Source organism: Burkholderia sp. BCC0097 (assembly GCF_902832985.1).
GTDB classification, from domain to species: Bacteria; Pseudomonadota; Gammaproteobacteria; order Burkholderiales; family Burkholderiaceae; genus Burkholderia; species Burkholderia orbicola.
On sequence record NZ_CADFDM010000014.1, the window covers coordinates 1 to 56,337 of the forward strand.

The 56,337-nt window shown below is 61.7% G+C and carries 58 protein-coding genes and 2 pseudogenes (1 of these 60 only partly in view); 4 read left to right on the plus strand and 56 right to left on the minus strand.

Going from position 1 to position 56,337, the window contains the following annotated elements:
* Window positions 1-96: 96 nt before the first annotated feature.
* The 17 genes and pseudogenes from HWX07_RS33605 to HWX07_RS33685 form a co-directional block, all read right to left on the minus strand.
* A pseudogene (locus HWX07_RS33605) lies at window positions 97-1,479 on the minus strand (error-prone DNA polymerase); the annotation flags it as partial.
* A gap of 1 nt (window position 1,480) precedes the next feature.
* A pseudogene (imuA, locus tag HWX07_RS33610) lies at window positions 1,481-2,104 on the minus strand (translesion DNA synthesis-associated protein ImuA); the annotation flags it as partial.
* A 72-nt stretch (window positions 2,105-2,176) separates the two neighbouring features.
* Window positions 2,177-3,088, minus strand: coding sequence for an SOS response-associated peptidase family protein (locus HWX07_RS33615; RefSeq protein ID WP_027811105.1), 912 nt, complete (start codon window positions 3,086-3,088; stop codon window positions 2,177-2,179).
* 672 nt (window positions 3,089-3,760) lie between these two features.
* On the minus strand, window positions 3,761-4,654 hold the full coding sequence (locus tag HWX07_RS33620) for a hypothetical protein (protein WP_027811104.1): 894 nt from the start codon (window positions 4,652-4,654) through the stop codon (window positions 3,761-3,763).
* 8 nt (window positions 4,655-4,662) lie between these two features.
* On the minus strand, window positions 4,663-4,800 hold the full coding sequence (locus tag HWX07_RS33625; RefSeq protein ID WP_153260042.1) for a hypothetical protein: 138 nt from the start codon (window positions 4,798-4,800) through the stop codon (window positions 4,663-4,665).
* Between the two features lie 262 nt (window positions 4,801-5,062).
* Window positions 5,063-6,505, minus strand: a complete 1,443-nt coding sequence (locus HWX07_RS33630; RefSeq protein WP_027811103.1) for a DUF1173 domain-containing protein — start codon at window positions 6,503-6,505, stop codon at window positions 5,063-5,065.
* A 15-nt stretch (window positions 6,506-6,520) separates the two neighbouring features.
* A complete protein-coding gene (locus HWX07_RS33635) occupies window positions 6,521-6,733 on the minus strand; it encodes a hypothetical protein (protein ID WP_034192229.1) in 213 nt (70 codons plus the stop codon).
* Window positions 6,734-6,762: 29 nt separating this feature from the next.
* Complete coding sequence (locus HWX07_RS33640) at window positions 6,763-7,431, minus strand: hypothetical protein (protein ID WP_027811101.1); 669 nt, start codon at window positions 7,429-7,431, stop codon at window positions 6,763-6,765.
* Window positions 7,432-7,445: 14 nt separating this feature from the next.
* Window positions 7,446-12,014, minus strand: coding sequence for a YadA-like family protein (locus tag HWX07_RS33645; RefSeq protein ID WP_027811100.1), 4,569 nt, complete (start codon window positions 12,012-12,014; stop codon window positions 7,446-7,448).
* Window positions 12,015-12,394: 380 nt separating this feature from the next.
* Window positions 12,395-12,877 carry a protein-disulfide reductase DsbD N-terminal domain-containing protein gene (locus HWX07_RS33650; RefSeq protein WP_034175799.1) on the minus strand — a complete coding sequence of 161 codons (483 nt, stop codon included), beginning with the start codon at window positions 12,875-12,877 and terminating at the stop codon, window positions 12,395-12,397.
* A complete protein-coding gene (locus tag HWX07_RS33655) occupies window positions 12,874-13,347 on the minus strand; it encodes a hypothetical protein (protein ID WP_125380539.1) in 474 nt (157 codons plus the stop codon). Before HWX07_RS33655 ends, HWX07_RS33650 begins: the two co-directional genes overlap by 4 nt.
* A gap of 50 nt (window positions 13,348-13,397) precedes the next feature.
* Entirely contained in the window at window positions 13,398-13,907 is a 510-nt protein-coding gene (locus HWX07_RS33660; protein WP_027811097.1) for a hypothetical protein, read from the minus strand.
* 126 nt (window positions 13,908-14,033) lie between these two features.
* Window positions 14,034-14,432, minus strand: coding sequence for an outer membrane protein assembly factor BamE (gene bamE, locus HWX07_RS33665; protein ID WP_027811096.1), 399 nt, complete (start codon window positions 14,430-14,432; stop codon window positions 14,034-14,036).
* Window positions 14,433-14,486: 54 nt separating this feature from the next.
* Entirely contained in the window at window positions 14,487-14,756 is a 270-nt protein-coding gene (locus tag HWX07_RS37075) for a hypothetical protein (RefSeq protein ID WP_224755996.1), read from the minus strand.
* 155 nt (window positions 14,757-14,911) lie between these two features.
* Window positions 14,912-16,891 carry a zeta toxin family protein gene (locus HWX07_RS33675; protein WP_027811094.1) on the minus strand — a complete coding sequence of 660 codons (1,980 nt, stop codon included), beginning with the start codon at window positions 16,889-16,891 and terminating at the stop codon, window positions 14,912-14,914.
* Window positions 16,892-16,905: 14 nt separating this feature from the next.
* Entirely contained in the window at window positions 16,906-17,166 is a 261-nt protein-coding gene (locus tag HWX07_RS33680; protein WP_027811093.1) for a hypothetical protein, read from the minus strand.
* A gap of 33 nt (window positions 17,167-17,199) precedes the next feature.
* Window positions 17,200-17,826 carry a phospholipase D family protein gene (locus tag HWX07_RS33685; RefSeq protein ID WP_027811092.1) on the minus strand — a complete coding sequence of 209 codons (627 nt, stop codon included), beginning with the start codon at window positions 17,824-17,826 and terminating at the stop codon, window positions 17,200-17,202.
* A gap of 263 nt (window positions 17,827-18,089) precedes the next feature.
* Between HWX07_RS33685 and HWX07_RS33690 the strand changes: the two genes are divergently transcribed.
* Window positions 18,090-18,482, plus strand: a complete 393-nt coding sequence (locus tag HWX07_RS33690) for a hypothetical protein (protein ID WP_027811091.1) — start codon at window positions 18,090-18,092, stop codon at window positions 18,480-18,482.
* 37 nt (window positions 18,483-18,519) lie between these two features.
* Here the strand turns inward: HWX07_RS33690 and HWX07_RS33695 are convergent, their stop codons facing one another.
* The 30 genes from HWX07_RS33695 to HWX07_RS33840 form a co-directional block, all read right to left on the minus strand.
* Window positions 18,520-22,455 (minus strand): conjugal transfer protein TraG N-terminal domain-containing protein, encoded by a 3,936-nt coding sequence (locus HWX07_RS33695; RefSeq protein WP_223274480.1) that lies wholly within the window; start codon window positions 22,453-22,455, stop codon window positions 18,520-18,522.
* A 2-nt stretch (window positions 22,456-22,457) separates the two neighbouring features.
* Window positions 22,458-23,903, minus strand: a complete 1,446-nt coding sequence (locus HWX07_RS33700; protein WP_027811089.1) for a conjugal transfer protein TraH — start codon at window positions 23,901-23,903, stop codon at window positions 22,458-22,460.
* Window positions 23,903-24,712, minus strand: a complete 810-nt coding sequence (locus HWX07_RS33705) for a conjugal transfer protein TraF (RefSeq protein WP_027811088.1) — start codon at window positions 24,710-24,712, stop codon at window positions 23,903-23,905. Before HWX07_RS33705 ends, HWX07_RS33700 begins: the two co-directional genes overlap by 1 nt.
* A complete protein-coding gene (locus tag HWX07_RS33710) occupies window positions 24,709-24,903 on the minus strand; it encodes a hypothetical protein (RefSeq protein WP_027811087.1) in 195 nt (64 codons plus the stop codon). Before HWX07_RS33710 ends, HWX07_RS33705 begins: the two co-directional genes overlap by 4 nt.
* Window positions 24,900-25,400, minus strand: coding sequence for a hypothetical protein (locus tag HWX07_RS33715; protein ID WP_027814060.1), 501 nt, complete (start codon window positions 25,398-25,400; stop codon window positions 24,900-24,902). Before HWX07_RS33715 ends, HWX07_RS33710 begins: the two co-directional genes overlap by 4 nt.
* A 58-nt stretch (window positions 25,401-25,458) precedes the next feature.
* Window positions 25,459-25,851 (minus strand): hypothetical protein, encoded by a 393-nt coding sequence (locus HWX07_RS33720; RefSeq protein ID WP_027811085.1) that lies wholly within the window; start codon window positions 25,849-25,851, stop codon window positions 25,459-25,461.
* Window positions 25,848-27,128, minus strand: coding sequence for a conjugal transfer protein TraN (gene traN / locus HWX07_RS33725; RefSeq protein WP_049030196.1), 1,281 nt, complete (start codon window positions 27,126-27,128; stop codon window positions 25,848-25,850). The genes HWX07_RS33720 and traN overlap by 4 nt, the downstream gene beginning before the upstream one ends.
* Window positions 27,125-28,405 carry a hypothetical protein gene (locus HWX07_RS33730; RefSeq protein WP_165581455.1) on the minus strand — a complete coding sequence of 427 codons (1,281 nt, stop codon included), beginning with the start codon at window positions 28,403-28,405 and terminating at the stop codon, window positions 27,125-27,127. Before HWX07_RS33730 ends, traN begins: the two co-directional genes overlap by 4 nt.
* A gap of 5 nt (window positions 28,406-28,410) precedes the next feature.
* Window positions 28,411-29,199, minus strand: coding sequence for a type-F conjugative transfer system pilin assembly protein TrbC (gene trbC, locus HWX07_RS33735; protein ID WP_027811082.1), 789 nt, complete (start codon window positions 29,197-29,199; stop codon window positions 28,411-28,413).
* Window positions 29,196-30,227: a conjugal transfer pilus assembly protein TraU gene (gene traU, locus HWX07_RS33740; RefSeq protein WP_027811081.1), complete on the minus strand. Its 1,032-nt coding sequence runs from the start codon at window positions 30,225-30,227 to the stop codon at window positions 29,196-29,198. Before traU ends, trbC begins: the two co-directional genes overlap by 4 nt.
* On the minus strand, window positions 30,224-30,916 hold the full coding sequence (locus tag HWX07_RS33745) for a hypothetical protein (protein ID WP_027811080.1): 693 nt from the start codon (window positions 30,914-30,916) through the stop codon (window positions 30,224-30,226). The genes traU and HWX07_RS33745 overlap by 4 nt, the downstream gene beginning before the upstream one ends.
* Window positions 30,917-30,962: 46 nt before the next feature.
* Window positions 30,963-31,664 (minus strand): type-F conjugative transfer system protein TraW, encoded by a 702-nt coding sequence (traW, locus tag HWX07_RS33750; RefSeq protein ID WP_223274481.1) that lies wholly within the window; start codon window positions 31,662-31,664, stop codon window positions 30,963-30,965.
* Between the two features lie 193 nt (window positions 31,665-31,857).
* Window positions 31,858-32,367 carry a S26 family signal peptidase gene (locus tag HWX07_RS33755; RefSeq protein WP_049030195.1) on the minus strand — a complete coding sequence of 170 codons (510 nt, stop codon included), beginning with the start codon at window positions 32,365-32,367 and terminating at the stop codon, window positions 31,858-31,860.
* 214 nt (window positions 32,368-32,581) lie between these two features.
* Window positions 32,582-32,950 carry a TrbI F-type domain-containing protein gene (locus HWX07_RS33760; RefSeq protein ID WP_205713840.1) on the minus strand — a complete coding sequence of 123 codons (369 nt, stop codon included), beginning with the start codon at window positions 32,948-32,950 and terminating at the stop codon, window positions 32,582-32,584.
* Window positions 32,951-32,952: 2 nt separating this feature from the next.
* Window positions 32,953-35,547: a type IV secretion system protein TraC gene (gene traC / locus HWX07_RS33765; protein WP_027811076.1), complete on the minus strand. Its 2,595-nt coding sequence runs from the start codon at window positions 35,545-35,547 to the stop codon at window positions 32,953-32,955.
* 14 nt (window positions 35,548-35,561) lie between these two features.
* Window positions 35,562-36,242 (minus strand): type IV conjugative transfer system lipoprotein TraV, encoded by a 681-nt coding sequence (traV, locus tag HWX07_RS33770; protein WP_027811075.1) that lies wholly within the window; start codon window positions 36,240-36,242, stop codon window positions 35,562-35,564.
* A 2-nt stretch (window positions 36,243-36,244) separates the two neighbouring features.
* Window positions 36,245-37,156 carry a DsbC family protein gene (locus HWX07_RS33775; protein ID WP_223274479.1) on the minus strand — a complete coding sequence of 304 codons (912 nt, stop codon included), beginning with the start codon at window positions 37,154-37,156 and terminating at the stop codon, window positions 36,245-36,247.
* On the minus strand, window positions 37,153-37,428 hold the full coding sequence (locus HWX07_RS33780; protein WP_027811073.1) for a hypothetical protein: 276 nt from the start codon (window positions 37,426-37,428) through the stop codon (window positions 37,153-37,155). The genes HWX07_RS33775 and HWX07_RS33780 overlap by 4 nt, the downstream gene beginning before the upstream one ends.
* Entirely contained in the window at window positions 37,425-37,778 is a 354-nt protein-coding gene (locus HWX07_RS33785; RefSeq protein ID WP_027811072.1) for a hypothetical protein, read from the minus strand. The genes HWX07_RS33780 and HWX07_RS33785 overlap by 4 nt, the downstream gene beginning before the upstream one ends.
* 2 nt (window positions 37,779-37,780) lie before the next feature.
* A complete protein-coding gene (locus tag HWX07_RS33790; RefSeq protein ID WP_027811071.1) occupies window positions 37,781-38,239 on the minus strand; it encodes a hypothetical protein in 459 nt (152 codons plus the stop codon).
* Complete coding sequence (locus HWX07_RS33795; RefSeq protein ID WP_027811070.1) at window positions 38,236-38,664, minus strand: HNH endonuclease signature motif containing protein; 429 nt, start codon at window positions 38,662-38,664, stop codon at window positions 38,236-38,238. Before HWX07_RS33795 ends, HWX07_RS33790 begins: the two co-directional genes overlap by 4 nt.
* Window positions 38,661-39,515 carry a hypothetical protein gene (locus tag HWX07_RS33800; protein ID WP_175048440.1) on the minus strand — a complete coding sequence of 285 codons (855 nt, stop codon included), beginning with the start codon at window positions 39,513-39,515 and terminating at the stop codon, window positions 38,661-38,663. Before HWX07_RS33800 ends, HWX07_RS33795 begins: the two co-directional genes overlap by 4 nt.
* Window positions 39,508-40,830: a TrbI/VirB10 family protein gene (locus HWX07_RS33805; RefSeq protein WP_027811069.1), complete on the minus strand. Its 1,323-nt coding sequence runs from the start codon at window positions 40,828-40,830 to the stop codon at window positions 39,508-39,510. The genes HWX07_RS33800 and HWX07_RS33805 overlap by 8 nt, the downstream gene beginning before the upstream one ends.
* Window positions 40,823-41,569 carry a type-F conjugative transfer system secretin TraK gene (locus HWX07_RS33810; RefSeq protein WP_027811068.1) on the minus strand — a complete coding sequence of 249 codons (747 nt, stop codon included), beginning with the start codon at window positions 41,567-41,569 and terminating at the stop codon, window positions 40,823-40,825. Before HWX07_RS33810 ends, HWX07_RS33805 begins: the two co-directional genes overlap by 8 nt.
* Complete coding sequence (locus tag HWX07_RS33815; RefSeq protein WP_027811067.1) at window positions 41,566-42,177, minus strand: type IV conjugative transfer system protein TraE; 612 nt, start codon at window positions 42,175-42,177, stop codon at window positions 41,566-41,568. The genes HWX07_RS33810 and HWX07_RS33815 overlap by 4 nt, the downstream gene beginning before the upstream one ends.
* A 4-nt stretch (window positions 42,178-42,181) precedes the next feature.
* Entirely contained in the window at window positions 42,182-42,469 is a 288-nt protein-coding gene (gene traL, locus HWX07_RS33820) for a type IV conjugative transfer system protein TraL (RefSeq protein WP_027811066.1), read from the minus strand.
* 12 nt (window positions 42,470-42,481) lie between these two features.
* Window positions 42,482-42,880, minus strand: a complete 399-nt coding sequence (locus HWX07_RS33825) for a hypothetical protein (protein WP_027811065.1) — start codon at window positions 42,878-42,880, stop codon at window positions 42,482-42,484.
* A 179-nt stretch (window positions 42,881-43,059) separates the two neighbouring features.
* Window positions 43,060-43,449 (minus strand): hypothetical protein, encoded by a 390-nt coding sequence (locus HWX07_RS33830; RefSeq protein ID WP_034192246.1) that lies wholly within the window; start codon window positions 43,447-43,449, stop codon window positions 43,060-43,062.
* Window positions 43,446-44,093 (minus strand): lytic transglycosylase domain-containing protein, encoded by a 648-nt coding sequence (locus tag HWX07_RS33835; protein ID WP_223274478.1) that lies wholly within the window; start codon window positions 44,091-44,093, stop codon window positions 43,446-43,448. The genes HWX07_RS33830 and HWX07_RS33835 overlap by 4 nt, the downstream gene beginning before the upstream one ends.
* A gap of 567 nt (window positions 44,094-44,660) precedes the next feature.
* Window positions 44,661-44,912, minus strand: a complete 252-nt coding sequence (locus tag HWX07_RS33840) for a hypothetical protein (protein ID WP_034192245.1) — start codon at window positions 44,910-44,912, stop codon at window positions 44,661-44,663.
* Between the two features lie 282 nt (window positions 44,913-45,194).
* On the opposite strand from HWX07_RS33840, the gene HWX07_RS33845 reads away from it, so the two are divergent.
* Window positions 45,195-45,812, plus strand: a complete 618-nt coding sequence (locus HWX07_RS33845) for a helix-turn-helix transcriptional regulator (protein WP_049120948.1) — start codon at window positions 45,195-45,197, stop codon at window positions 45,810-45,812.
* Here HWX07_RS33845 and HWX07_RS33850 read toward each other — a convergent pair.
* The 5 genes from HWX07_RS33850 to HWX07_RS33870 form a co-directional block, all read right to left on the minus strand.
* Window positions 45,799-46,590 carry a VUT family protein gene (locus HWX07_RS33850; RefSeq protein ID WP_034192243.1) on the minus strand — a complete coding sequence of 264 codons (792 nt, stop codon included), beginning with the start codon at window positions 46,588-46,590 and terminating at the stop codon, window positions 45,799-45,801. The two genes, HWX07_RS33845 and HWX07_RS33850, sit on opposite strands and share 14 nt — an antisense overlap.
* Before the next feature lie 188 nt (window positions 46,591-46,778).
* Window positions 46,779-47,255 (minus strand): cupin domain-containing protein, encoded by a 477-nt coding sequence (locus HWX07_RS33855; RefSeq protein WP_034192242.1) that lies wholly within the window; start codon window positions 47,253-47,255, stop codon window positions 46,779-46,781.
* 462 nt (window positions 47,256-47,717) lie between these two features.
* Window positions 47,718-50,612, minus strand: coding sequence for a MobF family relaxase (mobF, locus tag HWX07_RS33860; protein ID WP_027811060.1), 2,895 nt, complete (start codon window positions 50,610-50,612; stop codon window positions 47,718-47,720).
* Window positions 50,613-50,618: 6 nt separating this feature from the next.
* The gene (locus HWX07_RS33865) at window positions 50,619-52,685 is read right to left on the minus strand and encodes a type IV secretion system DNA-binding domain-containing protein (RefSeq protein ID WP_027811059.1); all 2,067 of its coding nucleotides are present in this window, start codon (window positions 52,683-52,685) and stop codon (window positions 50,619-50,621) included.
* Entirely contained in the window at window positions 52,678-53,079 is a 402-nt protein-coding gene (locus HWX07_RS33870; protein ID WP_027811058.1) for a hypothetical protein, read from the minus strand. Before HWX07_RS33870 ends, HWX07_RS33865 begins: the two co-directional genes overlap by 8 nt.
* A gap of 1,016 nt (window positions 53,080-54,095) precedes the next feature.
* Between HWX07_RS33870 and HWX07_RS33875 the strand changes: the two genes are divergently transcribed.
* Window positions 54,096-54,599: a hypothetical protein gene (locus tag HWX07_RS33875; protein ID WP_143277545.1), complete on the plus strand. Its 504-nt coding sequence runs from the start codon at window positions 54,096-54,098 to the stop codon at window positions 54,597-54,599.
* A 247-nt stretch (window positions 54,600-54,846) separates the two neighbouring features.
* Complete coding sequence (locus HWX07_RS33880; protein WP_027811057.1) at window positions 54,847-55,158, plus strand: hypothetical protein; 312 nt, start codon at window positions 54,847-54,849, stop codon at window positions 55,156-55,158.
* A 162-nt stretch (window positions 55,159-55,320) separates the two neighbouring features.
* Here HWX07_RS33880 and HWX07_RS33885 read toward each other — a convergent pair whose 3' ends face one another.
* From HWX07_RS33885 to HWX07_RS33900, 4 genes are all read right to left on the minus strand, one after another.
* Complete coding sequence (locus HWX07_RS33885; RefSeq protein ID WP_027811056.1) at window positions 55,321-55,620, minus strand: addiction module antidote protein; 300 nt, start codon at window positions 55,618-55,620, stop codon at window positions 55,321-55,323.
* Window position 55,621: 1 nt separating this feature from the next.
* Complete coding sequence (locus HWX07_RS33890) at window positions 55,622-55,915, minus strand: type II toxin-antitoxin system RelE/ParE family toxin (protein WP_027811055.1); 294 nt, start codon at window positions 55,913-55,915, stop codon at window positions 55,622-55,624.
* Between the two features lie 104 nt (window positions 55,916-56,019).
* Window positions 56,020-56,163, minus strand: coding sequence for a hypothetical protein (locus tag HWX07_RS33895; RefSeq protein ID WP_154233621.1), 144 nt, complete (start codon window positions 56,161-56,163; stop codon window positions 56,020-56,022).
* A 56-nt stretch (window positions 56,164-56,219) separates the two neighbouring features.
* Window positions 56,220-56,337: the 3' portion of a DUF3717 domain-containing protein gene (locus tag HWX07_RS33900; RefSeq protein WP_027811054.1), read on the minus strand. It continues 104 nt past the right edge of the window; 118 of the gene's 222 nt are visible here — the last part of the coding sequence; its start codon lies off the right edge, out of view; its stop codon occupies window positions 56,220-56,222.

A 56,337-nucleotide genomic window follows, 5' to 3' on the forward strand; every position in this document is an offset into this window, starting at 1 on the left:
GCTGCATTCGGCATAGCTGACCGTCTCCGTCAATCTAAACGCGACTATCATGCGCCAGCAAAATCAGCATCGGGAAACGGTCGGGCCGAGTCGCTTACGATCAAGCTGGGCGCGACGCGCCAGATCCGCGACGTCGGCAAATGGCCGCGCCGCGCGTGCGAGCTCGATCCGGCTCGCGACGTCCTCGCGCATGCCGCGCAGCAGCGAGAAGCCGAGGCGCACGGGCGCCGACGTTGTCGGCCCTTCGATCGCCGAATCCCATGTGCTGACGTTGACGTCGACGGGCAGCACTTCAACGCCGCGGCGCCGCGCGTCCTGCAGCAGCTGCGACGGCGTGTAAAAGCCCATCGGCTGGCTATTGAGCAGCGCAGCCAGGAACACGGCCGGTTCGTGTCGACGCAGCCATGCACTCGAGTAGACGAGCAGCGCGAAGCTGGCCGCGTGGCTTTCCGGGAAGCCGTATTCGCCAAAGCCTTTGATCTGGGCGAAGATCGACTCGGCGAACTCGCGATCGTAGCCGCGCTCGAGCATGCCGCTCACCAGACGCTCGTGGTACGGCTCCAGTCCACCCTTGCGCTTCCATGCCGCCATCGCGCGGCGCAGTTGGTCGGCCTCGCCGGCGGAGAAGCCGGCCGCGAGCATCGCGACCTGCATGACCTGCTCCTGGAAGATCGGCACGCCGAGTGTGCGCGCCAGTGCCTTCTCCATGCCTTCAGATGGAAACGTGACGGGCTCCAGCCCTTGGCGCCGGCGCAGAAACGGATGCACCATCCCGCCTTGCACGGGGCCCGGCCGTACGATCGCGACTTCGATCACCAGGTCGTAGAAACACTGCGGCCGCAGTCGCGGCAGCATCGACATCTGCGCGCGCGATTCGACCTGGAACACGCCCATGCTGTCGCCGTCGCACAGCATGTCGTAGGTCGCCTTGTCTTCGGCCGGAATGTCCTGCAACTCGAACGTCTCGCCGCGCTTCTCCGAGATCATGTCGAGCGCGCGGCGCACCATCGATAGCATGCCGAGCGCCAGGACGTCGATTTTGAGAATGCCGAGCGCCTCGATGTCGTCCTTGTCCCACTGGATGATCGAGCGATCCACCATCTTCGCGTTCTGGACTGGCACAAGGCGCGTGAGCTTGCCGCGGCTGATCACGAAGCCGCCCGAGTGCTGCGACAGGTGTCGTGGATAGCCGAGCAGCTGCGCGGCAAATGCGGCCCACTGCTGATTCAGCGGCGCGTCGGGGTCGAGGCCAGCCTCGGCAAACCGCTGCAGCAGATCCGCGCGCGAATCGAACCAGTGGTGCTGCTTCGCAACGCGTTCGACGATCGCCGGATCCACGCCGAGCGCCTTGCCGGCCTCCCGCAAAGCGCTGCGCGGCCGGTACGTCGTGACGGCGGCCGTCAGCGCTGCGCGATCGCGGCCGTACTTGCGGTAGATGTACTGCATGACCTCTTCGCGACGCTGATGTTCGAAATCGACGAATCGGCGAGGGGGACAAGGGAACGAACAGCGGCGTATCGCGTGCAGGCCCGCGGCGCTTCACGAACGTGACGTCGACGCCGTCGCGCTTGGGTGCCAGCGCGAGTCGCAATGGCGCCGGCGACGCGTCGCGCGCGGCGGCCGCCGGCCGGAAGAGGTAGAACAGCGCCTGGCCGCTCTGCGCGGCCAGATTGAGCCGCCGCAATGCGTCCGCGCGCACGTGCGACTGCCAGAGCAGCACGGCGGCGCACGTGCCAGCACGCAGCGCCTGTTCGGCGGCCCACAGCGCGTCGGCCGAGCGCGGTGCCGGCAGCATCACGAAGCCGGACGGATCGATACCCCAATACGCGAGCGCCAGCGGTTGCAGCGCATGCGGCGGCTGGATCAGCATGACCGGCTTGCCGGCCGCGCGCGCGAGCACCGGCGCCAGCAGCCGGAGTTCGCCGATTCCAGGCTGCGGCGCGAGCAGTTCGATCAGCGCGCCGGGCGGCCATCCGCCGCCGGGCAGTTCGGCCGTCAACTCCGGATGGCCCGTGTCGACGCCGCGCACGCTCGAGCGCGCCAGTTGGCTGGCTCGCCATAAACTCGGATGGATTGCTTCTGGATGGGCGAGAGCGGGGTGCATGGGGTCGGTTCGCAAAATACTGTATGTTTGTACAGTATATGACAGAGATAACCGTCCCTCCAACCCCCGGGTTTACGCAGCGAGCTGGTGCTCGTAGTACGGCCGCTCGCGGTCGGCGAGGATGTCGCGCAACTGCGCGCGCCGGCTTGGATCCGGTGCGAGCCAGGCGTCGACGTTCGAGGATTTCAGCGGAATCACACACCTGTCGTGCCCTGCGGCCGCGACTTCGGGCGGCGGATCGTCGGTGATCGCCGCAAACGACCAGAGGTCGTCGGCACCGGGAATCTCGGTGCACGTCCATAAGCACGCGAGCTGCATCTGCTGCGGTGGTGTCGGATCGAAACGCAGGATGACGTCCTTCCCGTCTCGGTCGACGTGCTCGAAGAACGTGTCGGCGAGCACGATACCGTGCGTGAAGCCAAACACCTTGCGCCAGGCGGTGCCGAGCGAGTCGAAACGCGCGTTGTAGCTTCCCTGCTTCTGTTTTTCTTCCGCCTCGGTCCAGCCCGGAATACGGCAGCGGTACCGCATCGGCACGATCAGGCGCTTGCCGTCGAGTTCGATCAGCACGGGCGCATACCAGCCGGGGAAGATCCGCGAATCACGCTCCTGCAGGTCCTGCCGGCGAAGATCGTCGAGCCCGCGCGTTGCCGCATCGATCTTGTTCGTGGCGATTCGGACGTCCTCGCTGGCCTTCTTCGTGATCTTCGCGGCGAGCTTTTTCTCGGCCGCGGCCAGCCGCGCGCGTTGCTCGAACAGAGCGGTCTCCAGCTCGCGTGTTCGCTGGTTTCGATACGCGGCGATCGCGGTAGTGATCTCATCATCGACACCTGCGAACGCGGCGTCGACAGCTTTCGGGATCTTGATGTCAGCCCCGGATGCGCGCGCGAAGAAGATGCGCCGGAACGTCTCGATGTCCATGTCGGCGCCGTAACGTCGAACGTACTCTCGATAGTTCGCCTGGATCTTGGCCGAGTAGCACATCGTCGCCTCCCATAACCATTGCTCTTCCGACAGAGTATCGCGCTCAGGCACGGGCTGAACAGAATTGTGAGGATTCCACTCGGGTTGGGGGCGGCCCCGTTCTTGTAGACATGGGGGTGTGGAGCGGCAGGGAAAATTTTGGTGGGGGCGATCCATTTGACCGTTAGTTGCGTATTAAGATACCCCCCCTCTCTGAAAGCTAAGCTGCCGAGGATAGTCGATGGTGCTTGCGGGCAGTCGGGCGCGCACGCGCGCGCGCTGATTTCGGGGTGCGGCTTTGACGCGCCCCGAAATCTTTTGTCGCGCCGTTAGCGGTGCGGCGGCCAGCGGCCGCCGTAGCGCTTACGGCCTGCCGGTGGAAAGCGCATGCAGCCCGTGGGGGTTTCCTGCCAAGCGGGCGAAGCCCGCGTGACACCGCGGCATTGCCGCGGGTCGATATGGGGTATAGGTAGAGATAGGTTCTGACTAAGCCCCGACACTTAACGGCGAGCCGTCCCGACAGTTAAATGCACTTATCCACAGTTGCGAACGGCTAGGCGGCGACACGGCGTCAGAATCCAGGCCGAAAACCAGCGAATGAGACACCAAATACCGGCAGAAGACGGCACGACGGCGGATCCGCGCAAGCGCCATCCTCGCGGTAGCGATAGATAGGAGGAAACCGTTTGTACGCTAGGCGGGTGGGGCGAGCTGGTTATGCGCGACCCGGAAACACCGGTCGCGGTCCCAGTCCGGGTAGATATCTTTGAGTTCGCCGGCGCGGATCATGATCGCGCGCTCGAGATCGGCACGACGATCGTCGTCGGAGCGCGTGCTCCGAGCGACGGCCTTGGCCTGAGCAGCGGCCAGTTTGTCGGTGAGCAGCGTGCGCAGCTGGCCGGCACTGGCATGGGCCTTCCGCTCGGACTTGCGCGCGGCATTACGCCGGCGCTGCGCACGTAGGTGGGCGCGAGTGCGCTCATGGCGCAGCCACTTGCCCAGGCCGAATTGTTCGAATAGTGCAGGCGTCACGTAGCGAATGGCGGCAAGCCCACGATAGCGCGGCCCTTCGTCGCCGACCGCCACCTCGCACTGCGGCCGGCTTTTCACCAGCCGTGCGGTGACCAGGTCGCGCAGCGCGCGCTCGGCACGGCGCACCGAGAGACCCGCCTGCTCGGCCAGGTAGGGCAGGGTGAAATCCACCCAGCCGCTCTGCGCCGGCACTGCAATACGCAACGTCGAGACATCACAAAATTTGACGAGCGCTCGCACCAGTTGCACGCACGCTATACGGCGCTCGCTGCGCTGCTGGCGGCGGCTTCCATTGGCAGCGTTCAGGGCCGGCAACCAGGCCTGCGGCGTTTCGAGATATCGGCCGAGGCGCAACTTCAACTCGCGCAGCAGCCGGGGGCTGTTCGCCGGCGCCGGACACGGAATATCCGCCGGCCAAACGCGCTCGGGCAGCGACGCGCGTCGACGGGGGGCGTGCGTAGGCGCGGCCATCCAGTCGTCGCTGGCGGCCGGACAGGTCGGATTCATCGGGGCGTGCGCCAGATTCGGCGACGTACCGGGAATCAGCCGAGTCATGAGCTGGTTCAGTCCGTACCCGATACCCTCGAATTTTGGATATCCGGATCGCCGCCAGCCGCTACCACGGGGCGGAGCGGCAGCGCCGTTGCATCTGTTTTCAATGCCTCACCGACAATACGGCCAATGTTGTTCTGGATCATCATCTGATGTGCTGATTCGTTAAGTTGCTGTCACATAGATGACGCTTGACAGGGCACGCTTCTGTTCTAGAATCCGAACTTTCTGGTTTGACGCCTGCGACGCCGAAGGTCCCTGTCGTACGTCATCTTGGTCGCGCCCCGAGTGCAATCGGGGCGTTTTTTTTGACTGGCCTATCCAGTCCTCCGTATTCGTTAGCGCTACACAACATTCCAAAAGAATCGCTTTCAGTCCAGCGGAACTAGGCGATTCCATGACCAGTTGCACTCACAACCAATTCGCCGGTCGATCCTCATCGGTATAGGGCGGTTGATCATCGAACCTCGGGGGCGGCTCATCGACGACCGGTGGTTCGGCGAACAGCGGAGTCGGATCCGGTTCCGTTTCGGGCGCCTTAACCACCGTGCGCGTTCTGTTTTCGAGCTCGCGCGCAATCGCGGAGCCCGGTACCGCTAGGGCATTCGTGGCCGCTGCCGATGCGAGCGGCCGCGGTTGCCGTTGGGCCTTCCGCGCCGCGTCGAAGGCGGTCAGGGGAAGCGGGGGCATCACTTCGGTCCCCGGCCGCCAGATCCATGAATCCAGTTCCGACTCCGCGATAAGCGTGTCTAGCTCGGACTGGTAGCCGGACGACACGTCGGCCGGCACAACATAGAGCGCCGTACCGCGCTCGGCGTCAGTCAATAACGCCGTGGCGATTGGATGCTTAGCGGTCTGGTTGTAGCGCAGGCACTTCTGGTAACGACGGGTGGCCAAGGCCTTCAGAAGCGCGTTATCGGCGAGCGATTCGAACGGGATCCACGATTCGTTGGCCAGCATCATCGACACCTCCTGGACGGTGGCGATACCGGCCGCTGACAGGCTCGCGGTGGCGATGACCATGAGGTGGGTGCCTTCCGTTGCCGCCCAGATCTCGAGCTCGGACGCGAAGACCTTCTCGATCCGCTTCTTGGTCTTCTCGTCGACCATCAGGCCATAGTCGGGTAGATGCTTGATGACCAGCTTGAAGCCAAAGCGAGCGGTCGCGATTTCCTTGAGCTCACCGATCACCAGCACGAAGTGCGGCTTCCCGGATTCGGAAACAGAAATCCGGGCGAGATGCTCGGTGCGTCGCTGGGCGATGCGGTCCTTCTGGTCGCCGACGAACATCTCAGGGACGTACAGCATGTCCTCGAGGCTCATCTTCTTCGCATTCTTGCCCGCGACGGCCAACAGCAGATATTTGCGGACCACAGACCAGTTCCGCTTGCCGGCCATGGCCGGCGACCAGCGATTCAGGCCGGCCTGTTCCCAGAGGTAGTGCAGCAAACCCCGCAAGGTCAGCTTCTTGCCATCCGTCTTGATGCTGTCAGGCTCATCGCCAGAGGGCTCCGGCATCTCCCGCGAGGCACCTTTCGCCAACGCGAAACCGAACTTGAGGGTGACCTCTCCGGATTCCGGATCCTCGACGATGGCCGACCCCTCTACATCGCCGTAACCGCTCAGGCCGGGCGGGGTTTCGTACGAGTCGCAGCCGAGCTTGTGCTTCGCGCCGGTACCGGGCATACGCTTGACCTGATACCGCCCCTCGAAACGTGCGATGTACATCGGAATCGGTGGGGTCGAGCACAGGCAGAGCGGACGTGTCTTTGCCTCGTGCGCAGCTGGCAGTTTCGCGAGGAAACTATTGCTTCCCGCCTCGTATTCCAACCCGTCTAATTCAAAGTTCTGCATGCCAGATCTCCTGGTTTAAACGGCGGCTGAGCGCTTGGCCGAGCCCCTCAAGGGCGCTTTGGCAGAGCGGGGATCGGCCTCTCGGACATCTAGGCCGCGCGCGCGGGCCTCAATCAGCAACTGGACGAGTTCCACGGCCTCGTCGGCCGTCATGTCGCCAGCGATCGCGGCCGACACGATGCTGTGTGCTGTCACGGGTTTGCCACTTCGAAACACCTGATCGGGCATGGGAAGCTCCGGTATGTGGATGGGGTAGCTCAATCGCTGTCAGGCGGGACGTCGCCGAATACGGTGCCGAGCGCAATCGCACCGAGCAGTTCACGGGCGTAGGTGACCGACGGTATGGCGTCTCCGAAATAGGCATCGACGCCATACGGATTCGTACACCACAGACCTTCGCCGCTGACGAAGTCGAAACAGTGCCCGTCGACGTCGACCGATTTGCCCGCGGCCAGCGCCTGCACGAAGGCGTCGGGCGTTGGGAGATCCAGCGCCGGCCAATCGCCGGCTTCGATTGCCGCCTTCGTGTTGGCACGTCGCTCGTCGGCCGCCTTCTCTCGCGCCAGCTCGTTCTCGGCTTCAGCCAAGGCCTCCGCCAGTTCAGCCTCGGCGTTGGCCTGGTCGACCTGCGCCCAGTCGACGGCACTTTCGAATGCGTCTCGCAACACGGGCACGTCGGCGAGCAACGGCGAACAACTGAGATCGTCGGCACCGACCAGGACAAGATCTCGGCCGAGATCGCTCGCCCCATAGCGTGCCCGTTTCAGGAGTGCGTTCCGCGCTTCGGATCCCTCATCGGTCGTGCAGATCGCCATCGCGTAGTCGACGCGAGCCTGCAGCGCGCGCTCGAAAGCAATCGGCACCTCAGGATTGCGCAGACCGATGCCTGTCACCACGTCCGGTCCAGCAGGAAGTTTCGAATTCATGGTGATCTCCTTGGTTACCAGACGAATCCCGCACCTACACCGGCGGCCACGGTGCCGCGCGTATCGGTCGAGCCGTTCGCCTTCAGAATCCAGTGGCCGGCATACGTTGAAATGCCGAGCGCCATGGCGGACTGCCCGCCGTACGTCCCGCCCCCGATGGCCACCATGCTCTTTCCCGGCGCCGGCGCCTGGGGCAGACTGGCGATCGCGACAGCCGCGGCGATGCCGCCATTGGCGTCACGTCGGTCGTGTTCGATGCGGTTGCTCAGGTTCGTCACCGTGTCGTTCAGCTGCTGGACGTTGACGGCATCGGTCGGGGCCGTTCCGGCCGAGACATTGGTCAGTGTTCGCGTCGTACCGGTCGCCGAGTTGCCGATCGACACCGAATCGTCGCGATCGGCCACTGAACCGGCGCCCAGCGCCACGGCATTGGCGCCAGTTGTGCTCGCACCGCTGCCGACCGCGATCGAGCCGCTGCCTTGGGCAACGGCACCCACGCCGAGTGCAACACTGCGATCGCCGGTGGCCACCGCATTGCTGCCGATAGCCGTCGCATCCGTGCCGGTTGCAACTGAACCGGCGCCGGTGCTGTTGAACGCAGCATATTTGAGGCTGCCCTGGCCGGGCTCGGGGAGGCTCTGGCTGAACCTCGACGGAAGGATCGCGCCAAGTCGGGCAGAAAGTACATCGATCGCGCTGGTATTGGCGGCGACGTTCGCATTCGTGGCAAAGAGCTGAGCCCCGTTGACCGCATCCGCGCTGGTTGCTGATAACGCGCCGGGCGCCAGGTTATGGATGGTGACGGCCACCCCGGCTCCGAGCCCTCCAAGCGTCACGCTGAGCTTCGTGAGATCGTCGTAAGACAGTGCGTTACCGGCGATCGTATTGACCGTACCGATAACCTGGTTCAACTGGCCGACATTGACCGCGTCGGTGACGTTCACACCCGCTGCCACACCAGAGACGCGGCGCGCGCCAGCCAGGCCGCTGACGTCGATGTTGGTGCCGCCTGTGCCGGCACCGATCGTAATCGCGCCGGCACTCGAGCCGCCGCGTTGTTGCACGAGTCCGACGGTACCCGTAGCGAGCTGGCCAGCCAGGGCGGAGACGCTCTGGTTCGTCGCATAGAGTTGACGTCCCGAGACCGCGTCGGTGCTGTTCGCCGTCAAGGCCGCATCAGCGACGTTGGTTAGGGCGACGGGCGCGCCTGCCGTGCCGAATGTGACCCGCGTATGCGAGGCGTCGTCGTAGGCGACCGCGCTCGCGCCGAGCGCGCTGGCCTGAGATGCCACGCCCTGCAGCTGCTGGAGGTTGACCGCATCGGTGGCGTCAGTGCCGGCAGCTACGCCCTTGACCTGGCGCGCGCCGGCAGTGCCGGCGATGTCAAACGCCGTACCGCCGGTGCTGGCGCCGACCGTGATCGTGCCCGTGCTGGAACCGCTGGCTTGCTGCACCAGGCCAATCGTACCGGCCGCCAGTCCCGATTGCAGCGCGGCCAGCGTCGCCCCGCCGTTGGCGACGCCGGTGGACAACGACGACACGGCGAGGCCAGTCGACGTCGACAGCATTGCGATCGAGACCGCGTTGGCGCTGATCGCCTGGTTGGCGGTGTAAAGCTGCCGACCAGACACGGCGTCCGTGCTGGTGGCCGTCAGTGCCGCGTCTGCGACGTTGGTGAGCACGACGGGCGATCCGACGCCGGGGGCGCCGAGCGTGACGCGCGAATGCGTCGAGTCATCATAGGAGACTGCGCCGTCGCCGACGGCGCCCACAGCCGCCGTTACGCCCTGCAGTTGCTGCAGGTTGACCGCGTCGGTGGCGTTTGTGCCGGCGGCTACGCCCTTGATCTGGCGCGCGCCCGCAGTTCCGCCGACGTCGAGCGCGATGCCGCCGGTGCCGGCGCCGACCGTAATCGTGCCGGTGCTGGCGCCGCCGGACTGCTGCACCAGCCCGACAGTCCCGACCGCAAGACTGGACGCGAGGGCTGATATGCCGGCGTTGGCCGAGGACAAGCCGGTCGACAGCGACGCCAGGCCATGGGAGACGCCGGTCGAGAGAGAAGAAAGCGCCGTGGTCGTGCTGGTCGACAGGCTCGCGATCGAGACGACGTTGCTGGCGATGCCCGTGGAAAGCGAGGACGCTGCCGCCAGCGTTGACGTGGACAGGGCAGCGATCGCGCCGACGTTTGCGTTCGTCGCCTGCTGGGCAGCATAGAGCTGCCGACCCGTGACAGCGTCGGTGCTGCTCGCGTTCAACGAGGCGTCCGCGAGGTTGGTCAGGGTCACAGGCGACCCTGATGCACCGAGCGTGACGCGGGTATGCGACGCGCCGTCATAGCTAACTGCGCTCGCGCCGATTGCGCCCGTCTGGCCTGCCACGCTCTGCAGCTGCTGCAGGTTGACCGCATCGGTGCCGTCGATGCCCGCGGCAACGCCCTCGACCTGACGCGGTCCAGATGTGCCGGCCACGTCGAGGGCCGTACCGCCGGTGTTGGCCCCGACCATGATCCGGCCACTGCCGGTCCCGCCGGTCTGCTGGACCAACCCGACGGTTCCGGCCACCAGGCTCGACGTGAGAGACGACACACTTTCGTTGGTCGCGGACAAGCCAGTCGACAGGAGCGAGAAAGTGGCAGCCGTGCTGGATGAAAAGCTTCCGAACAAGGCCGCACTATTAACCGCGCCCGTCGAAAGCGACGACGTGACCGCCTGCGTTGAAGTAGACAGTGCGGCGATCGCACCACTGTTGGCATTCGTCGCCTGCTGCGCGGCATAGAGTTGCCGGCCGTTGACCGCGTCCGTGCTGCCGGCGTTCACGGAGCCGTCCGCGAGGTTGGTCAAAGTGACTGGCACACCCACCGCACCAAAGGTGATGCTCGTGTGGGACACATCGTCGTAGACGACCGCGCTCGAGCCGATTGCGCCTGTCTGAGCCGCCACGCTCTGCAGCTGCTGCAGGTCGACCGCATCGGTAGCGTCTGTGCCTGCGGCCACACCCTTGACCTGCCGCGCGCCCGCGTTGCCGGCGACGTTGAGCACCGTACCGCCGGTACTGGCGCCGATTGTGATCGCGCCCGTGCCGGCACCGCCTGCTTGCTGAACCAGACCAACGGTCCCTGCAGCCAAAGCGGACTGCATTGCCGAGAGTGTCGCGCCGTCGCCGGCCAGGCCAGTCGAAAGAGACGAGATCGATCGGCTTGTCGTAGTCGACAACGTCGCAATCGCGCTGGCCGTGCTCGTCGACAGACTTCCGATCGTTTGTGCGGTCGACGTCGAGAGCGACACGAACCCTGCAGCCGTGCCCGTCGACAAGCTCGCGACCGTCGTGCCGACGTCGGACAGCCCAGTTGAGAGCGAACCAAAGCCTGATGCCGTACTGCTCGACAGACTCGTGATGTTGGCCGTGTTGCTGGCGAAGCCCGTCGACAGCGACGTGACAGCCTGTGCGGTCCCGGTCGATAACGAACCGATCGCACTGGCCGCGCCGGTTGACAGGCTGCTGACCGTTTGAGCGGTCGACGTCGACAGTGACGAGAACCCTGCAACCGTGCTCGTCGACAAGCTCGCGACCGTCGTGCCGACGTCGGACAGCCCAGTTGAGAGCGAACCAAAGCCTGATGCCGTACTGCTCGACAGACTCGTGATGCTGGCCGTGTTGCTTGCCAGGCCCGTTGACAGCGACGTGGCTGACTGCGCAATACCGGTCGACAAGCTGGCCAACGCCGTACCGGCGCCGGCCACGCTGGTTGAGAGCGAACCTACGCTTGAGGCTGCACTGCTCGACAGGCTCGTGACGTTGGCCGTGTTGCTCGAGAGCCCTGTCGATAGCGACGACAAAGATTGTGAGGCGGTGGTTGACAGCGTAGCGAGTCCGGAAGAGACGGCGGCAACTCCCGTGGCATTGTTGGCGGTCGCAGTCGACAGCGACGTCACGGACTGACTCGTCGACGTTGAGAGACTCCCAACTGCCTGTCCCATGTGATAGAGCTCGGATCCGTTGACGGCGTCGAGACTTGTTGCACTAACGGCGCCGGCGGCAACATTAGTCAGTTGCCTCGGACTTTGCGGCGCACCGAAACTCACCACCCCGTTGGACGTTGATCCCGCCACCGAGTAGTTCTCACCAGCAATAACGAAGCTACTAAGCGGGTGCGCGGCGCCGGTCGTGGATCCCGATCCGATTGCGACATCCTGCGAATTGTTCGCGACGGCGCCGGTTCCGATCGCGACGGAACCATTGCCCGCGGCAGTGGCGGCGGAACCCATTGCCGTTGCATTCGTACCGGCCGCCGTCGTATTGCCGACCGCTACCGCATTCGTCTGCGCGGTGCTGGACGTCCCGAGCACGATCGAATCGGCTCCGGCCGCCGTCGACGCGTAACCAAAGCTCAACGAGCGCGGCCCGGCAGAGGTAACCGCCGTGCCGATCGCAACGGAATAATCGCCAGAGGCAACGGCACCATTCCCATCTGAAAGCGCACCGTCTCCGGACGTCTGAGCATGCACTGGACCAGCCATCGATGCGATCGCCGCGGCGATCGCGATCGATAAACCGCTTGGTGTAGGGCGTTTCGAAAATTTCATTACAATCCCCGCTTAACAACGAGTGCCCGGTCTACGGGACGTTTACGCCTGCGCTCGCGCAGGACCTGGAGCCCTCTGTTCCTGTCCTCCGCCAAGATTCCGGGAACAGAGGGGGTTTCTTTCGGCAACATCGCCATCGATCTGACGGCGCTGCCTTTGGTGAATCTCAAGCACGGCACCCTCGAAGGCGTCGCGCAGCATCGGGATATCGGCAGTCAGGGGCGGGAATTCCCCATCGTGGATGCCGACGCATGCGCGAGCGGGTGCTATCGCGTGGTGCCGAGCGGCATGGAGGTGGCTGAACCACTTTGGCGAACCGGGGTCTGTCGTACAGACCGCATAGGCGTACTGGGCACGCGAGAAGGGAGAAAGGACGGCCGTCATCGCGACGCCTCCGACTGCGACAGCAGTGCAGCAGCAATCACCGGAAAGGTCCGCTGCATCGGCGGATAGCAGATCTGGTTGATTGCACAGCCTTGATAGGTCACCGTGAGGCCGAACATCTCGCGAGCATTGACCGGCACACGCAACGTCACTTCTCGCTCGAACACCTCAACCGGACGCCCAGCACTCGGATCAGCGACGACCTTGCCGGCGCGGTGCTGAATTGAACCGAGGTGCGCGCGGCCGTCATCACTCGCGACCCGGAAGCGGTCGCCGTAAAGTCGGTAACCGTCAGCGATCGCAAAATGGAGGACGACAGCGCCACGTTCTTCGGTCATGCGAACGCGGAACGCTTGCTCGGGCGACAGAAACTCCTGCGCGTGTGCCTGGCGAGCGAGGACACCGCCAACGATCCACGCAAGCAACGCCAGCGACACGGCCACGACTAAACGGTGCAGAACGCGAGTTCGAGCGGTCATCGCGCACCTCGCTGCTTCCACGCCGATTCAGTGCGGGCGAGAATATATAAGACCGGCAGCGCCAGTAGGCTCCAGAAGTACAACGTTGCGCCGGCAACCATTCCGTCGAAACACAAGTCGAAAGCCGATTCCGCCAACCCGGCCGCCGACGAATCGAAGTTCCCGACGATCACGATCATCAACAGCATGCAAATGAAATAGACACACATGCCGAAACGGTGCAAACCGCGTTGCGCACGACGTAGTGCGCTCCACGTTCCACGTCGAGTGCACGTCGAACGTACAGCCGCCAAGAACAGTAGCGCCGTAACAAACGCGGCGATGAACACGGGCTCCGTGCTATTCCAGAATCCGAGCGCATCAAGGTAAGCAATAGGCGCAATCAGTAACCAGGTAACGAGCGCCAACACGCCAAGCATGATTCGCACATGTCGACGATGAACGGGGGGGTGAAGGGGACGCGTATGCATACGGCTTTCTCCTTTACATGCCGCGTATTTGTCCAATTCCATCGTGGTGTTCAGTTCGCAGACCCACTGACCAGATAGCGCAGGGCGTCCTGACCGCCTGCCGCCGCGGCTCGACGCATGAGTTGCATGCCGATTTCCTGATCCGAATCGGTCGCCGCCGTGGTGTGGCCGAAACCCGCGTGCTTTTGCAGGTGCATGCGAGCAACCAGGTACATCGCTGTCGGTTCGCCAGCGTCTGACTCGGCCTGGAGCAAGCCCGGATAGTCGCGATTGAAATGAACGGCAAGCCATGTACCGGCGGAACGACTTCCGGCTTTCAGGGCGGCCTCCATCGCAGGTCGCATGTCGAAGTGCTCGCGCGAGCGAGCCCAGGACTGCAAGGGCCCGTTTGTGCAAGTGATGGAAAACAGGCAAGCCGCCGCCGCAAGCGCGACCGCCGCGCCCTTCAGCGTGCGTTGGGCAGAGGGATCCGTGTTGGTCAGGATCAACGTGCCTTTTGGCCAGGCGATCGAGGCTGCAGCTCGCCGGCGCTCGATGGAAGATGCGCGATATCGATTCATTGCGGGTGCCTCTACAGAAACGCGAGATCGGGGAAAAAGACCAGCCGGCAAGCCGGCTGGCGTCAAAGGGAAGGCGCAAGGTAAGGAACAGCACCTTCCCGCCACTAAATTGCGATCAGGCAGGCGCTACTGGCCGATGCCTCCCTTGGCCACGTCGGTGGTCTCGGCAAACGTGTATTTCTTGACGACCCCGCTGTCGTCGAACAGCACTGTCAACGTCTTCTTCCGCACGTCAGCGCCATGTGCAAACGCACCGACGATCGGGACGAAGTTGATAGCGTGCGGCGTGGCGTGCGCCAGCTCGTATGTCCAGATCTCGAGACCCGAATCGGTGAATGTGGTCTTGTTCGGTGAACCGAAAGCATCCTGAACGTCCTGCTTCGTGCTCTTGCCCTGCTGGATTTGGGCCTGAACGCTTGATTGCGTCGCGGATTCGAGGTGCTCGTTGCCAGTGGTGGCGCAACCGGCAAGTAACGCAGTGGCCGACAACGCGACGATCAGGAGCGTGTTCTTCGTGAATTTCATGGTCTTCCCCTTGGTGTGATCAACAGTCAAAAATGGCGGTGATTCGTTGCTGGCCTAATACAGGCGGCCGGATCGCGCCGCTTCACATACAGTGCGATACCAGTCGTCCATGTGGCGCCTGACCTGCAGCTCGACGTAGCTGATGTACGGTCGCCACCACGCGTAGAAAAGCGAAGCGACGAGGCCGGCGAACACGTACATCGGCAGCGAAGCGCGCGGCTCGACGACGATCGGGTAGTCGAGGTGGAATCCGTTGGAGATCAGCCGCCACCAGAGCAACAACGCCGGTGCCCATGCCAACCAGCACAGTGCGAGCCACTGCACGACGTAACGCGTCGCCCAATCGGCTTCGATACGCAGCAGTCTCGGACTGGTCCACAGCCGACGGCGAATGTGTCGACGTTCGGCCAGATAGAGCCGCGTAAAATGCGGAACGGGACGCACACGTCGGGGGCGATTGAAAATAGACATGGCGGCCCCTATCGCTCGATAGAAAGCTGGTGGTCGTGTGATCGGTCTGCGCGTTCCGCTTCGTGATCGCGCTCCCTGACCTGGTGCAGCGCGCTGTCCGGCGAATACTGAATCGCGATCTGCTCGCCGACCTCGACATCGCGGGACAGACGATCGCGCGGATAGACGATGCCAACGGTCTGACCGATCTTGACCAGCGAGTGGTGCGTCGAGTTGGCGAGCACCTCACCGCGGTAGTGGCGCTCCAACTGCTGCGCATCGCGCAGAATCAGGTTGTGGTAATCGCCGGCCAGGCCGATCGCCCGGCGCGAAACATCGTCCGGCACGTCACCCTCGGGTAGCTGGCCCCGATGGATCTGTTCGGACAGGTTGGCGCGTTCGATTTCGCTGTGGGGAACCGTGCTGATCGAGGTCCGCGTTTCGAGGTGGTGGTAGGCCGCGTCGAGCTCGGGGAAGAGGGCGAGCGCCTGGTCACGGCCCAGCGTGTCGAACGCGCGGCCGCGCTCCGCGTCGCGCGCGTGGTCAACGGTACGCCGGCGCGGCGCGCGCGCCGTATCGACTTCGACCTCCGTCTTTGGCTGATCCGGTTGGCGTGCAGACGGCAGAATGGCCCGTTCGCGTACCGGCTCTATGCCACCCGGATCGACGACGACCACACGACCGTCCACGATGCCCAGATTGTCGACGCCCTGATCGCTCCAGTGGTATCCGCGCTGACGAAGCGCGTCGGCCGTGCGCGCGACGTCGGCCGATGTCACGCCTCGCATATCGGCGCGGGGCATGATTTCGTATCGCAGATTGCCTTCGGTGCCGCTCGCCACCGGCTGCAAGACCTCGGGAATTTTTGGCCGAACGGCAAGATCGCCGGTTCCGAGCCGCACCACATGCTTGTCGTCGGCCGCCAGCACGACCGACGACGCGCCGGCGTCCAGCGGTGTCAGGTGAGTCATCCCGTGCGAGCGAAGCCTGGCCTCGAGGGCGGGCAGATGGCGCGACGCAGCGATTTCCTCGGCGACCGGATCGGGGAAGTGGCCACCGACGTTCGGCACGTCACGCGTCATCGACCGGAGGACGTCGCGCAAGCCGCGCTCCGGTGCCGGCCGCGCATCCGCAGACGCTCCGTTGACCCGTGCTTGCGCATCCCTCTCCGGGACGCGTAGCGCCTGCTCACGACGCAGCGAGATGTCGGCAATCTCCGGCGCCGGCGCGCCTCGGCCTGTACGAGCGTCACGAATGTCATCGAGCATTTGAACGTGATGGGCTATCTCGTCGCGGGTCATCGGACGCTCGCGCTCATGCACGATCGACGCCGCGGCCGCTTGCGGCTCGCGCCATTCACCCTGATGCAGTTCGTTGCGGTATATCTCGCGGTGATGCCGATCGACGATCAGGATTCGATCCACTGCCTTCTCACGCTCGAGCAATGCGACCGTTTCCACCATGCCGGCATACGCCTGGTCGTGCTGCTCGCGATTGACCACCCGTCCCACGCCCGTCGTCGCGATTTCGCGCTCGGTACGCATCTGCGCACGCGTAAGCGACACGTCCGCTGGCATGGCCACGCCCCGAACCTCCAGCGTGTAACCGCGGTCCTTGAGCCGCCGCGCCAGATTGCGCAGGCTATCGGGGTTACGCATCGTGCCGTCGACCACAAGATCACGGCGCACGTCGGATGCGGCCGTGGTTAGCCGGCCCGCCCACCGGCCAGCATCGGCATGCGTCAGGTCGGCTGCATGTTGCGGATCCTCGCGAAGAAGCCGGCTGTACTGCGGCAGGTTCTCCCTCATGCGATCGGCGTCGATCAAAACGGCACCACCGCGCTCGTTGAGTTCGCCCATCGCCTGACGCGCAATGGCCGTCTTGCCGGCACCGGGTTGGCCACCGATGAGGATCGCCTTCGGCTCGGCTTGCTCGCGGCTGCCGTCAATCGCCTCGCGCTCCACTCGCGCATACGCGCGCTGCATCACGACATCCGGAATAGTGTCCATGATGGGCTCCGGAATCAGGCGTGACCGATGTTCAAGCGACGGACACGCAGGCCGTAGATGTCCAGCGCACGAGCGATCGCAGCCGCATCATCCGGATGCAGCGCATCGCGAGCGGCAACCAGAGTCTTGCGTTCCGCGTCGGCTATAGCGATGCACTCCGCATCCGGCTCGCTGCGCGACTCCTCTTCAGCGATGACGGCGACATAGTGGGCGATCAGCTGCCCGATCGTCTGGCAGGCGACTTCGAAATCGACATGAGGCATCGTGTTCTCCATTAAAAAGTTCGGCTTACGCGCGTGATTGCCGGGTCAAACACCTGGGTAAGGCTTCGATTCATTCCATAGGCGCGCCCACGCGGCGCGCACGGCTGCGGCGACCGTGGCGTGATGCCAGATGACGAGGACGTTTTCAGCGTTGTGATTGGCACCGGCCTGCGTGTAGTTCATCGAGCCTGTCTGGGTCGTATCGCTATCAGCGACGATGAACTTGTCGTGCATGAGCGGTACGGCCATGTCGATGCGAACCGGTATTCCGGCCGCGACGAGATCCGCGAGCTTCGAGCCGCGGCCGTCAAGCTGGGAGCGGTCGAGGACGACACGGACCTGGACACCAGCGCGGGCGCGCTCGATCAGATGGGTAACGATGCGACGATTGGTGAGCTCGTAAGCGGCGACGTCGAGCTCCGACTGCGCGCTGTCGATCACGCTCAGCACGAGCGCCTCGGCCTGGCCGTCGGGTGAAGTCGCGAATTGGACGGAGGCGTGGTCGCCAGAGCCTGCGCTTTCAGAATGTGAGGCGTTGTCGGCTGGGTGCTTCAGAGAGCTCGCAAAATGCCCAACGGACGACGACAAATTGCCGAGATCCGGCGTCGGCCCGTCATGCAGCACGTAGTAGCCGACACCGGCCGTGATCGCGAGGAAGAGGAGAAACTTCATGCCGACCTCCCGACGTGGGAGGCGTGGCCATCCGCTGAATAGGAGCGGGCGCAGGCGTCGTAGCTGTGCACCGAGGCGCAAGCAGCAAGAAGCAGGGCAGAAAACGTGAGCGCGACCAGACGCACTCGACTCACCGTCGAGATCGCGCTAATTAAAGACGCAAATGAATTGACACCACGACGAATTACGTCATCAAGGATTAACTTGCCAGTACGAGAAATCAGGCGTAACGTCGATACTAATTGCGTACGGGGGCGCTCATCATGGACTATGTGCTTGCGAATTTCATGGCGATAATGGCAGCAGCGATTTTCTCGGTTTTCACATCGTTTATCGCCTCGCGCAGTGGCCGATTGATTTACCGGAAAATCATGTGGGGCTATCTGACCACGCTCCTGGTTGCGGCCATCGTGATTACGGTAATGCAGCTGCCCTTTACCATTTTGGCTTTTGGCGCTCTCTTTTCCTGCATCTTCGGCGTGTTCGCCCAATTGGGCGTTGCAGTCAAGCTGGGCCATCTCATCATGACCGGCGCGCACTATGATGACGGCTGGAACACCGCTCGTTCGAGCAACAATGCAAGCAGCGACCTCTCGAACGATTGGTTTTGGAGAGACCAAAGAAATCAGATGAGTCATAGCGATTGGCGTCATTGATTGGGGAATTACCGTCCGGGGCCGCAAGGCCCCTTTTTCATTGGTTGTCGGGATCATCGTTTGCAACGCCCGCGCTCGGGAGCGACTTGACTCCACGTGCGTCATCTGCAGAACCGCGTCCTAGTCGACTCGCCGAAGCCAAAACGCTCGGGGAAGTGGCCGCGCCGCTTACCGCCGAGTCGTCGTGCGGAGCAGATGCGTCGGCTCCGACGGTTGCGGCATCGAGGTATTGCGAGGGTGTCGATGGCAAGGCATCCCCTGCAGCAGATGACCCGCCTGGCGCGCGACCGATCTGCACCTTTCTGTCGACGCCACCGACTTCTGACCCGACGCTTGCGAGGCCGATGCCACCGGACGGCGAACTTCTCCGGCCAGCTGGTTCAGGCGCGATAGGCGCCGGCGTAGCCTGCTCCTGACCAGAGTTAGCTGGTTTGACGTTGTCGATTCGTGAACCAGGGTTGCCAGCCGTCGTTCCAGGAGCCATGACTGAGACCCCGCCGCTACGCTTCATTGATGCGGTCGGCAAGCTACTTCCCCGACTTCCATCGTCAACCACCCGGCGACCCCGTATCGAGCCGACGGGCCGCGCTACAGCTTCTTGATCAGGGCTGGGTAGCTCCGGAGACGGCCGGCTGTATGTCCCGTCAGGAGCATCGGGCACTCGACGATCACTCTGCCGATGTGACATGTGATCATTGCCGGCCGGCAGAGTCACGATCCTGAAGTCAGATTCGGACAGACGCGGTTGAGTCGCGGGCGAGCCCGTGCCGGTTTCCGTCGCTCGAGCGGCTTCAAGAGTCGGGCCATTTCCCGTAGTTCGCGGATGTAGGAAGTTTTCAATTGGTGCCGAGGTGGACGTTGTTCCAGCCGGCCCGCTCGGCTGAATCGAGTTCACCCATGCCGACAGGGGCCCCTTGCTATCGGAAGCTGACGGCGCCGCGGGCGGAGAGGAAAGCAAGCGGCCCGGCGCCCGCTCGGGCGTCATGAGCGGCTTGTTGTCGGCCGACGGATCGACGTGGTCACGCACCTGCTTGATCGGCGCGGCGGACTCGCTCGCGACCCGTTGCTGCGTAACATCCACACGGTGCTGTGCGTCGGTCACGATTTGGGGCATCGGCGTCGCAACATCCAGGGGTGTCGTATCCACTGGTCCAACCGCACCTGCAAAACGCTGGAACGACGCGGGGGCACTTGCACCAACGCCGGACTGGTTGCGTTGGTCCTGGCGAACGACGTCGATGCCGCTCGCAGGGAGAGTAGACCCATCACGAGCCGTGGTCGGCAACGTCGAGTTGCGCGAAACGATGTCGCGCATCGCTGCATCTTGGGCGACCAGCTGAGCGATCTGCGGGGACGGCAACGTCATCAGCTGGCTGTATCGGATACCGTTGCGCGCAGCGACCGCCTGCAGGTTCTCAGGCGTCATCAGGTTGGTCGAGGTATCTACGCGCGAAACCACTTGCGTCGATCCGCGCTGGCGCACGTCTGCGCTGCGAGTGAGATCCGCTGCAACGCGAGAGCCGGACGAAACCTGGTCCGTCAGAGACGCCGACCGGTCGCGGCGAACGTGCTGCCCGGACTCCATTCCGGTGGAGTCATTGTGCATCTGCGAGCCTTCGTGAGAGACGTTATCGCTCTCGGTGTAGGCGGCCAAACTACTGTTTTGATCGACGAATTTTTGTGCGTCAGAATTCCGCCAAGACTTCGTATATCCACCTTCGCCCGAAACATCGAGACCAAACTTCAGACTCGACTGCCCTTTCCCCGTGCCACCGCCATTTGCATAATCCGCAGCCCGCACCTTCAATCGATACGCATCCCGAATCGCTTGAACTTCGTTCGGCGATTTTCCAAGTGACTCGGCCTTACGAGCGAGTTTGTCTTCTTCTGCTTGGTTAAAAAGAGGCGAGTTCGAGACCGGATTGCTGCTTCCTTGCCGACCATTGCCGGAAGGCCCACGCCCGCTACCACCGGCTGAGCCGCCGCCTCCACCGCCGGCGTTGCCGGACGGCGCCCCATCCTCGCCAAACGACTTGGCAAAGCCGCCACCAAGCATGATCGAACCTTTGGCTCCTGCAGAAGTTGTACCGTCGACGGAGTGCGACTGATCTATCGCATATTGCTGATCATGTGCGGTCCGCCGCTCACCTGTTTGGCTAGACGAGGCCCGCGTACCCGAACTGGAATCGTCGGACAGGCGCTGTGAGCTTCCACGCTCCTGGCTGCTCGAGACACTGTTCGTGCTGGACGCAAGCTGCTCCCGCCCAGCGAACGTGGAATTCGTGCGGTTTGCCGCGACACCCGTCGAGGTGTCGGTGCCGAGCGACCGCTCAAATGCGTCCTGGGACGTGGCCGAAACGCCGAGGCTGTTCTGAAACTCGGTGCGAGCGATCAGGCCATTGGCAAAGTTCGTGAAGGCCGAGCCGGTCCCGGTATCGACGTTCATCGACCCGGTGCGCGACTGCACAGTGTTGTCGTACTTGTTCGCCGAGGTCACGTTGCGCGACGCGTTATCGATCGACGACGAATCCATGTGCACGTTGCCGATGTTTTCGTCGCCTTGCGCCTGTTGACCACCGATCTGTTGAGCAGAGCCGGTCAACGCGCCGCTCAGTTGAGAGAACGCACCGACAACGCCGGCCGATGCGAAGTTCAGCAACAGCCACGCAAGGGGAGGCGTAATAATCACCATGTATCCAAGCAGCGCCTGCTCGTCGAGCAACGTCTGTCCGAACTTCGCCGCCATGCCGAACGGCACGCCGGCCTGCAGCGACATCGAGCGCATCTCATGGCTCAGGTGAATCAGCGACAGCCCGTTGATGACCGCGAAGAGCATCGGCCAGACAGACACCCATGCCACCGTCTTGGCGTACATCGCGAGGATTCGTTTGGCCCCATCCGCGCCGCTGATCAGGCAGAGCACCAGAATGAGCGGGAAAACCGCATAGATGATCGCTTCGGCATAGTTGCGAACGGTCGGCAGCGTGTTCTTGGCGAGAATCGCCATGGAGGCGAGTGAGCCGTTCGTCGCCACTGCAGCCTGGGCAGAACTCATCAACGCATTGACCTCGGCCACGCGCGCCGGATCGTTCAGCATCGCGGGCAGCTCCGCTCCCGCCTGGCGCCATACGTTGTTGAACATTGCCTGTCGTAGCGCCGACGACGCGTTCTGCGACGACTGGAGGATGAAGCCGTACGAATCTCCAATCGCGTTGACGAATTCCGCCTTCGCCATGGAGGGGTCGGCGATCTCCGGATACATCTCGCTGCCATACATCTGCTCGGCCGCTTGCTCAGCGTCCTGTACGCGCAGCAGCAACAAAGTGCCGGTCGCGGAACAGGTGTCCGTCGTAGGGTTCGCGGTGAGGGTGTTCGTCGTCACATATCGGGCAGGGCTCGTCGACGTGAACACGGTATTGAAGGGGTCGGTGCCGTTCATGATCGTCTTCGGATCAATCGCGCCGTCCTGGATGTCGTAGACCGTGCACTCCTTGAAGAACTGGATAAGGTCAGCGTGCAGCCCCGGATCGGTGATTTCAGCCTTGTTCACCTTCTGCAGCACGGAGATGCCGAAACCCACATCCCCCTTTTTCAGGGTCAGCGTATCCGGCACCGAAAAGATCGTTTCGTACGACTGTGTCAGCACGCGAGAGATGAGCGTGAAGCTCTGGGCAACCGCGGCGAGATAGGCGGGGACGTGATCCACCTCCCGAGTCGGCTGCACGTTGTTGACGTCCGTGATGAACACGTTCTCGACCGGTAGCAACAGCAGCTGCGTCATCAGCATCGCGGCGGCGAACCACCGGAAGATCTCATAGCCTTTCCGGCCGATCGCGACGATCGTCCAGATTACGACGCCGCTCAACAACGTGTAACGGATGAGACCTGTCCAGGTTCCGCTACCCATGAAAGACGCGATACCCTGCATGACGTAGTACAAGGTATCGACGTTCCCATAGGTGTCGATTTCCATGTTCATTGAGTCCCCCCGCCGTTCAACGTCTGGCCAAAGGCCAACGAGTTCCGAAGCGAGGACGACACATTCGCGTGCACGGCGCGCTCGATCGATTGGAGTTGCTCGACCAGTTGCCACGCGTTCGACGTCTGGCTGAAGGCTTGCATCACTGCGCTGCGTGCTTCCGATTCGACCGTGTCAATGTTGGTATTGAGCTTCGTGGCCTCGTCGAGCAGCGACGTGCTGGATTTCACGGTGCCGTAACGCGCGATTGCCCGGCGAAGATCTTCAGCGGATCCGTGGATATACGCTTCGGCGTACTTGGCAGCGATCAGCGACTGGTAGGTACTCAACAACTGGTCAGCCAGAGACGAATTGTTCAGACGCGTGCCGACCGCGATCATTTTGTAGACCGGCAGGTCCGTCATGCTCAGGAACCGAAACGTGTCCGCCGGGTTCGGGATCGCGGAGCGCGATGCGATCGCATCCGTGATTACCTGCAGCTTTTGCTGTACGAGCGTACGGAAGGGGGTGTATCCAATTTCCTGAACTGACGGATTCAGGCACTTCGTCGTCTCGTCACACACGTACACCTGAATCGTGGTGCCACTGTTCGCAGCAGGATCGTTACCGACCAACTCCTGCACCGTGAGGCTGCCGATTCGCGGCAGGAATACAGGATTCACCTCCGTGCCGCCCGAATCCGACGGGTCGGGAAAAATGACCGTCCCCACCAGCGACATGAGGAATTCGCGATCCGACGTGCTCAGGTCCGGCAGCTGCTGCAGCGCCTGCCACGTCACATTGCCGTACGGCTGCTTGGCCGCGAGATTGGAATCCGATGCAGTGGCCGTATTGATCGTCTGCGCCGCTTGCGCCGAGCTGTTTCCGGTATTTGTCCAGGCATCCGTCATATCCGAATACAGGTTCGTGAATGGCCCGAGCGTGTCGGCCAGGTTCGCCTGCTCTTTTTTCCATGCAACAGGCGTCACCGCATTGACGATGCCCTCAGCGGCCTGGCACGAGTCGATGTTCATCCGGTTGACGTCGCGGGCGATGGTCTGCAACGACTGCATGACGTTGTCGCAGGTCGGGCAGAGGTTCTGCAGGGCAAGCTTGAATGCGTAGCCCAAGGCGTTCGAGCCGATGTTGCGCAGCAGCGCAACAAACTGCTCCTTATTGATGAAGCTGAACCCGCCGGCAAACAGGTCAATCCCGCCGCAACCCGCACCCCATTCCGGGGCGGTGACGCTCGCGAGCTGGTAAGTCTTGTGTGGCGTGCGCATGAACACACTGCCGCCGCTGTACATATCCATCGTCTCGCCCTGCAACGCCCGAGGGCTCGATACGTTGCCCATGGCGTTGATTGAGTCGAAGACCTGCTGCATCGACATCGCCTGCGCACACACCGGGGCGATGGCAACCACTGCAGCCGTCAGTACGGCAAACCAGCGTGTCGGTTTCATCAGAAAAGCTCCCCGGGCTGCGAGGCAGTGAGAACGAAAATGCGGTCGATGATGTCCTGGAGGGACATCGTTCCCGAGCCGATCATTGCGTGGTCGCCGGTCTCTTTGGACGCAATGAAGAGGGCGGGCACCTGCTGCACACCCCAGACCGACGCCTGACCGTGGTCAGGCGTCGGGTTCGGAAACTCGCCAATACCCCGACCGTCCAGAGAGACCGGCAGCACGTCGATGCCATAGCGCTGCGCGAGCAGCACAATCGTCGGGGCCATCGCATGGCAGTACGGGCAGTCCGAGCGGAAGAAGAAAATCAGGCCGTGCTTCTGCGCGAGTGCACGCAGTTGCCCGTCCTGGTCGGAATCCCGGGTCCGGTCATAGGTATGGACAGCGACGTTGTTGGTCGGACGCTTGAGCGAGTAATCGAGGCTCGGGTTCTGCCATACGACTCGGCGCCATTGATCGGCGAAGACAGCGCTCTTTTGCTGGACGTACTCCCAAAGCTTGATGTACTCCTTGATGTGCTCGGGCGTCGGGTCCATGTTTGCGACGTCGAGTCGGTGCTTCAGTGCCTCGCGCATCTCGTCGGCCGACTTGATCTGATCGAAGTCGTCGGAATCGACCGGTTTGGCCGCGCTCGCACCCGCGGGCGCCGCGGGCTTGTCGTCATCGCAGTACCAGTTGAATTTCTCTTGCCCGTCGCAGCTCCAGGCGGACTTGTAGTCCAACCCGTCTGCGTCCGCAAACGGCGGCACCAGCAGCGCTGCAGGAAGCAGGACCGCTACCGCGAGCCGGAATCCACGGAATGCGCTCATGGCCGGCTCCGCTGCGCGTCGACTTCAAAGCCGGCGTCCTCGAGCAACACGGAAATGGCTTCGCGCGACGGCGCGGCGCCGTGCGTTACCCGGAAGGTCGCGCGGTCACTGGCGGCACCAGCAAAGAGATGGCTCGGCAAGTCGGGCGCCGGCGCGGCGCGCATACTGGTGATCGTAATCTGCAGTCTCACTTCACCTCTCCTTCGCGGATTGCACGACTAAGTTCGGCACGCGGCCGTCCGATCGAGTCGAGACGTCTGCGCAGTCCGATAGGCGAGGGCGGGGAAACGCCGAGATCCGTCGCAAGCATGACGACGACAGCAACGAGCCACGCGACGAACAAGCCGTGACCAACCTGAGGGGCGAGCGTCGTGATCGGCACGTCGTCAGTGCGCCAGTGCATACAAATGGCGGCCGACGGCGCGTGGCGAGCCGCCGTATCGGTGCATGTCCGCAGTCGGATCGTGTCCGGATTCGTACCGCTTCCAGCCGCCTGTTCGAGCACGGTCGTTGCCATACCCGTGAAAGACCCATGATTCAGTATTGCGAGCGCGACGACGGGGACGGCCGCCGGCACAATGACGAAAGCGAAGAGGAATCGCCGCACGTAGCAGGGCAGGCTGGCGAGTAGCGCATAGCGCCAGTTCGAGCGGACACGCGAAGGGGGAAACAGGCTTTCGATGGACATGATCAACGCTCCTGGGTAGTGAGGGTTTTGAAATCTGCAACCAGTGGGCGGCCCCGCGTCACGGTGTATCTCCTGCAGGTTGCGCCGGCGCCGCCGGCGCCAAGCCAATCGGCGGAATTCGATCGCGGCAGTAGTTCATCTTCACGTCCAGACGCCCGCTGGTTTCGCCCGCCTCGGTCTGGATGCCGCGGACGTCGAACAGCACATCCAGACGCTTGCAGCCAGGCCGCGGCAAGTCGCCGATCGAGCGAGCCGTGACGTAGACCGGACCGTTGGCGTGCAGCTTGGTGACGAGTGAACCCGCAACGGGTCCACGCAGCGCGCCAAACGCTGACCCGTGATCAATCGCGTCGATGAGAACTGCACTGAAGTCGTCGTAGCTGCCGGCGAAGGCGGCGGCCGGCAGCGCAAAAATCGCAGTAGTAAACGCTGCGGAGACGAGGCGCTTCATTGGGATACCCCTTTGCCGCTTCCGATCGATTGCCGCACGCGCTGCAGAATCGCGTCCTCGTCGACGGCTTTGGACTGGATCGAATTGACGAACTCGGTAAAGTCGATACTCGAAAAATCGATACGCTGCAGCTGGTCGGCCGTGAAGCCACCGCAGCCTGCGAACGGGATGCCGAGTTGCGCCTTGCCCTGCTGGTTGACGAGCTTCGCGATCAACGAATTGAAACAGCAGTAGCTCTTCTTTTCCTCGACGCAAACGCCGAGCACGCGCTTGGAGCAGCCCTGGTTGTACTGGACACAGAGGTTCTGGCCACGCTTCAGACTGAGCACCTGCTCGTCAGGGGAACAGGCGAGCCACATCTGGATCAGCTGCGCAGCGATCTCGGCCGCGAATACGTACGGATTGAAATCGGCAAGCTGAACACCATTGGTGAGGGAGAACGAAAAACTAAAGCCGTAGGCACCAAAGGTTCCGGAGGTAGACAACGCCCTGTCCGCCCATGCGCCCATCTGCAAGAGACCAGAGTTCACGATCGAGCTATCGACCGTTTCGTACAGCTGGTCAAAGACATACTTCGACCCTAACGCGATGCCCTGCTTCGCCGCCGTTCCGCCAACCGACAGTCCAGCGCTGACCGCGGCGCTTCCGATCGCGTTGTTCGAGTAAGCGGCACCGCCGCCGTTGCTGGTGCAGCAGCTCTTGATCTCGAGGCCGCCCAGCACCTTGATCGAGCAGCTGCTGTCGTAGCCTTTGAAAATGTTCACGTTACCGCCACCGACACCGTAGGCGCCGGCTTCGCGCCCGGTTTCCAGCCCTGCTACGACCTTGCCGAGCGCGCCGTCCGCACCACTACTTGACGAGAAGCATCCGGCACCCGGTGCGCACATCGTGTTCGTGCATTGGGTGACGGTCGTCGTGTGCGCCGGAGTATCGAGACACTGGTACGTGTACTGCATCGTGTCGCAGCTTCCCTGCACCGCGTCGTTGTATGACACACACTGCTGGTTCACTAGGCCGCAGCCTTGCTGCTGCAATGGCGCGCAGTCGTTAACGGTGGAAGCGGCTTGGCATTCGTAGGTATCCTGGTAGTTCCAGCAATCCTGGTAGAGCGGAATCCCGTTGATGATGCGTGTGCCGGCCGGCTCGATGCAGGTTGAACCAGTGCGTTGGCAGGTGGGCGCGGCATACGCTACCGGCGCGGCGAGCAGGGTGACGGTCATTACACTGCCGACGAGGGTGAACGCACGCGCGGCGAACATGAGAGCGCGGATATTCATTGTGCGGCCCGCTGTTCGAACGAGCTGCACTGGTCGATCCAGTTCGGCGTGCAAGTCGCGGTGCAGATCTGGTTCAGCGTGAGCTGAACTCGGGCCTGCCCGCCGCCCTGGAAACCGTACCCGCCTATCGCCGCTTGAATCTCGACGGTATTGACGCCCTCGTGCAAATACGCGCGGATGTCGGTGTTGGGCGCAATGGTCGACGGGTTCCCCTCGTACTCGCTACCGAAGGTAAAGAACGGTCGATACTCTGTGAGACCGCCATCTGCCGTAAAGGCAGTTTTATCCGAACACACGCTCCGAATGCCGTTGTAAATCAAATTGTGTGTGAAGGTCACACCAGGCGAAGACGCGGCAAGATAGCCGGTGGTCTGCCGTCCATCAATACCGCCGGCCGACGCCGGCAGCGTCGCCACTCCGCATTGGAGAATGCGCCCGCCGTCCGGCGCATCGGTGTAGACCGTGACGCCGTTAATGTCGACGCTGCGCAGCGTATTGTTTGCCGTGATCTGGCTGATGACTGCGGTACCGATCTGACCAAGGTTCTGGACGCTGAAACTCATCGAGCCGGACACGGTCAGTCCGTTGTAGCCTGAGTTGTCGTGATAGCCCGTGTCAGCGCCGAAGTTCCAGAGCGCAGAGTTCGATGCCAGGCGCGCGGCAAACCCGCCGGTGAAGCTTCCCTCGACGACCCCGCCAGCGGCGCAGCCTTGATAGGGTTCGGTGCAGACGGGGTCATTGATGCGGTTGCAGGTATAGGTTTGCGTACCCACGGCCTGTTCGCAGGTTTCCTTCCGGTAGGTCGCCGGCACCGTCGACGTCACGTTGTGGCAGTCCTGCGAACTCGTCGTAGACCCGGGGTTATTGATCGCGCCCTTGCTTCCGGTCACGATCGGATCGCTCGCGGTGATCGGCATGCGATTGGGAGGCTTCTTCGCGAGGTAATTCACGGCATCGCATTCCTGACGCCAGTAGGCACTCGGGTTCGCTGGCTGCGTTGAGCAATCCGCTTCCTTCCCTGACCCGGCCGGCCCGAGACTGCCCTGCCCACCGCCATACAGCGGCGTCAGCTCGCCGTCCTGGTTCGTGTAGTTCGGCACGTTCGAGCTACCGCCACTGATGCTTCCGTGAGCCGCGTTCATTCCTGACTTACCGAACGACTGGCCTTCAGTAAACGCAGTCCCGGTAGATGGGGCGTCCGCAGCAGCGCACACGGCGACCGCAGCCAGAGCGGTCGCGATGGCCAGTGGTGCGCTTCGGCGCAGGGTTGCCCGCATTCCGTTCATTCGACATCCCCCAGTGCACGGAGATATCGCTCGGCGATCCCCCCGTAGGTAGGGCTGTGATCGACGATCTGGCGCAGGGCATACGCGGGCGTCACGTCTCCCGACAAGGAGACGTACGACGCCGGCAGCGCACATCCGCTGCTGTCGACCTGACTGTTGGCGTCTCCACCGCGTGTGACGACATAGGCGGGCACACGGGCGATGCGATACTGCGTGAACGCCTTCGGGTTGACGACGATGCCGCCGGACGCAATCCCCAGCCGCTGCATTTCAGCGGCCGTCGCCTTCAGCGAGTCGTTCTTGAAGCCCCGGAACACCACAGTTCCCCCGGCCTGATTCATGGTCTTCACCAGGCGTACCAGCGAGGCAGCGGGCATCGAGAAGCTCGCGAACGCGACGAAGGAGTCGGTCACACGACGCTGCGTACGGCTTTCGTACCGTTTGGCGACGGCGAACGGATCTGCACCGGCGGCGGCTGGCGCCGGCGCCGGTAGGTTCGGGAACGCGTTGCCATCGTGAGCTGCCTTTGCTGCCGCCTGGGCCATCTGCCGATCGCGACTGCGCTGGATACGGCTCATCTCGGCATCAATCGCATCCGACGATGGCATCACGCCTCGGTAACGTGCGGTGCCGCTGGCTGCCTCATCGAAGATCGCTCGGCGCGTGGTATTGATCTGCTGCTGCTCACGCGCGAGCGCGTCATTCGACACGGTTTGTGCCGACACATGACCGGCCGCGAGGGCGATCGTGCCGGCGGCTATGATGGAGAAAGTGAGCCGACTCATTGGGGCAAGTCTCCGAGGTTCGCACCCATGCAGCAGTTGCGCTTGCGGAAAATCTCGTACGCGAAGTCCTCCCCCGTGTACGGGATCATCTTTCCGGCGCCCCAGAGCGCCGACGTGCGGCCATACGGCTGACAGCACTGACCGTTGATCTGGTCGGTTTGCGCAACGGGGTAGAGCATCGTGTACTTGTATTGGGTCTTGTCCATCACCGGCTGCAGGTAGTAGCCGCACATGGCCCCGTCACCTGTCGTGCCCCACATCAAACCCTCGCGATGCAGCTTTGCGGTCATGCGCTCGACCAGCAGTGACGACGCCTGGATCGCGGACACATGGGCCTGAACGTGGCCGTTGAATGGATAGATCGAGCCGTTGCAGCCCGCGCACCAGAAGAGCAGGTTGCTGCCGAAACCTAGGCTCGAGAGCACGCAGTCACCTGCGCAAGCGGCCTGGGCGATCGGACTGCCGAACAGGTAGGTCTCCGGCTCGAGGAGCATGGTGAGATCGTCGTCGCTCCACGTCGGATCGACTTCGGTCATGTACGCGACATCGAAGCTGCCCGTCTCCATACAGGGGTCGTCTAGCAGGATCTCGGTGTAGTACATGACCGGATCGGTGTACCAGTGCACCTGATAGAAGCTCTGCTTGGTGTCGTCCTTCTGCTCGCGCACCTCCCCCTCCGGGGCGTGGATGCCCGGGTTCAGCGAGATCCCGCCGAGCGACACGAAGCAGTAGGGCGAGCGCGTGACGTCGACGCGCCGGATCGGCTCCCAGAAGCTGAACTTGACGCCAAACGTGCCGCTACAGAAGCAGAGGAATCCGCCCGGGTTCGGGGTGTCGTCCTGGCCCATATTGAGGAACGTGACGCTACCGATGGCCATCGGGAAAGCGCATTCCCAGCAGATATCCGTGATCGGATTGGCGAATCGGCCGACACACTGACCCGCATCGGCCGGCGCCGAGAACGAGAAGCAGCTGGCAACCAGCGCGATCGCGAGAATCCAGCGGCGAAGGAGAGGGCGCATGCTCATGAAAGCAGCTCCCGCATCGCCGGATACACGTGGAAGACGAAGTCGATCAGGTATGCGCCGACGTGATGGCCAAGGCGATAGACGATCGGCAGGAGGATCACTGCAAGACCGCCGGTCGCCGCACCGGCAACGCCCCAAGCGGCGACCCATACCACACGTGACGTTACCGTGGCCAGGATGTCGAGCAGCTTCGCTCCAATCGAACGACGTGCGGACTCAACAACGCCGGAGACGGGAAGAGGCTCATCCAACTGGACCGTATGGGTCGATTCGACGCCGATACCGAGGGCGCCCTTCACCCCCTTCTCGATACGACCGATCAGCTCAACGGCTTCGACCTCGCTCAGATGCTCGGCGATGACCGCAGCAGGACGGTGGATATCATCTACAGCACCCACCACAACACGAAAGGTTTCCCCGCTGCTGTCTCCTACGATCTGGCGGTCAGGTTGAACGGATAGACGAGCGACCCTGCTGTCGTAGGGGCTCGCGCGCCAGTAGTAAGTCGCGAGCACACCCTTTCCTGAAACGACGACCTGATCATTGGTGACGTCTACGACATACCGGATCGGCTCGACTGTCGCATTGAAGTGCTGAAGAGCAGCAGCGCCGTCGTGGGGCGAGTTCTTCTCGACGACGTCGATAACGGCCGGGTCGGCAGTGAAGTCCAGACGGTCATAGTTGTTCATCGCGATTCCGATAAATTGGGAGGTGACAGGTGATTTGGTCGCCGGGTCAACGCAGTTGCTCCGCAGGTTCTTCCTCAAGAAGCAGTTGGTTGCCGCGCTGGCTGATGACGGCCGGCACGCGGGTGATCCCGAAACGCTGGCTAAGTCGACCCTGCTGATCGAAATACACTTGCCGTTTCCACGACTTCGTCAGGTCAAACCACGAACCAGCAGTCAGGATCGGTTTGATGGAATCGCCGGAGCGGGCCGCGAGCGCCTGCACCGCCTTGACCTGTCCCGCATCGCGGCCGTCGAAGAACACCAGGCGCTCGTGCAGCGTGACAATGTCGAGCGGATTGATACGCGTGCCGGCGGCGACGATCACGGCGCCCTCGTCGTTGGTGACGGGCTTGGAGTAGGTGACCGTCGGATCAATCAGGCGACTCGAGTACGCGCTGACGGTCGAAATGCCCGGCACCGGGGGCAGGGACGTGACGTCATGCAGCGCGCGCTGGCGCGCACGGCGCTCGATGGCCGCCAGCCCACCATTGGCTTGCAGTTCGAGCAGGCGGCGCTTCAGCATCGCAATCGCGTCGTGCTCCGCAATCGGATACGTCGGGCCAACCACGCCCAGGTCCTCCGCAATCGCTGAAATCGGGGATACCGCGACCGTCAGTGCCGCGATCCACAGGACTGCAGCTCGTCGGATAAGCTGTCGTAGCTGCCTCCAACCAACGAGCAAGCAGGCTGGACCTATCCCTGTGTCCACTATTTGGACGATAAAGAAATGTGGTGTACCAATGACATGCCTATAAACCAGGCCACCAGAAACCCCACACCAAGACAGAACACGATCACGCACATCCATACGGCCCATATGAACAAGCCAATTGCAAGCATCAGAAGCGTCATCTGAGCCTCCAGTTGAAGCGCCGGCCGGCGTGCTGAGGGCGCGGCAGCGGTTAAAAAATTTCATAGGCCTCCCCGACGATTGCGGTTTGAGGAACGGTGCCGGCGATCGAGTACCGCGAATCGAGGCTGTTCGGGTTCGGCGTGGCCACGAAGTAGTGTCCCGGCGGAATCACGCCGTCTTCGGTCGGAAACAGCGCCATCCCTGCAAGCGAGAGCGGCTTGGCGTAGCCGATATAGGTCTGATTGACCCAGACGTTGCGACCAACGACGTGCACGACATCGCCAGGCAAACCAGCCACGTGTTTGATGAAGGTCAGTCCTGCGGGGTAGGTCGCCCCACCGTGCCACCGAAATGCGATGGTGTCGCCGAGGCGCGGCCGACAGGGGCCCTTGCGGATGAAGTAGAGCGTCCCCGGCAGACTGGTCGACATGTTGAACGTCAGCCCATACCAAGGCGTGAGGCCCCATGCGACAGCCGCCACGACCGTCAGCGCGACCACGGTGCGAACAAACCGTCGATAGCGAGCCAGGCCGCTGGAGTAGGCGACGAGCGCGATCACTGCTCATCTCCGCGAAGGTCGGTTCTTGCAAAATTCGCGCCCCCCGATCGACGCAAGTCGAAATGCGTCGTTACGTTTGCAAGCGCCGCCGCACAAGTACTGGTCGAGGCGGCCAGATAATCACCAACGGCGGTCGGTGCAAATCGTCCGCCCACCATTTTTGTTCCAAGCGTGCGCGCAGAAAACTGGGAGAGGGCCGTCGATCGGAGACGAGTCATTTCGCGATCCTCTTGGCGATCAGGTCAGTGAGGTCGGGCGCATCACCTGCGAGCACGGCAGCTTTATTGACGACAACGCAGCCGCACTGTGTGCCGAGCTGGTCCAGCGCGGCCGACAGGCGCTTTGCGTAATCGCCGGCGTGTTGGGTCGCCTTATTCTTCGCGTCGTCCGTCATGTGGACGGGATCGCCATTATTGAAGGTCTTCAGCAGCGTTTCCTGCTCATCGCTGATGAGCTTCTGCACGTCAACCACGACGACCGGCGCAACTCTTTCGCGTTGCGTCCATAAGTAGACGAGCGGGGAGCCCAGCACCAACGAAGCGCCGATCGAGATAAGGCCGGTGAGTACGAGGTCGTGTCGCATGTTCACTTCCGTTTGGCTTGGATTAGGGCGCGGATCGCGTCTTCTGTGGACGTGCCGCCGGCACGCAAACGCTGCATGAATTCGTAGTCCGGCCCCTTCGTGGTCGCCATGGCCAGCGTGAATTCGTCAGGGATATGGCGCAGTAGGTGCGTGCCGCCGTTCGGATCGACGAGGACGAACTCGCTATAGCGACCGGGTACCGGGCGTAGCGACTTCAACATGCGTTTCAACCCCGGCGACAGATCCATCACGTCGCCCTTCTCGATCTTCTTGAGCGTGTCGTCGCTTTGCTTGAGGTGGAACTTCCATGCGGAGTTGTCGAACGCGGCCTGCGTTGCCTTGTTCATCCCGGCGTCGGTGATCCCCTGCGTCGCGAAAAAGAAGCTGCCTTCGTATTTGCGCGCACGCCGATAGCCTTCTTCCATGAAGTCGGCCGATTCCTGATCGTCACCGACGATCTGCCAGCCCTCGTCCTGCAGGAACAGCTTCGGTCGCGACCGGTCAAAGCGGTACATTTCGTTGGTGACCTGATTGGTCAGGCCGAGCATGATCACCGTGCGCAGTTGGGGATCGCTGTTGAGGTGCTCGAGCTCAAGTCCAACCACTTCATTGTCGAGTCGTACGTTGGTGCGCCCGTTGACGTAGTCGCCGTAAACACCCCCCTTGCAGAACGGTTCGAGACGCACGGCAAGTTCATACGCGATGCGCTCGGGTTGCCCATTCTGGTCCTTCAGGCTCAGCAGGGCGTCTCGCACCAACGTGGGACTACCTTCCTGGCCGTAGTCCTTCCATACGATGCGCACTGCGACATCGAGCAACGCGCCCTCGAACGGAGTGATAGGAGCGGTCGGCGATACCATGCGCGCGATGATCGGCCGGATGAATTTCACCTCGCTGTCGAGACCATTTTCGGTATCGATGCCAGCGGTCGAAAACGCATTGATGACGATTCGCGACCCAGGCTTGAAGTCGATGTACTGGCCGTCTCCCATGTCGATCTGCTTTTCGTACGAATAGCCCACGTCACAGATCCGGATGATTCCGCCGACCGAGCGGAACGCTCCGATGATGTCGTTCATGAGCACCGATTTACCGGCGCCGGAAGTACCATCGACAAAGCCGTTGTAGTTCGTTCCGCTCGAGTAAATGTCTACAAGCGCGGGTGTACCGCGACGGCCAAAAAAGAGCAGGCTTGCCCGTCCATTCGTACCCGACCACTCGCCGAGCACCGGTGCCATATCGGTCGCATTTACGGTGGTCTTGGTGGTGATCAACCGAAACTTCTTGAGGTCGTCCCGCATGTCGCTTGTCAGCATCATGGGCAGGGCCGACAGGAATGTCGTCAGCTGCTGGGTCAGCATCGGGAACAGCTTGAAGCGCTCCGAACGCCAGATGCCTTTCGCGGCCGCCACACACTGCTCCATCTTCTTGCGCGGCGCGAAGAGCGTGAGCGTGTGATAGAGCTCACACATCGAGCCCCCTTGCGTGAGCTGCATCGAGACGGCTTTCCAGTCCTGATTCTGCAGCGCCAGTTCGGGCTGCAGCTTCGCGATCTTCGATTCGGCGTTCTGCGTCGCGCGCGCACTACGCAAAGCGGCCCGTGTCTCGACGGCGGTCTGATCGAGAATCAGGACGCCGAGCGTGATCAGGTACGGGCAGGGGTATTGATGGACATCGTTGAAGAGCGAGCCGACGATGTTGTTCATCTCCCACAGCTCTTTGCTCTTCGGATACTGGTGCACGCCAAAGCTGCGCACAGCGATGCGTGCGTCGGGCTCGTCGGCATCCTCCGGCGGCACTCCGTAGAGCAAATGCTTTGCCTTCACCCGCATGTGGTGACCGAAAGCCGTCAGTTGGTCACGAATGGGCTTGTCGTCGCTATAAGTCTGATCGATCGTTTCAGCCCCATCGCCAAAGAACGCACCGGGGTTGAGGATCGGCCAGAGAAAACGCAACAGATCGTTGGGCTCCGCGCTACGGCTTGCCAGGCTTGCGGAACTCAACGTCGCACCGACGACGTCGCGAATATTCTGGATTTCTTCGATCAGCTTCAGATCGTCGAGCGAGCCCTTGCGCACGATCGACAGCAACAGCCGCTTGTCCGTGATCGAATAGTTTTGGCCAAGAAACAGCGGCTGGCCGAGTTTGCCGCGAATGAATGCGGCGCGGCGCTCGGCCTGTTCCAGATAGAACGAGGGCGCACGTCCCGCCTCGGCGTACTCGCGCCGAAGGTCGACGTAGGCGTTCAATGACTCCTCGATGATGGGGTCGCCCAACAGCATCCATTGGAGCCCATAGCCGGCCGGAACCGAGTCATATAGGCCGTGGAGACTGCGGGTCAACTCCGCGTCGGCGCCCGTCTGCGGTGCAACCGCAAGCACGAAGCCAACCGAATCCGTGTTGTAGTAGAGCTCGGTGGCGGGGTCGTACTGGTCATACGGAAGCAGGTTATGAAGTCCGACCGTCTCTATGCGTCGCTGGTCCGCGGCAACGGGCGCGGGCGGCCCGAGATCGTCCTCGGTGCCGAGAATTGCTTCGCTGATCGCAATTCGCGCGAGCGATTTCGCGTCATCGATCCAGGCCTGCAAGGTGCTCATCAATGACTCCTGGATCAATGGTCCGTCGCTGCGGGCATCGCAGCCGCTGCACGGTCGACTGCGCCGGCAGGCGTGAGAATGCCCTGCATGACCCGATCAGCACTCGATATCGCCCCCGACGTCGAATCGCTGTTGGAGCTGGAAGTAGCCGCCTTGCTACCGCTACTGCTAGCATCCCGCGCAGGAGTCGGCGGCATCACCGGCCGGAACGCGGCCTGGATGCGCTGCTGGTTGTGCGCGATCGACCAGTGGCCAGGATCGACGATCAGATAGACGTATTCCTGGTCATGCAAGTCGGAGTCCGCGTCCTGCCACGGCGCGAACCAGACACGCATTTCGCGCGAAGCCGTGTGAACCGGAGCGCCGCTATCGAGCGCTTTGGGGAGAATCTCGGCGGAGCCGACGACGGGTCGAGAACTGGCACTGACCGCAGCACCCGATGCGTTCGATGCCGGGCCGGGATCTCCGGCATAGCTGCCGAGTGCGATATTGGTCGTCGCGCCCGCGCCTGTATGAACGTGCTGATCAGGCAGGTTATGCGCCATCGCGTTGGCATAGATGCCGGACATGCTGCTGCAGAGCACACCTTCAGGCGCCTTGCAGGCGAATTGCGAGTTCGCGTCGTAGCCGCTGAAGCTGCAGCCGGTCAGACTGAGAAGCGCTGAAAGCGTGGCGAGCATGATCTTGTTTTTCATGGTCACTTCGCTCCAAGCCATTGATCGATTGCTTCGGCGCTGGCGGCGCCCGGCAGCACCCGCCCGTCCTCGCTCACGAGCGCAGGCGTGCCGGAAATTCCCATGCTTGCGGCCAGGGCTTCGTTCGCGTCGATGGGATTTGCGCACGACACGAGCTTCGGCTCGACGCGTGGCGGGGCAGGTGTCTTGGCAGCGACGCCAGTCGGAGTCGATCCCTGATCACGCATCCAGCGCGACAATGCGAGGGGCATCCACGCGTGCCAGGTGGCAAGCCTGTCCTCGGCGCACCAGATCGCTATGGAATGGGCGCGGGCACGCGGATGAATCGATTCGAGCGGGTACATGAAGCGGTAGATCGTGACGTCCTTGAGCTTGGAGAGGTCGTCCTCCAAGGCCAGGCAGTAGGGACAATCGGGATCGTCGAAGATTGCGAGCTTGCGGCGGCCGGTACCGTGAACCTCGACGAACGCGTCCTGAAGCCGATCCGCCGGGAACCGCACCTTCTGCAGCGCTTGCTCGAGCGGCACGGTCAGATCCTGCTGCGTCACCATGTCGAAGAGATGGCCAAACAGGAAGTACCGCCCGGTGACATCCGTATAGGCAACCTTGTTACCCATCACGACCTCATAGATGCCGACCGACGGCGTGGCGGCGACCTCGCGAAACTTGGTTGCCGGGTAGCGTGCATGGAGCGCCGCCTTGAGCGCAGCTACGCCGGGATCAAGGTTCGGGTCGGCAGGGTTTATCTGCGACGTCGCAGCCTGAGCGACGGACGCCGTGACACCGACTTCAGAGCTTGGCCCGGCGACGCGCGCCGGAACCGTGGATGGCACCGCGGATGTACCTTGGGTGGTGCAGCCCCACGCGATGCACGTCGTCATCAGAAGAGCGAAAGTGAATTTGGCGTGTTTCATTGGATCATTGAGCATGTTGAGGGCGAGGTGCCGGCGGCGAACGTGGGCGCCGACGCTGGAGGGACGGTCATTTGCCGAGATGGCTTCGAAAAAGCGTGATGCTTGACCCCATCGATCGTGCGGCCAGCCAGCTTCTTACCAACGCGCAGCATGCGGGCGTCGCCGTCGTCGTAGGCTGCTGAATCGATGCCGTCGTAGACCTGGCCAGTCCGTTTGGCCCACGCTCCAAACCACGTGCGGTCGCACCACTCGATCTTGCTGATCTCGGTCATCGCCGCACCATCATGCAAAGGTCCGCCCGGCGCTTGATCTCAGCCGCGTATACGGTCAAGTCGCCGGTCAACACAACATGCGTGCGCGGTGCGGCCGGCACACCGACATACTCTTCAACAGGGGAATCCGCGGTCTGCTTATCTCCGGCAATGCGGACGTTGTAGCCCCGCGAATTCGGAACATGCGCAATCGAGAGCGTGCCCTGCGAGACCATCGCTTCGAGCAGCGGGCGAATCCGTGCCGCGCTCAGGTGAAACTCGCTTGCCAACGCGTAGGCTGCATAGGCGACACGTGGGCGCATCGCAGCAAGTACATCGTTGGCAGTCGGCATATATTTGGCACGAGGCATGGTCAGTCCTCCAGGGGCTTGCGGCGTTGCACGAAGTCCCACAGCGCGGCCGGCAAGAACCGCGCCTCTGCACCTCGCTGGTCGAGCATCATCGCGACGTTGGCAACATCCACGGGATCGCCCATCGCGACGACCTCGATAAGCTCGCTCGCGAGCGTCATCGCCGAGACGGTCGCGGGGTCGCGCCGTCCGCGACGGCCTTCTTGACGCTTCTTGGCGAGCTTGCGTTTCATCCGTGCAGCGAAGAGGTCAACGGCGACATCGTCCGGATGTACTGAGCCAGCGCGTCGATTCCAGGCGGCTGCAGCGGCAGCGGCGTCGTTGAAGAGCAGCACCATCTGATAACCGGGGCACGCGGGTTCGACGCAACTCCCACCGAACATCGCTTCGGAAACACGCATGACCGCGTCAAGGTCGCAGTACGGACACGGGACAAGTTGATAATCGCGGGGAGAGTTCATTGAAGTTCTCCAGAGACGGCCGCGCGCGCAGCGACCCGCTCGAAATAGAAGACGACAGGCGCCCCGGTTTCCTCGATCAACCCGTAGCACTTCGCCAGGCGATCGATCGGGTGATACGCGTTGAGGGAGGCGACATGCTTCATGAGCGCTTGGCGCCACTGCTCAAGCGACATCTGCCCCTTGCTGATGTTGCAAGGCGGACAGGACGGCATGTAATTCGACTCGACGTCACGCTCCGGATGCCTCGACGGGACGCTCACAAGCTTCCATTGGCCATTCGCGGTTCGCTTGGTCTCGACCGCGCGTACAACCGGGTCTACATGGTCGCCATGCCACCGATCGGGCAATGGCATTCCACAGTACGCGCAGCGGCCGTCGTATTTGCGCCGGAGCCGATCGCGCTGTGCTTTCGTCAGCCGGCTCACGCTTTATGCTCCACGGCAGGTGTGGCAGCATCCTGGCAGGCGACTCCACGATCCGCGCCTGCGTCCAGCTTGACGGCGCCGGCGCGGCGCGCTTCGGCCGTGGAACGGATCACAATCTCCACCTGTTCCCAGAGCCAGGGCTTGCAGTCGCGCGCAAGTTCGTTCGGAAAGCCGGTAATGCCAATGGCACCGGCCGGCGTCCTGATGTCGAGTTGGCCGCCCATGACCGGACTGCTGGAAATCTTCGTGAGCTCGCCAGCGGCAACGATCGCGTCAGGCTGCGTGGGGGCAGACGCGACGGCCTCGTCCATGTACCAGTGCATCATGGCGAGCAGGCCGATATCGATGGGGTCGCCCTTGTCGACGTGCGAGCGCAACATAGTCGACAGATCACCCCGTTGTGCGCTCCACCACCCGGCACGCCCCTGGGCTCTACCCACTGCCATCTTTGCCTTCAACACGCGGTTGAACCCGTCGAGTGCTGCATCGTCGAACGCTGCCGCACTTGTCAGTGGATTCGCGTCGGTCACGTCGGTAACGGCTGACGAACCAAGCTCGTTGCTGGAGAGGTCGAGCAGATCCGCAGCTTGCTTAAGAAATTCAAGGAAGCCCGATTGAAACGCGGGATCACCGCGAAATCGATCGGCACCGATATCCGCGAATCCCCGCACCTGCTCGGCAATGAGCAAAGCAGCGCCGCACCAACCGGCAAGCGCCCGGCGCATTTCCGGTTGGTGGTAGTTGCCGTCTCCATCCTTCGTGAACGACGCTTCGTGAACCGCTTGGTCCGCACACCGCAGCATCGCGGCCTCGAACGCTGCGATGGTCACGCTCTTCGTTTCATCAATCATCGGTGTAGCCCCCATCGTTAGCACGGCCATCGTTGGCCAAGCCATCGTTGATGTTGCTGATATCGGAGAGGGCGCCGTCGTATTCGGCTCCCTTTGACACGGCGAACTCGACGATGCGACCACCGTCCGTCTCGATCACAGGGAAAAGCTTTTCGGCCGCTCGGATGTAGTACTGCTTAAGAGTGTCTGCACCCCCAGATACGCCGCTGCCGATGGCGGCACGGCCGACCTGGCTCGGGTTGATAATGGAGGTGGACCCGAGTGCGGTATTGCTGAGGGTGTTGGCTGATTCGTTGAACGCTTGCCCAATCCCGGAGGAGATACCGGCGAACACCGACATGGCCAGTGCCGATCCTGCCTTCGAGACTAGTCGACCTCGCACGCCTTCCTTGCCGTCCTCGCCCATGACGTTGCCCTTAATCGGCATTTCCACGGTTCGGCCGTTCTTCAGGATGCAGTCGAGCGTTTCACCGCGCATGTGAGTGCGCTCGCTGGAAACGTCGCCATACGCCTGCGTCAGGATGCGGCACTCCGTGATGTCGAGCTTGCGACTGTTCGGTAGATTGGCTGCGTCCAATACCTGGAGGAACACCGGAAGCGGATCGTGCTGGGCCTCGCCGCCCGTCGGAGCGTCGACGCCGTTCATCATGAATACGCGCACGAAGGAGGTGGCAGGGATGAAAGTGACTTTCTTCTTGCCGTTGGCCTTCAGGCAGTCCTGCTGTGCGCGTGTCGCCTGATCCAACGGCAACGACGAGTAGCGGGGGTCGACGCAGTCGACCCCGTTGCCGGTCGGCGCATTGAATTGAATGATGGCGAGCTTTGGAGGGGCGGCAGCCATATCGACACCGGGGTTGCCGGATTTGCCGAATGGCGGATTCAGGATTGCGCCCGTCTTGGCCGGGGCCCCGTTGAGGGGAATTGGCTTGTCCAGGGCCGCGCGGTCTGCCGTTGCTCCGGACGCGGCCGCGGGGGCGCTTGCCGGCGTGCTCTTCATCGCGTCGATCCGCTTGCTGAGCTCGTCCTGGGCTTTCGACAAGGCTTTCATCTGTGACACGGCATCGTCGGCGCGCGAATCTATACTCGACATCCTGCGCGTAAGCTCAGCGAGTTGCGCCTCCGAGTGAGCCCGCCAGGCATTGCGATCGTTCTGGTCGCCGAGGCTCGTAAACGGCACCTTCGTGGTGAACTGACGATTGGCCGGCCCGCTCTGCGTGAAGAACATACCAACGGTGAAGAGGCCAGCGAGGACGGCGAAGCAGGCCACGGTCAGGATCCGCTGGCGGCGCTTGGTTGCTTGATTGACATCACTCATGGTCGCCCCGCTCACGAACGACATAGACAATCGTGCTGGCGCCGGCCGGCAGGTTTGCGTTTTCGATCGCGATGGCGAGCACGCCCGGCGCGTAGAGTTCGCGCTCGTCGATGGCCATGTCGGTGTGCGAGGTATTCGAGAGCGTGTAGGTCTCGCCAATGAAATCGCCGTCGCTGTACTGACGGACCAGCGTCAATACAGCCTCCTTCCAGAGCGGCACGACAGTGTCGAGCGACGTGTACGACAGCTGCGGTGCCCCCCGACCACCGGCCATCGCCAGCATCATGAGTTTCACCCGTCGTTGAAAAGCCGACGCGTGGAGCGCTTGGGTCGAGCGCGCTGCAGGCGGTTCGATACGGATATCTTCGGCCGGTCGCGGACCGGGAACGAGCAATAATCGGTAGGTCGTGCCGGCGTCATCGATCACGAACACCGTGATCGACTCATTCAGCGCGGTCGGATTCGCGGGCATGAGCCAGAGCTTTCCGCCGTCTTGCGTCCACGAGATCGAGCCTGGTAGAGCTGGCACGATCTTCGAAAAGCTGCGCCCCCCGGACATTGACAGAACGTTGTATTCCGCCGCGGAGATCGAGACCTGCTGCGTTTGCCGATCCGCTCCCTTGACGACCTGGATCGCATGCGCACTAGTGGTAGTCAGGAACATCATGGCGGCAAACACGAGACGCGGCCTGAATGCCGTGCACAATTTCGGCGACTGTCGATTGAAGGCAAATTTCATGATGCGGGAGTCTCCGTTGTGACCAGCGGCTCGACGCCTTGTTTGCCGCGCGCGGCTTCTCGGATGTCGAGGAGGACTAAGCGGCCGAAGACGGTGATTCCGAAATAGACCTCGTAGGTCTTTTGTTCCGAGCTCGTGCGCTTGCCGGAGATGTAGGTGGTCAAGGTGCCGGTGACCTTCACAGCTTTGTTGCGGAAATCCACCTCGCCTACCCCCATCGGCTCGAAGACGTCCGTCACGCCGTCGTGCTTGATCTGGAGTGCGTCGGCCTCCCATGCCGTCTTGAGCGCGGCGCGTCGATCGTCGTCGACCATGGACAGGAGAATCCGTACGTTGTTGTCGACGGTGGTCGGCGTGACACTTTTGGAAAGGGAGAGCACGTACGCGGCCTGATCGGCGAGGTACTGGTCGTTTGCATACCGAGCCCCGACGACGTAGGTGCCGCGAACGGCTGGCGGCATGATGATGACGCGCTGCGTGACGACCAGCCATGCACAGGTGAGCGCGATGACCACACTGGTGGTGCCGTTTCCGAGCAGCACTTTCTTCAGAAAGCGGTTCTCGGCCTGCAGCTGTTCGCGTGATTGGGCGGCTTTACCGGGTGTCATCGAATCACCCGTTCAGTTCGCGAAGATCGGACGGCGGAAACTTCTTCGGCGCTGGCTGACCCAATACCCAGTACATGACGTGAGCCGACATACCGGGATGCTGGCCCGAGCTGAACTTCTGCCAAAGCGCCGCGATCGCAACGCCCGCGACTAGACCAAGCAGGGTGTGGTTAAGCAACACACCGCCGATCGTGCCAGTGAGCCCGATCGCTGCTACATCCTTGCGAAAGAACAGAAACTTCTCCGGGTCGTCAAGGCGACTGGGTACGTAGTGACTGAGATCATCCGACATCGCCGCTCCCGGTCAGATCGTCGCGGTATAGCTGGCGTCGATGATGCCGACGATTATCCCGGTCAGGATGCCGATTCCCGACGGGACAACGAAAGCACCGTAGTCCTTCACGAACATCGCGCGCACACTCCCGAACATCAAACCAGCGAGTGCGCAGCTTTTTCCGGGATTGCCTTTGACCCATCCCTCAAGGGTGGTCGACCCTTGCTGGAACTCCACGCCGTCCGTTCCAAATGCGTAACGGGCGACCATCATTAGCGTGACCGCGAGGATCACGGCAACGACGAAGTTCAGCGTTTCACGCACTTCGGATTTCTCCAGAAGCGCCTTCGCGCGATCCTCGAAAGCAACGAGGGCGCTCGCGGCTCGATATTCGAGCATCTCGAGCTGGTTGAATTGAGCGGTATTCATCTAGTCCTCATGTGGTAGCTAGCCAGCAGCGCGGGCCGGGGGTTGTGCTCGCGCCGCTATATGCAGCGCGAGCACGATTCAGGGGGAAAGTAGTTAAACGAACAATCGAAATTTCATTACGGATTACTTACTGTCGCGTTTCCTCCTTGGTCGAGTGGTGAATCGGTGAGCTGCGCGGACTAACGGCCCGCCAGGTGCTTCGACGCCGTCCCGACCGCGGCGCCCGCGGTGCAAAGCGTTCGATTCGCCACCTTCGCGACTCGGTGGACATGTCGGATTCGCGCTTGCAGGGATTGGTGGCGCTTGGCGATCGGCGTGGAAAGCGCTTGAACGGGCCGGGTTTCTGCGGCCGATACAGGGAGCGATAGATTCTCTTGAACGACAGGCGCCGGCGCCGCGAGGTGCTTGATCGTCGGTTCAGGGCACGAGTCGCCGGAACAGAACACGTAGCGGCCGGAGCCGGGTTCGCCGATCTGCGTGACGTCGTAGTCCGGAAGGCGGGAAGACGCAAAGCAGGCTTGCGTAAGGGTCCCGACAATCAGGCCAAGAAGAGGGACGAGGCGCATCATCGCGCGCCTCCTTCGGCGACCTTGCCGAGCGCCGACTGGGCGCGATAGCCCGCATATGCGCGCTGCACCAGCCGGACATAGCGCGCCTGGGCGGCGATGTTCGTGGAACCGGGCCCTGTGTTGTAGCAACCGACGGCGGCCCAGGTCGCGCCCTTGGCCTGGATGCAGTTGGCGAGCACCCACGCGCTGAGCTTAAGGTTCACGCACGGGTTCAGGAGGTCGCGTTGGGTGACGCCGTAGCTGACGAGTTCGGGAAGATGGACATCGTTGATTTGCGCGGCTCCCCACGCCCTGTGGCCGTCCGGCAAGCGCGGCCCAACGGCGCCGGGCACGCCACGGGATTCGACCCAGGTTATCGCCCGCAGGAGATCGGGATCGAGGTGATAGAGTGCTGCCGCCTCATTGAAGATATTGCCCTTGCAAACGTCCGCGGTCGCTGGCGGAGAAGCGAGCAGGGCGATCGTGGCAGCAACTGCCACGCAGAAGGTGCGCATCGCACACGATGAGTGGCGACGCACGGAATAAAAAACGTAGCGTATCGGGTTGCCCCGAAACGCTACGAGACCGCCTGCAGTCGAGGCACTGAGAGAAGAAAGCGACAGGCGGGATACGAGCGAAAGCTGCTCGTACCAAAAGAGCAACATGGAGCAAAAAGGGGGTCCGTCCGAAAAGATGCGTGACACCGAACCCGCAGGGCAAGACATGCCGCTGCGGAGGAGGTTTGACGCGGAACAGCGATCGAATGTCTTGCTCGCGCGTGATATTCCGGTGCGGTGGACAAGGCGTATCGCCGTCGCCTTAAAAAGGGACGCATCGAATGCGTCAATCCCGAAGGATTGACGTACAATATCTGTAGCCACGAGTGGTCTCTCTCAGCTTTCCCAGCTATTTGCTTGTGGTCAGGACATATGGGGTGTTGGCGCACCCTGTATGTCCGTCTTAATTAACTACAACTGCACAACACAGACATGAATGTTCGGAGACTTTCCGAATCTGCGGCGTGACGATATTCGAAGCGCCGCACATGTTTTTTTGTCCACTTCAAAACCCACGGCGGTCAATTGACCAAGATCGCGTATAGAACAGCTAGTCACACGTGGGCAGCGCTCAGAACTCATTACGCTTTCGCGCGAGCGGCTCAGAGGCCGGGCCGACTTCGCATCGGTAAACCTGGCGACTGCCGCTACCTGGAGCTACCAGGTTCGTACCGCTCATCCCTTTGGATTCCACTGCAGGGTGATCACGTTAACGTTCAGCTCGTGCTTCTCAAAGTACTTCATCATGCTATCCAGGCTTGCCCATGTCCTCGGTTCATTGCGGAACGTATACAACGTGTGCAAGCCCTCTTTCCAAGACAGTTCGACGACGAAGAGATAGCCCCTATCCGTGCGCAAAACCGATGCGTGCTTGATAGCGTTGTTCTTCGCGGCATCCCGAAATTCCGCCTCAGTAATCTTGCTCAACCCACCCTCCAATGTGCTCAACTGGAGGATAGTAAAGCGATAGCTACCGATTCGGATGGTTCGATTCAATTTCTACCAACATTACCTGTATTGCACTGCATTAGAACATGACTTGCATTGCAAAACAACATATTTTGCAGGGCGCAGCGGGAGACGACGATCTTGTCCTCTCACCCTGACCAGCGCCGATCGGTCGACCAGCAAATGACGTTACCAACTGTAACAGGATGTTGAAAATTTTCAACTCCTTCGTTGAACAAAAATTAGGGTCGGACAAAGCGCGTGAAGAAAAAGGAAGAACTTGCAAGTCTAGCGGCCACGTTTGTGGCAACAATCAAACACTTGCAGCAGGAGGCCGGGGTTAACGACTCGGAACTGTCGCGCGCGATCGATCTTGACCGGGGGACGCTCAGCCGCCTGTTATCGGGTGAAACTATCGATCCGAGACTGAGCACGATTTCAGCAATTGCCCGGTTTTTCGCCGTTCCGATGTCGTCCCTCTTCGGCGAAGAGAGCAGGGGGTTCGTGCCTGTCTATGAGCAGCGGAGTCTGCGCGACGCGCGAAAAGTATCCGCGGCGCCGCGCCACGGTCAGCTGTGGATCAGGGTATCGAACGCAAATTCGAGTCGATTTGCGATTGCACTCGCCCCCAAGAGCCGCACCGAACCGCTTCCGCACAATGCCATCCTTGTCATAGGAGATTATGCTTCTCTTGATTCAGGCGATTTTGCATTTGTCGAAGTAGATGAACAAACTTACACCTTCGTCAAGTTGACGGATGGCGAAAAACTCATCGGTTACGACATAGAATCAACCTCAAAGCGCCGGCCCATATTGATAAATGAGCAAGCGATCATCGGAAAAGTTGTGGAAATTATAATGGGCACTAGCTCCGAATGAAATTCACCTTATAGTCGTAATGATCGACACCATCACGCGACTTTATCCAGAGAACGATTCTGGAAAACAAGACAGAGAACGCCATTTCGTACAACATCTTTATCGTGATTTGTGCAAGCACGATCTTGAGAAGCACAGTCAACGGCACAACACCGTAAAACAATAGTGTCCCAAATAGAACGCTATCGACGACTGCTCCGACTGCATTGGCCGCAAGAAAACGAAGAATCAGGGCGCGGCCTCTTAGTGCGATCTTCAGCCTAGATACGACCAGCGAATTAGATAACTCGCCTGCGAAGTAGCCGACAGCCGACGCGCCCAGCGCCCTCATCATTTGATGGGACACTCCGAGAACGCTACCGCCCAGCCATCCCGCCTTCTCGAGCGACAGAATAATCAGAATAACCGGGATGTTCACTAAAAACGCACCCCATATCACATGGCGACTTACAACAAATCCATACGTCTCCGTTATGCAAGCCCCAAAGCAATACGTCAACGGAAAAACGACTAGCGCGGTCGGAAAGAGGACGCTGTACCCATGCAGGAACGGCAGGTTGATGGTGGTGATACTATCTCCAATTAAATTGGTAGTGACCAACATGACGCTGAAAAGTGCCGTAAGATAAATAATCCCGTAAGGGAAGTGCGGCACTCGCTCGGTGATGTTCTGGATATTGACGTCGTTAGCATTTACCGTAGCGAGCAATGCGACATCGTTGGCAGAGAATTTGCCAATCCAATCCGCCTCTAACAGTTCACCAACGGGCAGCTTCATCGAAATACCCGTATCATTCACGCGCACTCTCGCGACCGAAAATCGCTTTTCACCATCCTTCGGAAGAATCGCCTCTACCTGGCATCTCGGGATACTATTTGCCGTTACCATAATTGCGCCTGTTCAAAATCGATCCACCAAACAACCAAAAGCACCACCGGCCTACCTTGGAAAACCGAACACTTACGTCACTTGGGCAGATTCTGATACGCCATCTTCAATATGATATCTCGATATTGCGGATACTTTCCCAGCAACTCGGACTGAGTAAGAATTCTATAATCAGCATCGTCAAATCCCGGCACAACAGCGCAACTGACCAACGTGTAATCACCTGAATCGACCGACGCCCCGAAAATCCATCCTCCGCGCATAACTACAGAAAGTACCTCTCCATGTTCCACGTTCGGGCCGAGACGGACCGTCCGATATGCTCCCGTTTCATCGATGACGTGCATCATGAGCGGGTCGCCAGAGTGGTAGTACCATATTTCATCGGATATCATCTGATGGAAGTGCGACGGGCTATCATGGGTCACCATGAAATAGATTCCGCTATAATTTTTCCTTTCAGCGCCGCTCGCCGTCTTTCGATAAATGTCAGAACCAAATGCGTATCTAAAATAGCCTCCTTCCGGATGAGGCTCCAGACCAAGTTTCTCCATCCAGAATTCCCTGGATTCGCGAGGTCTGCTGCTATTTGAATTTGGCATAACGTTTCCCGCAGATATCATGAAAACTATTACAAAAATCGAAACGAAGGTTACTCGTTGAAGCACCGCCTTCGGCCCTCTACACATAAATTTATTGTTTTTCGCAAACATACGATGTGGTTTTAGTTGAAATTTCTAATACATCGCGAGACCGCAGGTGCACGGGGAAATAGTACCGCTGCTGATCCTACACGATGATATCGACATCGATTTGGAATTCTTTACCGCTTTGCAATACGGAGGTTCCCGCGCCGAACAGATGTCAACAAATCGAAAGGTATATTCGAGACTCCAACACAATTCTTTCGATTTGATTTAATTTGAACGCGCAGCGCGCCTGCGACCGAGCATCGCCCCTATAACCGTAGCGGCGAGGCGATGGAACAGCGTCCGTCGCGGGCGCGCGCCGCAACCTCAGTCCGGCTCGATCTGCATCTGTTGCGCAGCTTGTTGACGTCGCTGGCGCTGCGGCTGGGTATTCGCCTGCTCGGCCAGCTCATGTTCACGCAGCGTCTCGATGGCGCTTGACTTGTCCTGGTGGCGTGAGACGGCCGCTCGAGCGAGAATTGCGTCGGTCGTGAAAATCTGGAGATCCTCGACCGCCCGGGTGAGCCCGACATAGAAGCTCCGGTCGCCGAAGATCCTACGCACCGTCATCGCGACGTCTGACTGGCGCCGAGCATCTTCCGGATCACGCTCCATTTTGTGTGAAGGGATATGCAGCATGGCTTGCTCGCGGGTCGCGCCTTGGCCTGCGTGAACCGTCACCGCGTACGCGTGATCCCAATGACGCTGCGCGTCGAGATCCCAAGGAATTTCCTTGCCATCCGCGAGCCGCAGGACCGCCTGGTTCTCGTTGACAGAAACGACGGTCGCCTCGTGGCCATTCTTGACGAGCTCGTCGCCGCGGGTGAAGCGGATGACGTCACGCGCGGCGAGATTCCTCGTTTCCGAGAGATACACCTCCACCCGGTTGTACTTTTTCGGTTCCCATTCCATTAGAGACCCGTCGGACTTCCGCAGAACGACGATACCCTCGTCGGGTCGAGTGCCCACAACGCCCATGTATTCGCCGCGGGAGGCGAGTATTTTCTGATAGTCACGACCAAACCGGACGGTCATATCCTTGGTGTAGTACTGCGCCTCCTTCTGCTTGGCCCGGGTCAAATCGCCGTCGGACCGGAAGATGGTGTGTGCCGAGTCGTTGACATCGAGATCGCCACGCTCCTGCAGCTCCGCCCGAACCGCATTGTTGATTTCGACGCGGTCCTCGTTAAACGGGGTGATGATGATCGTCTGATTTCTTCGTGGTCCCCGGTCGACGTACTGGCGCGCCAACAGGTCGATCAGGTCTCGCGGATCCTCGTGTTCCGTCACGCGCCCAGCTCGCTCGAGAAAGTCGAAGGCGCGAGCGTTACGTGCGAGGTTCAGGTCGGTGAGGGGCTCATCCGGTGCAAGGTCGGCGGTGCCCACGGTGATCGCGACTGCCTGCTGCAACTCGGGATTCTTCTGGCGCTGGATCTGGGTCATCTGAGCGGTGGTCACGCCCTCGTCCTGCAGGATCTCAAACGGTTTGCCCGCCTCGATGGCCTGCAGCTGGAGGCGGTCGCCAAGGAGGATGACCTTCGCATCCGCTCGTTCCGCCATCTTAAATAGGCGAGCCATTTGCCGTTGGGCGAGGAACGATGACTCGTCGACGAGCCAGAGCTCGCGCTCTCGTGATAGGTCCGGCACATACTCGCGCAGGACCTTCAAATCATCCTGGCGCCGCTGCTCATGAATCTCGAACATCGTAACCGTATCGGCCTGGATACCGGAGTCGTTCTCGAGCTGCTTGGCAGCCTGCCCGGTTGCGGCCATCCCTCGTACAAGCCAACCCTGCTCGTGCGCGACCTGGACTGTTCCCTTGACCATCGTGGTTTTGCCCACGCCGGCGAGCCCCTGCACCGCGACGATCCGGTCTCTGCTCGTCAGCGCATGCTCGATCGCGCCTCGCTGGCCGGGGGTGTAGTCGAAGGTGGAATCGTTCCGCTCCGCACGCGCGGTGGCGATGGCCTGTTCGATTCTGGACCGGACTAATTCGGCAGGCGCGATCGCCGGCGTCGCATCTCGCTGCGCGAGCGCGTTCTCGACCGTCCAGCGCTCCGTGTTGAGCATCTTCTCGGTGGTAATGTTGCCGTCCGGAAGGTCGACGATCTTGCCTTGATGGACCAGCTTTTTGTAGGCATCGAGAATCTGATTCGGAGACGTTCGGCCGACCGCATGTTCGAGCGCGGTCTGGACGAGGTCATATTGGTTCAGCACGATTTCGCGCTCACCGAGGTGAGACGCAGCGAACCGTAGGGCTTCAATACCGGACAACTTGACGACCCGTGCATCCGTTCCCGCTTCCCGCGCCTCCCGTGCCTTCTGCTGGATGACGCTGTAGTCGAGGTCGACTGCTTGTGCGCGCTCACGCCATTGAACCGACAAGGCCTCATGGTCGACGCCGACCTTGCGTTCGCGGGTCGCGAGCACGGCACGCTCCTTCTCGGCGGCCGTGGCGTTTGCAGGATCGATTCCGTTGGCCCGCAGCCATCGATCGCGCGCTGCCGAGCGCTGGCTGAAGTGTTCAATTTGCTCCCGCGTGACGCCGACCAGTTCGAAATTCCCGTTCTCGTCGGGTGCCGTGATGGCATAGCCGCGCTTCTGCAACCCGCGCGCGAGCGAGGACGTGTAGATTGCCCCGATCACCTTCTGCTGCACGTACAACTCGTCATTGGTGAGCGATCGCCATTCGCCATCGGCGCGTTGGGTCGCGTTCATGACCAGGGCGTGGGTATGCGTATCGGGGTCGAGATCTCGGCTCGTGTTGTGTCGAAAGAGGGCGGCTACTACATTGCCGGTCGGCTCGACCAGCGTCTCGCCATCGACCGTTTTGCGGGCCTGCGCCACATACGCCTCGACGTACTCGAGCGCCTCCTTGACGGCTTCCTCGTGGGCGAGACGGACCTCGCGATCTTCGAAAACTTCGGCAGCGATACTGACGCTTTTCGGTGCCGAAAACGTCAAATCGATGCCGGGCCGATGCACGACCTCGGGCTCGCCATTCTCGTCCAAGACGACGCGACCGAGTTGCTGATCGCCGACCTGCCCAGACAGCAGTTTGAAAAACACGTTCCGATCGACTTGCCCGTTCAGACCGAGGGTGGCCGCCCCCTTGCCGAACCAGGCGGAATGTTCGAGTCCCTGATCGGTGGTGTAGTAGTTGTCTTTCGAAAAATAGTGGAGCGCTTGGCTGGCGCTGCCGACATTGTGCATGCTCATCATGGCGTGTCACCCCAACAGGTCACCGAGGCCGGCGCGGCCGGTGGGCCGTTCGCCGGCGCCTGGCTCGCGGGAAGCCGACGTATCGTGAACCTCGCCGGTGTCACCGTCGACGATTTCGCCGGTCGACAGCGAGATCACGTTGGACGGCTGTACTACGGAACGAGGAGTGTTCGGCGCGGAGGCACCGACAGCCGGGCCGGCCGCAGCGGCGTTGGTCGCCGAATCCTCGGCGGCCGTGGTCGGTGCGCCGGAAGGATTGGGTGACGGGGAGTGGGACAGGGACGGGTCGCTGCCGGATCTCTCCGGCGCAGCCGGACGGTCAGCTACAGCGCCTGCCGGAAGCCAGAGATCGTACGTTTGGCGCGGGATGAAGGGCGTCACCGTTTGGGGATGGGGGACGTATTCGTACTTGACCCGAGCAACCGGATAGTCGCTCGGTGTGACCAGATAGCCCTGCATGTCGGGCAGGTGCAGGATTTCGGATGAGAGGACGAGATCGCGGAGATTGCGTCGCGCAAAAACGCTCATGCCGTCGCGCCGCTCGTCGATGCCGAGATTCAGGCTTTCTTCCTTTTCGTCGAGGTCGGCCTGACCGATCGCGTTGGCCAATGCCTTGGCCGCGTCACCATCGGTCACGCGCAACAGGAGCTTGGTCTGGCATCCGGAGATGATCGTGCGCGCCAAGTGCTCGCCGTAGATCTGGAAGAGTTGGGAAAAGTCCTGGATGCCGAGCACGAAGCAACCGCCGTACTTCCGAATGTTGGTAACGGCGAGCTTCATGATCTCGAGCTTTTGCAGAGTGGGGAGCTCGTCATAGAAGTACCAGAGACGTTCGCGATGAATCGGCTTGAGTGTCAGCAGCGAGCGGATGGCGATATCACACCAGAGGCTGATCAGCGGAAGCAGGGCGGTTTTCTGCTCCTCGTTGACGGAAATGAACAGCCAGGAATCGTCGTCTTCATCCTCATTCTGGATCCATTCTCGGATCGAAAATGGCTCGCCTTCGTCGTGCAGGTAACGAAAGCAATCGAGCTGGTTCTGCACGGTCATCTTAAGGCTCATGCCCGTACGCTCAGTGACTGGATCGACGTAGGTCGCCGCGGACTCGTTCGCTAGGATCGCGTGCAATTCCTCGAGATTGCTATGGGCGATGGCCTTGTACAGCGCTGCGTTGGTTCGTTTGTTGTCGCCGCCAAGCGCACGAATCGCTCCCTTGAAAACCATGCGCCCCGCAATCGCGAAGAATGGGTCGGCGACATTCGGCGGAATCGGAATGAGCCCCTCAGCCAGCCCGTCGTAATGGATCTCGCTTTGGATTTCGCGCCAGGCATTCCAGTTCGGGCTACGCGCGTCGAGGGGATTCAGGATGACGTCCTTCCCTTCGCGATAATACGCAGCGGTGAATTCACCTGATGGGTCATAGACGATCGCCCGTTTTTTGCGGGCGCGCACCTGATCCATCAGCGCAAAAAACTGCTGGGACTTGCCACTGCCTTGGGCACCAGAAAAGAGTGTGCCGAGCACTTCGGCCTTCTTCCGCATCGGCACGCCGGCGATGCGATAGGGGCTCGCGTCGTCTCGAGCCTCCAGTTCCTTGATGAGCTCCTTTGCTTTGACGAGCTTGGCACCGCGCACCTGCTTGTCGGTAAGTTTTCCGCGGCCGTACTCCATCCAAAACAGGACGGAAAGGAACGTGACGGCAATCGCCGTTAGAACAGCGTACACGGCAGCATTGCGCGCATAGACGAAGAACTCGTCGGCCGCATCCTCGGTAAACGACCGCGCCGCAGCGGGCGGCAGTGCCGTGTCGTCGTTGCCGAGATGGAACGAGACGTTCGGATTCGCCATCGGAACGACGGTGAGGATTTCCGCCTCAAGGTGCTTGATCGTCAAATAGCGAGTTTCGGCCGACGTGACGAAGTACACGTATGCACCGCCGGCCAGCGCACCGACGAGAATTGCCGCGACGACAACCGCCACGATCGCACTGGTGAGAAGCTTTGCCTGTTGCCACCAGAGGGCAGTTCCTCGTGAAAAGGTGGCGAGTCCGCTGGGTGAGCGTTGATCAGCCATTGCTCTCTCCCAGCAGTTTCTTGGTAGCGGCTTCGGCGCGATCCTGTGCCTGGTGGAAGAACTGGATGTTTCTGTCGCTGATGATGCTGGTCAGGACTTCGCGGCTGAAGAACACGGCTTGAACCAGTTCGGACGGTAGCGTCTGGACGGATTTGCCGGGGCTGCCATCGGACGGCGTGTGCCCACTCAGTTGCTGAATGAGGGCCTTGAGACGCTGGTCGATGAGCGAGACATTTTCGGTGACGACGCCGAGCGCAAGCTGCTTGCGAATGTAGTCGGACAGCGACACACCGTTCTCCTGGGCCTTGCGCCGATAGAAGCGTTCCGACTCGGGATCGAGTTTGAAGGAGATGGGTTTGGACGCACCTTTCCCCGGCGTTTTGAGACGCGGCATGAAGACCTCGTAGCGAGAGATCCTTACCTTTTTGTGGCCGTGGTTATGTGCGGATTGCGCTGCCGATACGCGCTTCTGTCGTGTGAAGATGTTAGCACATGGTCACGCTGTTTCGTCATACGGCTATGTGTTTTTCTGGGAAGGGCGACAATCTTGTCGTTTCGCATTGTTTTCTCCATCAACATCCCCCTCGCGTCTTTAAAGCACTGATTTAATTATCGTTTGCTGTATATCTGGATCTTCATCGAATTTAGGTGTACTACCGTGACGCCAATGGTGTAATACGCATATAGCCGTTGTCACGCGCGCTTTCGATCTTAGGTCGAACGGTATTAAAAGGGTTTTACGGGCGTCATACCGGCATACGCTATATCCAGCTTTGAGTCTTGGCTCTACCTTATCGATATCGCGATTTTAGGCGTCGTACCGCTTAAAGGCTTGCGCAGCAAGGCTTTAAGCACCCGCAACGGAGTTGCGTGGTGTGTGACCGTCCGGTCGGGGGGTGGGGCTTGCCCCACGGGTCGCCCCTCGGACGGACGGACGGTATCTGGATGGTGATACCCGGACGGGTCCGGGTATCACCGGTTTTTCAGCAGGCGTGGCGATCGGCATCGCAGCCAGCAAGAGCGAGGATTTCGTTCCGTTGAGGCGTTCGCCTGGGTGGAGCACCGCGAAAATTTTGCAGAAAAGTGAAGGTTGAGTCACCGACACGAAAGAGAGAAAAACGAGGCGAGCGTCGATCCGTTCCGCACAGGGAAAAAACGGAATAGGGAGGTCGAACGGAGGCAGGGAGCGGACAGGGGGAAATTCGGAGCGACGAGGGTGGTTATGCCACGCAGGTTTTCCACATATCCACGGGTCCGAACCGACGCAGCGATGCGCCTACATCGCAAGAGCGTTGGCCGCGCGCCGTTTTCCACAACGGTGTTGGTTGTGGGAAACGGGAGAAGCGCGGGGACCGGTGGGTATGTGGAAAACCTGCCGGCGTGCGCGGATTACGGTCGTGGATAGATGGGGTGTCGAGCAACAGCCAGAGAGAAAACGCTGTGAGCACGATCGGTTTGGCGGTATTCGGCGGGCGCGACTTGGCGGCCGCCGATCACGGTCTGCGCAATTCAGGATTGCGCACTGAATGGGTGGTCCGCGCGGGGCGACGGCTGCGCAACGGCGCGGGCGACGCCCCGCGCGGCGACTGTGCGAAAAAAAGCGCGGGGCGGGCGCTCGCGCGCTGGCTTGGTCGGGTCGACGGCCGCGACGGTGGCGGCCGCCGCGCTCGAGCTACGCAATGCGTGCATTGCGTCTGGGTGGATGGTCCGCGCCGGGCGGCGGCTGCGGAATGGCGCGGGCGCCGCCCGGCGCGGCGACAGCATGAAAGTCGCGGGGCCGGGGGCTCGGCGAGCGGGTTGGTCGGGCCGGCGGTCGCGACGGTGGCGACCGCCGTGCTCGAGCTGCGCAATGCGAGCATTGCGCTCTGGCTAGGTGGTCCGCGCGGGGCGGTGGCCGCGGAATGGCGCGGGTGACGCCCCGCGCGGCGACAGCAGGAAAAATGCGGGGGCGCCGGATCAGCGCTCGGAGCGGTTGCGTCGGCGGCCGCGACGGTGCCGGCCGCTGCGCGCGAGTTGCGCAGCGGGCAATTGCGCCGCGACGGATGACGCGCGGGGCAGCGGTGCGACAGCGGGGTATCAGGCCTCAGTGCTTTACGTTGCGCGGCCGAATTCCGTTACACTTCGCGGCAAGGGGGAGGGACAAGATGGAGTGATAGAGGCCATGACAGCAGATGCAGGGAAGACAGCGCGCAAGCCGCGATCGATCGAAGACGAGATCGCGAGGGCGGCGGCGAAGCTGAAAAAGCTGCAGGACCAACAGCGCGAGATGATCCGCAGGGATCGCGAGCGGAATCATAAGGCGGTGCTCGAGCTGCTGCGCGCGGAAGGGCTGGACGAGATCCCGGCGGAACAGTGGAAAGAGCGGCTTGATGCGGTAAAAGTCGCACTCGCGAAACCGTGCGAGACCCCGGTGCCGGCGAAACCCGCCCAGGGCGTGCCGGCCGCCGCTGTCGCCGACGGCGCGTCGGTGTGATCGTTGGGGCAATCCGGCGACGCACGAAGTGTGCGCGGAGCGGGATTGCCCCGATTCGTTTGCGCAGCGCGCAAACTGGCTAACGCATTGGTCGCGGGCTGGCGGGTGGTCGCGGCGTAGCGGCGAGCGCCCGCCAGCCCGCGACGCCGCGAAAATCCCGGCTCAGGCGTGCTCGTGTACGGGCGTCGTCACGGTCAACGTGAGGCCGAGCGCGCGCACAACACGCAGGATCGTCGCGAATTCCGGGTTGCCGTGCTCGTCCAGCGCTTTGTAGAGGCTTTCGCGGCCGACGCCCGCGTCGCGCGCAATCTGCGTCATGCCACGCGCACGCGCCACGGTGCCGATGGCTTCCTGAATGTCGGCGGAATCGCCGGTCTCGAACGAAATCCGCAGATATTCGGCCTGCGCCTCGGGCGTGTCGAGGTATTCGGCCGCATCGAACGGCGTTGTCTTGATACCCATGTCAATCTCCCAATTGCGCCGAAAGCGCGATAGCACGCTCAATGTCGCGCTGCTGCGTTGACTTGTCGCCACCGCATAGCAGGACGACGAGCGTTGAGCCTCGTTGGACAAAGTAGACGCGATAGCCGGGGCCGACGTGCACGCGCATTTCGCTCACTCCGGCACCCACCGGCTTCATGTCCCCATATTGGCCGCGCGCGAGCCGTTGAATCCGCTTGGCGATCTGCGCGCGCGCGATGTGATCGCGTAGGCCGCGCAACCATTTCGCGAAGTCGTCTGTCTGCTCGATTCTCATATCCTATATAGTATCCCATAGGATACACGATTTCAAGATGCATTCTGGGTGCCGGCTGAACGCCCCGGCGACGCGAAATGCGCCCGTCGAAGGGGGTACGGTTTTCACGCGACGCGCTCGACTTCTACAAGCTGCGACCCAAAAGGCGCTTCCGCACGGCTCCAAGCCTCTTCGAAGCTGCTTGCGTCGATGATCTCGACGTCGAATCCAGTCTCTGTCTTGTAGGTGATCGCCCACTGTGCCTGCATGTCATTCTCCTTCGCGAACTCCGGCTAAATCGAATGCGGGTCGCGTCGATGACGCGTTATTTCGAAAACGCGCCGTCGAACGCGGCGCGTTGCGTGTCCGACAAGTGCGCCGCGTCGATCTGCGTCGCGCGGTTCACGATCATCAGCGCGTAGGGTTCGGCAAGAATCCGCGCT

What these genes read in the sequence shown, in the direction of transcription:
- HWX07_RS33630 (WP_027811103.1), bottom strand. Translation starts at nt 6,505, where the DNA reads ATGCAGAACTTTGAATTAGACGGGTTGGAATACGAGGCGGGAAGCAAT.
- HWX07_RS33880 (WP_027811057.1), top strand. Translation starts at nt 54,847, where the DNA reads ATGACAGCAGATGCAGGGAAGACAGCGCGCAAGCCGCGATCGATCGAA.
- HWX07_RS33650 (WP_034175799.1), bottom strand. Translation starts at nt 12,877, where the DNA reads ATGACCGCTCGAACTCGCGTTCTGCACCGTTTAGTCGTGGCCGTGTCG.
- HWX07_RS33715 (WP_027814060.1), bottom strand. Translation starts at nt 25,400, where the DNA reads ATGTCCATCGAAAGCCTGTTTCCCCCTTCGCGTGTCCGCTCGAACTGG.
- bamE (WP_027811096.1), bottom strand. Translation starts at nt 14,432, where the DNA reads ATGAAATTCACGAAGAACACGCTCCTGATCGTCGCGTTGTCGGCCACT.
- HWX07_RS33780 (WP_027811073.1), bottom strand. Translation starts at nt 37,428, where the DNA reads ATGACCGAGATCAGCAAGATCGAGTGGTGCGACCGCACGTGGTTTGGA.
- HWX07_RS33705 (WP_027811088.1), bottom strand. Translation starts at nt 24,712, where the DNA reads ATGAGCGCATTCCGTGGATTCCGGCTCGCGGTAGCGGTCCTGCTTCCT.
- HWX07_RS33775 (WP_223274479.1), bottom strand. Translation starts at nt 37,156, where the DNA reads ATGAAACACGCCAAATTCACTTTCGCTCTTCTGATGACGACGTGCATC.
- HWX07_RS33800 (WP_175048440.1), bottom strand. Translation starts at nt 39,515, where the DNA reads ATGATTGATGAAACGAAGAGCGTGACCATCGCAGCGTTCGAGGCCGCG.
- traV (WP_027811075.1), bottom strand. Translation starts at nt 36,242, where the DNA reads ATGAAAAACAAGATCATGCTCGCCACGCTTTCAGCGCTTCTCAGTCTG.
- HWX07_RS33625 (WP_153260042.1), bottom strand. Translation starts at nt 4,800, where the DNA reads ATGATGATCCAGAACAACATTGGCCGTATTGTCGGTGAGGCATTGAAA.
- HWX07_RS33645 (WP_027811100.1), bottom strand. Translation starts at nt 12,014, where the DNA reads ATGAAATTTTCGAAACGCCCTACACCAAGCGGTTTATCGATCGCGATC.
- HWX07_RS33830 (WP_034192246.1), bottom strand. Translation starts at nt 43,449, where the DNA reads ATGATGCGCCTCGTCCCTCTTCTTGGCCTGATTGTCGGGACCCTTACG.
- HWX07_RS33620 (WP_027811104.1), bottom strand. Translation starts at nt 4,654, where the DNA reads ATGACTCGGCTGATTCCCGGTACGTCGCCGAATCTGGCGCACGCCCCG.
- HWX07_RS33675 (WP_027811094.1), bottom strand. Translation starts at nt 16,891, where the DNA reads ATGGACACTATTCCGGATGTCGTGATGCAGCGCGCGTATGCGCGAGTG.
- HWX07_RS33720 (WP_027811085.1), bottom strand. Translation starts at nt 25,851, where the DNA reads ATGAAGCGCCTCGTCTCCGCAGCGTTTACTACTGCGATTTTTGCGCTG.
- HWX07_RS33825 (WP_027811065.1), bottom strand. Translation starts at nt 42,880, where the DNA reads ATGAATACCGCTCAATTCAACCAGCTCGAGATGCTCGAATATCGAGCC.
- traU (WP_027811081.1), bottom strand. Translation starts at nt 30,227, where the DNA reads ATGAGCATGCGCCCTCTCCTTCGCCGCTGGATTCTCGCGATCGCGCTG.
- HWX07_RS33730 (WP_165581455.1), bottom strand. Translation starts at nt 28,405, where the DNA reads ATGCGGGCAACCCTGCGCCGAAGCGCACCACTGGCCATCGCGACCGCT.
- HWX07_RS33655 (WP_125380539.1), bottom strand. Translation starts at nt 13,347, where the DNA reads ATGCATACGCGTCCCCTTCACCCCCCCGTTCATCGTCGACATGTGCGA.
- HWX07_RS33695 (WP_223274480.1), bottom strand. Translation starts at nt 22,455, where the DNA reads ATGGAAATCGACACCTATGGGAACGTCGATACCTTGTACTACGTCATG.
- HWX07_RS33790 (WP_027811071.1), bottom strand. Translation starts at nt 38,239, where the DNA reads ATGAACTCTCCCCGCGATTATCAACTTGTCCCGTGTCCGTACTGCGAC.
- trbC (WP_027811082.1), bottom strand. Translation starts at nt 29,199, where the DNA reads ATGAGTCGGCTCACTTTCTCCATCATAGCCGCCGGCACGATCGCCCTC.
- HWX07_RS33870 (WP_027811058.1), bottom strand. Translation starts at nt 53,079, where the DNA reads ATGCCGCGTCTCAAAACGCCGGGGAAAGGTGCGTCCAAACCCATCTCC.
- HWX07_RS33640 (WP_027811101.1), bottom strand. Translation starts at nt 7,431, where the DNA reads ATGAATTCGAAACTTCCTGCTGGACCGGACGTGGTGACAGGCATCGGT.
- HWX07_RS33660 (WP_027811097.1), bottom strand. Translation starts at nt 13,907, where the DNA reads ATGAATCGATATCGCGCATCTTCCATCGAGCGCCGGCGAGCTGCAGCC.
- HWX07_RS33810 (WP_027811068.1), bottom strand. Translation starts at nt 41,569, where the DNA reads ATGAAATTTGCCTTCAATCGACAGTCGCCGAAATTGTGCACGGCATTC.
- mobF (WP_027811060.1), bottom strand. Translation starts at nt 50,612, where the DNA reads ATGATGAGCATGCACAATGTCGGCAGCGCCAGCCAAGCGCTCCACTAT.
- HWX07_RS33815 (WP_027811067.1), bottom strand. Translation starts at nt 42,177, where the DNA reads ATGACACCCGGTAAAGCCGCCCAATCACGCGAACAGCTGCAGGCCGAG.
- traN (WP_049030196.1), bottom strand. Translation starts at nt 27,128, where the DNA reads ATGAATATCCGCGCTCTCATGTTCGCCGCGCGTGCGTTCACCCTCGTC.
- HWX07_RS33885 (WP_027811056.1), bottom strand. Translation starts at nt 55,620, where the DNA reads ATGGGTATCAAGACAACGCCGTTCGATGCGGCCGAATACCTCGACACG.
- HWX07_RS33855 (WP_034192242.1), bottom strand. Translation starts at nt 47,255, where the DNA reads ATGGAGAAACTTGGTCTGGAGCCTCATCCGGAAGGAGGCTATTTTAGA.
- traC (WP_027811076.1), bottom strand. Translation starts at nt 35,547, where the DNA reads ATGAGCACCTTGCAGGCCTGGATCGATGACGCGAAATCGCTCGCGCGA.
- traL (WP_027811066.1), bottom strand. Translation starts at nt 42,469, where the DNA reads ATGTCGGATGATCTCAGTCACTACGTACCCAGTCGCCTTGACGACCCG.
- HWX07_RS33615 (WP_027811105.1), bottom strand. Translation starts at nt 3,088, where the DNA reads ATGTGCTACTCGGCCAAGATCCAGGCGAACTATCGAGAGTACGTTCGA.
- HWX07_RS33635 (WP_034192229.1), bottom strand. Translation starts at nt 6,733, where the DNA reads ATGCCCGATCAGGTGTTTCGAAGTGGCAAACCCGTGACAGCACACAGC.
- HWX07_RS33760 (WP_205713840.1), bottom strand. Translation starts at nt 32,950, where the DNA reads ATGCGACACGACCTCGTACTCACCGGCCTTATCTCGATCGGCGCTTCG.
- HWX07_RS33785 (WP_027811072.1), bottom strand. Translation starts at nt 37,778, where the DNA reads ATGCCTCGTGCCAAATATATGCCGACTGCCAACGATGTACTTGCTGCG.
- HWX07_RS33690 (WP_027811091.1), top strand. Translation starts at nt 18,090, where the DNA reads ATGGACTATGTGCTTGCGAATTTCATGGCGATAATGGCAGCAGCGATT.
- HWX07_RS33895 (WP_154233621.1), bottom strand. Translation starts at nt 56,163, where the DNA reads ATGCAGGCACAGTGGGCGATCACCTACAAGACAGAGACTGGATTCGAC.
- HWX07_RS33850 (WP_034192243.1), bottom strand. Translation starts at nt 46,590, where the DNA reads ATGAAGCTGCCCGTTGGTGAACTGTTAGAGGCGGATTGGATTGGCAAA.
- HWX07_RS33685 (WP_027811092.1), bottom strand. Translation starts at nt 17,826, where the DNA reads ATGAAGTTTCTCCTCTTCCTCGCGATCACGGCCGGTGTCGGCTACTAC.
- HWX07_RS33865 (WP_027811059.1), bottom strand. Translation starts at nt 52,685, where the DNA reads ATGGCTGATCAACGCTCACCCAGCGGACTCGCCACCTTTTCACGAGGA.
- HWX07_RS33700 (WP_027811089.1), bottom strand. Translation starts at nt 23,903, where the DNA reads ATGAAACCGACACGCTGGTTTGCCGTACTGACGGCTGCAGTGGTTGCC.
- HWX07_RS33835 (WP_223274478.1), bottom strand. Translation starts at nt 44,093, where the DNA reads ATGTTGCTCTTTTGGTACGAGCAGCTTTCGCTCGTATCCCGCCTGTCG.
- HWX07_RS33890 (WP_027811055.1), bottom strand. Translation starts at nt 55,915, where the DNA reads ATGAGAATCGAGCAGACAGACGACTTCGCGAAATGGTTGCGCGGCCTA.
- HWX07_RS33680 (WP_027811093.1), bottom strand. Translation starts at nt 17,166, where the DNA reads ATGGAGAACACGATGCCTCATGTCGATTTCGAAGTCGCCTGCCAGACG.
- HWX07_RS33745 (WP_027811080.1), bottom strand. Translation starts at nt 30,916, where the DNA reads ATGAACAACTATGACCGTCTGGACTTCACTGCCGACCCGGCCGTTATC.
- HWX07_RS33805 (WP_027811069.1), bottom strand. Translation starts at nt 40,830, where the DNA reads ATGAGTGATGTCAATCAAGCAACCAAGCGCCGCCAGCGGATCCTGACC.